Origin of the sequence: Acuticoccus kalidii (assembly GCF_021556395.1) — a bacterium.
Taxonomy (GTDB): Bacteria; Pseudomonadota; Alphaproteobacteria; order Rhizobiales; family Amorphaceae; genus Acuticoccus; species Acuticoccus kalidii.
Genome location: NZ_JAKGCS010000033.1, coordinates 319,063 through 374,661 on the forward strand (window position 1 = coordinate 319,063; position 55,599 = coordinate 374,661).

The window sequence follows — 55,599 nt, forward strand, 5'->3', positions numbered from 1 at the left end:
AAGATCATCCTCGACGGTGCGCGCCGGGTGTTCCGCGCGGCGGGCTTCGATGCCGCGAGCATGGACAAGATCGCCCAGGCGGCCGGCGTCTCGAAGGGGACGCTCTATGTCTATTTCCGCAACAAGGAAGAGCTGTTCCAGGCGCTCGTGATGCTCGACCGCGCCGAGGCCGCCGAGCAGGTCTTCAAGATCGAGGAAGACGACCGCGAGCCGGAGGAGGTGCTCCTTCAACTCGGCCGCCGTTTCGTCGGGCTGATGACGAAGCCGGACCATATCGCCCTCATCCGCATGGTGATGGGCGCGGCGGAGAAGGTGCCCGATGTCGGGCGGACCTTCTACGAGATGGGCCCGGCCTACGGGACGAAACGGCTCGCGGCCTATCTCACCACCCAGGTCGAGCGCGGCAAGCTGACGATTGAGGACGACGTGTCGCTCGCCGCCATCCATTTCCTCAATCTGTGCCAGGGCCATTGGGTGAAGGAGCTGCTCTTCATGCGGGCCGACCAGCCGAGCGAGGCGGAGATCACCAAAACCGTGGCGAGTGCGGTGCGCATCTTCATGGCCGCCTACCGGACGCGCCAGCCGGCCGAGCGGGCGGCCGCCGACTGAGCCGGGCCGCCCCGCCGGCGTTGTCAACAGGCCGGGCGCGCTTTACCCCTGGCGGGGGATCGCACCCACGCGTTCCCTTGTCCGGGACACTGCGATGCCGACTGCCCCTCTGACGCTGCCGCTCAATCCGCTCCTGATCGCGACGGAAGGGGCGCCGATCCCGGCCGCGGTCGCCTGGCTCGGGCGCTATGACGGGTCGGCGGGGCCGGCGATCAATCTTTCGCAGGCGGTGCCGGGCCGCGCGCCGGAGCCGGTGCTGCTCGACGCGATGGGGCGCGCCGCCGCCTCGCCCGAGGCGGCGCGTTACGGGCCGATCGTCGGCGATCCCGCACTCCGCAAAGCGCTCGCGGCGGACATCCGCGCCGCGTATGGCGGCGATGTCGATGACGGCGACGTCATGATCACCGCGGGGTGCAATCAGGCCTTCTTCGTCACCCTCCTGGCGCTCGCGGCAGCGGGCGACGAGATCATCCTGCCGGCCCCCTGGTATTTCAATTACAAGATGGATTGCGACATGCTCGGCATCCGGGCCGTGCCGCTGATGTGCCGGGCGGAGGATGGGTTCGTGCCCGACATCGCGACGGCGCGGCGGCTGATCACGGCGCGGACGCGGGCGATCGTGCTCATCACGCCGAACAATCCGACGGGCGCCGTCTACGACCCTGCGACGATCGCCGCCTTCGGCGCGCTGGCGCGGGAGGCGGGGGTGCGCCTCGTCCTCGACGAGACCTATCGCGACTTCCTGCCGGAAGGGCATGACGGGCCGCCGCACGCAGCCTTCGACGATGCCGATTGGCGGGGGCGGATCGTGCATCTCTACAGCTTCTCGAAATCCTGTGCCATTCCGGGGCATCGGACCGGGGCGATCGTGGCGGGGCCCGATTTCACCGCCGAAGCGGTGAAGGTGATGGACAGCCTCCAGATCTGCGCGCCGCGGGTGGCCCAGATCGCGCTCGCCGAGACGCTCGCCGCGTTATCGACCCCGCGCCGCGCGATGCGGGCGGATTTCAACCGCCGCGCCACGCTGTTCGCCGCCGAGATCGCCAAAAGTCCCGGATGGGAGATCGCCTCGATCGGCGCCTATTTCGCCTATGTCCGCCACCCCTTCGCGGCGAATGGGGCGGCGGTCGCCGAGACGCTCGCGAGCCGTCTCGGCCTCCTTTACCTGCCGGGCTCGTTCTTCGGCCCGGATCAGGACGATTATCTGCGGATCGCCTTCGCCAATGTCGACGAGGCCAGCCTGTCCTTCATCGCCGAACGTCTCAACGCGGTCGCCGCGATGCTGCCGGCGCGCTGACCGGATCAGGGTGAGGCCGGGCGGTTGAAACGGTTCAATCCGCCGCGACCAACGCCGTCATCCGCTCCAGATTGTCCATCGCCACGATCCCGTCTGCGATGGTGGGGGCGGGGCTCGGCTCACCGGACAGGCCGGCCACCACGTCGACCATCATCGCGTGATAGCCTTTGTGATCCTCGTTCACGGCGGCGGTGAAGTTGGGGCGCCAGGTCAGGCTGTCACGGGCATCCGAGAGGGTCGCGGCCGGATCGTCCGCCTTGAAGGGCGGGTCGCGGTGGTAGGTGACGCCGATGATATTGTCGATCTCGACGCGTCGATGGTCGCCCATCACGGTGACGAACTCCATCGGCGTGCCGCGCGATTGGACGGTGCCCATCACGATCGTTCCGATCGCACCATTGGCGCAGGCGATGTTGACATGGAGGAGGAGCTTGCCGGGGGTCGGCTCCGCCTTGCGCAGCCCCATCTCGACGATCGGCGCCCCGACGAGCCAGGGAACGAGGTCCATATAATGGACGCAGTGATGGAGGAAGAAGCCGGAATAATCGACCTCCTTCTCGAAGTAGGTGGGCGCCGTCATATACGTTCCGGTGATGCCGAGAACGTCGCCGAATTCGCCGCCGCGAATGATGTTGTGGGCGATCTTGTTGCCGGTCGAATAGCGCTTCATGAAGCCGACGAGGACCGGCTTCCCGACTGCCTTGGCGGCCGCCTCGATCTCGCGCGCGCCGGCGCTCGTCGCCGCCGGCGGCTTTTCCATGAACACCGGCAGGCCGCGCTTCAAGGCGGCGATGCTGGCCACCCGGTGGAGATCGGGCCCGACGGCCATGCCGATCGCATCGAGCCCCGCATGGGCGATCAGATCCTCGAACCGGGTGTGGACATGGTGGACGCCATATTGGGTGGCGACGGCGCTCGCCGCGTCGGCGTTCACATCGCAGATGGCTTCGAGGCGGACCCCGCAGCGGGTGATCTGCGGCAGAAGCATCTGGGTCGCGTGGCGGCCGCAGCCGATCCAGCCGATCTTGAGTGTCACTGGTTCACCTCCGCCATCGCGAGCGCGGAGCGGATGAGGCCGAGGCCCGCGCGCAGCTTCTCCGTCTCGTCCTCGTGCGGCGCGCGCCAATGGGCGATCGGCAGGCCGACGCGTTCATCCTCCCGGCGGAAGGGTTCGAGCGAGACGGGACCGCGATAGTCGATATCGGCGAGGGCGCGCATGATGACCGGCCAATCGAGATGGCCGGTGCCGGGAAAGCCGCGATGGTTCTCGTTCGCCTGGAAGTGGACGAGGCGGTCGCCGGCGGCGCGGATCGCGTCGGGGATCGAACGCTCTTCCATGTTCATGTGAAACGTGTCGAGGACGATGCCGAGCCCCTTGTCGCCCACCATGTCGACGACCTCGATCGCCTGACGGGTGGTCGACACGATGTCGGTCTCGAAGCGGTTGAGCGGCTCGAGCGCGAAGACGACGCCCGCCGCGCGCGCCTCGGGTGCGACGACGGCAAGGCCCTCGACGGTCCGCTCGGCACGCCTTTTTATTGTCGCCTCGTCATGGGCGACCGGAGCGCGCGCGGCGAAGACCAGCGGTTCGCCGAAGAGCGGACCGCCGACGATCTTGGCGCCGAGTTCGGTCGCGACGTCGATGGTGCGGCGCAAATAGTCGATCCCGCCCTGCCGCGCGGTGGCGTCCGCGCTGGCGATCGAACGGTGCATGTTGACGCGCGCCGCAAGCACGATCCCGAGATCGTTGTCGGCGAGCGCGGCGCGGGTCGCGGCGAGGTCGAGCCCGTCCTCCGGCTCCGGCACGAGAAGTTCGATGAAGTCGAAGCCGAGCGCGCGGATCTTCGGGAAGAGCGACAGGTGCTCCGGCCCGAAAGGCCGGACGAATTGCATCGAGATGATCCCGATCGGATTCTGCATTGAAAGGTGTCCTGAGAGCGTAGGGCTTGGGTCGAGAGGGATCGTCAGGTCGTGATGGTCGCGCGGAAGACGCGGCCGGCGTCGGCGATGGCCTCGCGGGCTTCGGGCAGAAGCTCGCTCATCTGCATGAAGCCGTGGACGACGCCCTCATAGGTGAGGACGGTGTCTGCGCGGCCGAGCCCGGCCAGGCGCTCGGCGAGGCGTTCGGTGTCGCTGCGCAAGGGGTCGATCCCGGCGGCATTGACGAGGAGGGGCGGAAGGGCGGCGAGCGCGGCATCGCTCGCCTCGAGGGGGCAGACCAGCGGGTTCGCCCGCGCGGCGAGAGGCACGTACCAGTCGAAAAAGCGCTGCATCTTGGCGCGCGTGAGGCCCGGCCCGTCGCGATAGGTGGTGTAGGAGGGCGAAGCGAAGTCCGCGCCATAGACGCCGTAGAAGAGAAGGCCCGTCGCCGGCATCGCGCGCGGCTTATTCAGCATCACCGCGAGGGCAAGGTTCGCCCCGGCGCTGTCGCCGGCGATGGCGAGCGCACGCCCCTCGTAGGCCGCCGCGAAGGCGTCCCAGCCGGCGACGCAGTCCTCGAGGCCGGCCGGGAAGGGCGCTTCGGGCGCGAGGCGGTAGTCGATCGAGACGACCGGCGCCGCGGCGGCGACCGCGAGGGCCCGCGTACAGCGCTCGTGCGTCTCCTTCGAGCAGAAGGCCCAGCCGCCACCGTGGATGTAGAGGATCGCGCCGCGTTCCTCGTCATTCGGCGGCGTGAACTCGGCCGCGTCGAGGCCCGCGAGCGCGAGGCGCCGCACCGAGGCCATGTCCGGCAGATTGCGGTTCCAGCGGACATTCGTGCGCGCGGCGAGCGCACGGCCTTCGGCGGACGGAAGGGTCGTCGGGTCGGGAAGGTCGCCGTCCTCCTCGGCGAGGCGGAGGAGGATCGCCATCATGGCGCTGGTCGGCTCGATCTCGCTCATGCGTCCGCTCCGGGTGCGGTGCCGCCGATGATCGACGGGCCGAAATCAACGATCGTGGCGATGTGGTGGGAGAGCGTCTTGCCGACGGCCTTGGCATCGCCCGCGACGATCGCATCGATGATCGCGACGTGCCGATCGGCCGTCTCGCGAAGGGCGCGATTGGGGGCGCTGTTCAGGATCTTGAAGCGGTGATTGTGAAGGAGGCAGCGGCTCAGGATCGGTTGAACCGCCGGAAGGTCGGCGGCGGCAAAGAGGATGAGGTGGAAGAGGCGGTCATGCGCCGACAGGGCGAACTCGTCGCCCGCATCGGCGGCTTTGCGCATCGCCTCGAGCTCCACCTGAAGCGCGGGGACGACGGCCTGCGGGTCGCGCGCCATCGTGCGCAGGACGCCGCGCGTCTCGATATCATGGCGGATATGGAGGAGTTCGCGCGCATCGTCGGCATTGCAGTCGGCGACCGCCGTGCCCCGGTGCGGGATGCGGTTCACGAGCCCTTCCTCCTGAAGCTGGAGAAGGGCCTCGCGCACCGTGCCTTGGCTACAGGCGAACCGGCTCGCGAGGTCGAGCTCGAGAACCACCTGCTTGGGCGAGAGCTCGCCCAGCATGATCTCCCGCTGGAGCGCGATATAGACGGCATGGCTCCGCCGCGATGCCGAACGGATGGCCCCGCCAATTGCGGGAGGAGCGGACTGAAAGCTTTCGATCGCCATAAGACTCGTATGAGTTATCGTTATCGATATTTTATACCATGCCCGCCGTTTGCCCGGAAGGCAAACGGCGTGCGGCGTGCGGGGCGGGTGTCATCCGTCACGCTCACGTTCGATGATGCGGGCGTGATGCGGGTCGATGGTGATCGCAATGGACTCGCCTTCGCTCCGCAATCGCTGCGCGCCCTGCTCGATGAGGAGGAGGGGGCCAAGCGAGGTCTCGACGCGATATTCACACTGCGCCCCGAGATAGGACGCCCTGCGGATGGTGCCGCCGATCGCCTCCCTGGCCGCATCCGTGATGCGCAGATGCTCCGGCCGCAGCATCACGTCGACCGTCATCCCGGCGGGAAGCTCGGTGCCGAGTGGGAGCCCGTCGAGGACGACGCGGCTCTGTCCGTCCGGGCCCGCGATGGTGGTCGCTTCGATGACGTTGGCATCGCCCATGAAGTCGGCGACGAAGGCGCTCGCCGGTTCGTTATAAAGGCTGCTCGGCGGGCCGGATTGCTCGATCCGCCCGGCCTTCATGATGATCACCCGGTCGGAGATCGCCATCGCCTCGGATTGGTCGTGCGTGACGTAGAGGACGGTGAGGCCGAGGCGCTGTTGGAGGTCCCGAATGTCCTCGCGGACCTGGCGGCGCAATTTGGCGTCGAGGTTCGAGAGCGGCTCGTCGAAGAGGAGGACGGCCGGTTCGAGGACCAGCGCGCGGGCGACGGCGACGCGCTGCTGCTGGCCACCCGAGATTTCGCTCGGCAGACGCTTTTCGTAGCCCGCGAGGCCGACGAGCTCGAGCTGGGCGCGGGCCCGCTCGTGCGCCTCCCTCTTGCCGGTGCGCTGGGCGATCAGCCCATAGGCGACATTGTCGACAACGTTCATGTGCGGAAACAGCGCGTAGGATTGGAAGACCATCGCGATATCGCGCTGGCTCGCCGACAGCGTGCTGACGTCCGCCCCGTCGAGGAGGATCCGCCCACGGGTCGGCATTTCAAGCCCCGCGACGAGGCGCAGGGTCGTGGTCTTTCCGCAGCCCGACGGGCCGAGAAGGCTGACGAGCTCGTGCCGCTCCAGCGCGAAAGAAATCCCTTTGACGGCCTCGTAGGAGCCGAAGGACTTCCCGACGCTGTCGAAGACGAGGGCGGGGTCGCTCACTGTGTCTCTCCCGTCGACTTGGTGTTGACGCGGCGAAACTCGGTCCGCGTCAGGATGAGCTGAAGAAGCGCCACGATGACGATCAGGAGAACGATGAGGACGACGCTATAGGCGATGGCCCGGCCGTAATTCGTGTTCTCGACGAGGCCGATGATATAGGTCGTCGCCCAATCGTATCGCGGCGAAACGAGGAAGATGACCTGGCTCAGCGTCGTGACCGAGGAGACGAAGGCGTAGATCACCGCCGTCGCCACCGCGGGCTTCATGAGGGGGTAGAGGACGCGCCGCAATGTCATGCCGGGTCGCGCGCCGAGGGTGGTCGAGGCTTCGTCGAGACTCGGATCGATCTGCGAGAATTGCGCGAGCCCCACACGCACGCCGATCGGCATGTTGCGCGAGATGAAGGCGACGATGAGGATCACCGCGGTCCCGGTGATTTCGATCGGCGGTGCGTTGAAAGAAAGCACATAGGCAAGGCCGATCACGGTGCCGGGCATCGCAAAGCTCATCATCGCGGCGAACTCGAAGACGCCGCGCCCGACGAAGCGCCGCCGCGCGATGAGGTAGGCGGTGAGGAGCCCGAGCGCGGCCGTCAGCGGGGCGGCGACGGCGGCGATCCACATCGTCGTGAAGAAGAAATTCCACGCGCCGCCCGACCAGACGAGGCCATGCGGGCCGGAGATCACGTCGAACGCGTCGAGATAGTGCGTCAGCGTGAAGGAATAGTCGCGGCCCCAGATCTGCGCGAAGCTGCCGGCGATCACCGTGCCGTAGACGGTGACGATGAGGACGCCCCAGATCAACGTCACCCCGCCGACGAGAAGCTTCAGCGAGGGCGCGAGTTCGCCGAACTTGCCGCCGTCCCCCTTGCCGGTGACGGTCACGAAGGATGCACCGCGCAGCCAGACCGTCTGCAACAGGAAGACGGTGAGCGAGATCGCGAGGAGGATGAGGCCGAGCCCCGCCGCCTCGCCGAGATCGGCCTGCGCGCCGACGATCTTGAAATAGATGCCCGAGGCGAGGACGCGGAAGCCGCCGCCGAGGATCAGCGGATTGCCGAGATCGGCGAGGCTTTCGATGAAGCAGAGCAGGAAGGCGTTCGCGAGACCCGGACGGATGAGCGGCAGCGTCACGGTGCGGAAGGTGTACCAGCGGCCTGCGCGAAGCGTCTGCGCGGCCTCCTCCACCGAGGGGCTGACGGAGACGAGGGTCGCGTGGATCACCATGAAGGCGAGGGGGGTGAGACCGAGCGTCTGCGCGAGCCAGACCCCCTGCGGGCCGTAGATCCAGCGTGAGGGGCGGATGTCGAAGACATCGTACATGAAGAGCGTCACCGATCCAGACCGGCCGAACAGCAGGATCAGTGCGAGGCCGACGACGAAGGGCGGCGTCACGAGCGGCAAGAGCGTCACGAGGCGGAGCGGCCCGCGCATCGGCGCGTTGGTGCGCACGATGAAGAGCGACGCGCCGAGCCCGAGAAGCGTCGCCGATAGGCCGACGGCCGTGCCGAGCCCGACCGAATTCCAGACCATGCCGCAGCGTCCGCCATCGACGAGGCAGGTCAGCCCCCAGATCTCGCGGCCGCCGAGCCGGCCCGCGAGCCCGGCGAGGACGCTGCCGGTCTCATCGGGCCGCGACACGGCTTCGAGGATTTGGGCGAGGGGAAAGAGGACGAAAAGGGCGAGGATCGCGCAGACGAGAACGAGGAGATGGGCGCCGAACCGGTCGCCATCCATCATCCCGGCACGGGCGAGCGCCGTCGCCCCGAGACCGAGGAGGGCGACGACGGTGAGGCCCGCTCCCCAACCGACCGCCGGTTGGTTCGATAACGTGAGGGCAAGGGCGGGGTCGTAAGGTGTCCCTTGAAGGCCGCTCGACACGAGGATCCAGACCGCGCCGGCAAATGAAGCGAGCGCGGCAAGGCGTTGCGCCGCCCGGCCGCCGCCGCCACCGCCAACACCGATCCCCGCGAGAGCGAGAAGGACGGCGTAGACCGGCAGGACGGCGACCGATCCACCGAGCGCGAGGAGGAGGCCGCTCGACGCCGCGTTCGCGGGCGCCACGGCATACCAGGGCAGGACGCTCGCCGCCGCTGCGACGACGAGCCAGAACACGAACGGCCTCATGAGACGGGGATCAGTTCAACGGTCAGCGCTGCGAGGCGATCTCGTTATCCCACCGTTTCAGGAGATGGGAGCGCGTCTCGGCCGAGCCGTATTTGGCGAAGTCATAGTCGATGAGCTTCGTCTCATCGAGCTTCGGCGCTTCCGGCGCGGGCTCGACATTCTTGTTCGCCTGGATCTGATAGGCGCCGGCGTCGAGGGCGAGGCCCTGCGCCTCGGCCGTCAGCGCCCAATCGTAAAATGTCTTGGCGACGTCCGGGTTCGGGCCATCTTTGATGAGGCTCATCGAGCCGATTTCGTAGCCCGTCCCGTCCGACGGTGCGACCGCCTTCACCGGGAACCCGGCCGCCGCCTGTTGGATGACATCGTGGAGGAAGGCGATGCCGATCCCGGTCTCGCCGAGGGCGGCGGCGCGGATCCCGGCGGTGCCGGACTGGGTGTACTCGCTGATATTGCCGTCGATCCGCTTCAGATAGTCGAACGCCTCGTCCTCGCCATAGAGCTGCACGAGCGTCGCGAGCGCGGTGTAGGCGGTGCCGGACGTGTTCGGATTGGCGACCTGGATCTCGCCTTCATAGTCCGCCTTCTCGAGGTCGGACCAGGCGAGCGGCGGGTCGAGGCCTTCGCGCTCGAAGAATTCGGTGTTGTAGCCCCAGCCGAGGACGCCGGAATAGATGCCGATGGTCTTGTAGCCGGTGGTCTCGCCCTGCTCGACGGCCCAGTCCCGCAGCTCGGAGACGTTGGGGGACTTGTACTCCTGCGTCAGCCCGTCGCTCGCGGCCTGGATGTGCGCGTCGCCCGAGCCGCCCCACCAGACATCGGCCTGGGGATTGGCCGATTCGGCACGGATCTGGGCGAGGGCCGCCCCGGTGTCCTTACGCTGCATGGCGACGCGAATGCCGGTCTCCTTCGTGAAGGCGGCGGCGGTCGCCTCGCACCAGGACTGCTGGACGCTGCAATACATCACAAGGTTCTGCGCGGATGCTGCGCCGCTCGTGAGGGCGATGGCGCTGACCGCCGTCGCGAAGATGAGGTGTTTGGTGCCGATCATGCGGGCCTCCCGTGTTCTCGTTTCTCTTGTCGCGGCGGCTTGTGTCCGCCTGCGAATTATCATTATCGTTATCGAGATTGACGGGGACTGCAACCCCCCAGAACGAAGAGAACGCAATGAGTGTGATTGAACGGGTCGAGGTCACGGGCTTCGAGTATGTCGTGGATGACCTCTCGGTCGACGAGGGCGGCTTCAATATCGTCTGCGCGCCCGGCAAGAGCCACCGGATGGTCCGCCACGCCATCACGATCCGCGACAGCGACGGCGTCGAGGGGGCCTATGTGACCGGGTGGGGCGGGACGCCGGCGGCGATCTCGCAGGTTCTCCAACTCGCCCCGCAGCTCATCGGCCGTGATCCGCTGCACCGCGAAGCGATCTATGCCCATTTCCGCTACGGCCTCCGCCAGACCGACATGATGGGGATCGGCCTTCTCGACATTCCGCTCTGGGATCTCGCCGGCAAGCGCTTCGGCGCGTCGATCGCGACGCTCCTCGGAGGGCACAAGGATCGCGTGCCGGCCTATGCGAGCACCATCCATGGCGACCGCAACGGCCGCCTCTCATCGCCCGAAGCCTATGTCGCGTTCGCGGAGGAGTGTCGCGCGCTCGGCTATACCGCCTTCAAGGTTCACGGCTTCAGCGAGGGCGATCCGAACGAGGAGAGCGAGACGGTGCGCCTCCTCGGGCGCCGATTTGGCGGCGAGATGAAGCTGATGCTCGACCCGTCCTGCGATCTACGCACCTTCTCCGACGCGCTGCAGGTCGGACGGGCGTGCGACGAGGCGAATTTCATGTGGATCGAAGACCCTTACCGGGACAATGGCGTCTCGATGCACGGCGCGAAGCGGCTGAAATCCTTCATCAAGACGCCGCTCCTGATGACCGAGCATGTGCGCGGGCTGGAGCAGAAGGCCGATTTCATCGTCTCCGGCGCGACGGACTATGTGCGGGCTGATCCGGAATTCGATCTCGGTATCACCGGCACGATGCGCATTGCTCACCTTGCCGAATCCTTCGGGCTCGATTGCGAGTTGCACTCTTGCGGCCCCGCCCAGCGCCATTGCATGGCCGCGATCCGCAACACCAACTTTTACGAATCGACCCTCGTCGGCCCCGGCATGAAGAACGCGCTGCCGCCGATCTACACCTGTGGCTATTCCGACGATCTCGACGCGATCGGCGCCGACGGAACCTTCCCCGTTCCCGCGGGCCCCGGTCTCGGCGTCACGTATGACTGGGACCGCATCAACGGGAACACGGTGAGCCAGCACGTCTTCACGGGGGACTGACTGCGGATATTTCGCAACACTGCGCAACGATTGGCGCAAATATGTGAAAAGATAAGGCCCGACATATGGCATTTTATTAGGCAGAATGCTGTATTCCGGGCATCGGATGGGTCGGAAGAGGGCACTTCCTCGTTCGACCTCCGAAGCAGCGATGCGAGAGGAGAGCCGCGAGCGGCCACGCCCCACTGTGCGGGGTGACAGGCCCGTAGCCTCTCCGGACGTCGAAAGATCGGCGATCCGGGAACAGCGGCGATTTTTCCGATCGATGAGGCCGGTTCGCCCCGCGCCGTGCCTTCAGGCGGCCTCGAGCGCATAATAGCCGCGCCGCCGCTTCTTCCGGGCGAGTTCGCTGAGCGCGTCGAGCGCCTTGCCGGCGGTCGGATAAAGGTCGCTGCGCAAGCGGCCGGAGCGGCCGATGCGGCCCCATTCGCGCACCAGAACCCATTCGCCGAACAGCGTCTTCTGGATCGAGAGTGAGTAGAAGCGGCGGCGATTCTCGATCGGATCGATGCAGCGCAGATGCAAATCCGTGGGGAAGAGATCGAGCTGTTGCATCGCGAGTTCCTTACGGCACGCGGCCGCCGGGCGACCGGGCAGGCACGTTAGTGCGTTCGAGCCCGAAGGTTGAGACGGCCGGCCGAGTCCTCCACCGCTAATGGCCTCGAGTGAGGGCGTCAGGGTTGATTCGCGGGGGCGGGGCCGAAGGCGCAGCGCTCCGGCTTGATGTCGATCAGCGGCGTTCCGTCGAGACAGTCGAGCCCGCGCACGATCAGCCGATTGCCGCGAACGGCGACGAGCGGCACGACGAGCGTGCCAATCGGATTGGGCCGCACCGGCGAGCGCAGGGCGAAGGTGCCGCGGCGCTCACCATGATGGCGTGGCACCTGGGCAACGAGATCGCGCCGCGCCTCGTGAAGCCAGTAAAGCACCTCGATGCGCGGGGCGTTCTCGATCCCTTCGAGCGCCGCCGCCCAGGGCTCGAACACCTCGATCTCGCATTCCGGCCCGTCGGCGCGCCCTTGCCGCGGACATTCGCTGCGGTCCGTGTAGGGCGTGTGGATCCGGCCGATAAAATAGACGCCGGCGTCCGTCGCGGCGGGAAGGGCGACCGCGCGTTCGCCGTCGCGGATCGTGGGGTCCGTCTCGGGTCGGTTCATGGGCACTCCTTACGCGCGAAGGGCGGGCCGAATGCCAGCCTCGACGATCCTTCCGACAAGCCGCGCCGGTCGAAAGGCGGCCGATAGCGGCGCTCGATCGGCGAGGCGTCGAGCGCCGCCCTTGATATAGGCTTGTCATTCTGGCCGGATTAGCTGCACCCGCCGTGAATCGGCATGACGAATGTCATGGCCGGTTTCGCGACCGGGCTCGGACTATGAAGGTGGACTATGGCGAACGGACATGCCGGCGATGCGACGATGGAGGCTTTGATGGAGCCCGTCGGCGCGATCATGGAGCGCCGCTTCGCGCGCCTTCCGGAGGCGATCTCCTGCGCCGACGCCGTCGCGAGCCTCGCCGGCCAGGCGGAGGCGGCGACGATCTATCAGGCGGCCGTGATCGGCGAGGGGGGCGGATTTCTCGGCTTCGTCTCGCTGCGCGACTGCCTCGCGGCGCCGGGAGAGACGCCGCTCGCCCGGATCATGACGCGGCCGTCCGCGCACCTGCGCGAGACGATGGAGGCCGAAGTCGCCGCCCACCGCCTTCTCCATGACGGGGCCGAGGCCTGGCCGGTGGTGGCGCAGGACGGGACGATCGAGGGGATCGTCACCGCCGAGCGGGCGCGGGCCTATCTCCTCGCCAATTTCGAGGAGGACGCGGACCGCTTCGTCGGCATCGTCGGAACCGTGAAGGACGACTATCTCGACCACACGGTCTGGTCCGATTTCCGCCGCCGAATCCCCTGGGTGCTCGGCCTCGCGGTCGCCGGGCTCGCGGCTGGCTATGTCGTCCACATCTATGAGGACGCCCTCAGCGCGCTCGTCATCCTCGCGCTTTATATGCCGATGGTCGCCGATACCGGCGGCAATGTCGGCACCCAGTCGGCGAGCCTGATCACCCGCGCGATGTCCGTCGGGGATGTGTCGGTGCGGGACGCGGGGCGCGTCCTGTGGCGCGAGGCGCGTGTCTCGCTCCTGATGGCGGCCTCGCTTTTCACCTTCGCGTTCTTGAAGGTCTACCTCATATCGAACGCGGCCGACGTGCCGGGCGGCCTCTCGATCGAGATGATCGGCGCAGCGATCGGCCTCGCGCTCGCAATGCAGGTGATTTCGGCGACCCTCATCGGCGCGCTGCTGCCGCTCGGAGCCGTCGCGGCCCGGCAGGATCCGGCGGTCATCTCCGGCCCGGCGCTCACCACGATCGTCGATCTGTCGGGGCTGATCCTCTATTTCTCGATCACCACTTGGCTCCTCGGCCTCACGGGCGCGGTTTGAGCACAACCATGAAGGCCATGATGTCGCTCCACGTGTTGTCGCGCCACGTTAAGCGCTATCCTCATCGACCGGCCGCGACGAACCGGGCCGGGAACGCTGTTCGCTTCGGCCAGGGCCATCGGAGCGAGCAGGATTCGCGCCCAAGAAGAGAAGCGAGCACGCATTTGTCCGCGCACGGGGGTCCACTCCAGCGGGTCGTGCTCAAAATGAGCCGAAGCTTATGAACCGGTCCACCGAGCCGCTGATTCCTCCCTTGTTCGCCGGGCGATTGCTCGTCGCGACGGTCGTCATCGTCGGGATCTATTTCCTGCACGGCTTTCTGGTGCCGGTCCTCGCCGCGCTCGTGATCGGGTTCGCGAGCTGGCCGCTCTACGTCAGACTCTGCGACCGGATGGGCGGCAACACGATCCTCACCGCCTCGATCGCCATCCTTCTCCTCCTCGTCTTCCTGATCGTCCCGATCACGATCGCAACGCTCTATGCGATCGGCGAGGTCGGCATCTGGTTCCACTGGATCGTTCAGCTCAACCGGACCGGGGCCGAGCCGCCCGACTGGATCGCCAACGTGCCGGCCATGGGCGAATGGCTCCAGCAGCAATGGGCGCTCTATCTCGGCCGCCCCGGCGGCATCAGCGAACTCGTCCAGGTGCTGAGCGGCGAGAATGTGCGAACGATCTATCAGGCGGTGATCACGGTCGGTTATCGCGTGTTCGACGGTGCGCTGACGCTGATTTTCATGCTGATCGTTCTCTTCTTCGTGTTTCGCCAGGGCGAGATGCTCGTCGAGCAGTTGGACCGGATCGGCGCCAAGATCCTGCCCTTACGGTGGGAGCGGTTGTCGCGCATCGTGCCGCTCGCCGTGCGTTCGGCGGTTCTCGGGATGACGCTGATCGCGATCGGGGAGGGCATCGTTCTCGGCGTGGCCTACTGGCTCGCCGGCGCGCCGTCGCCCGCGACGCTCGGCGTTCTCACCGCGATCATGGCGCTGGTGCCGGGTGGCGCGCCGCTGTCGATGACGTTGGTCTCGATCTATGTCGCGACGAGCGGATCCCCCTTCGCCGGCATCGCGCTGTTTTCCTGGGGCACGCTCGAATTGTTCATCGTCGACAAGACGATCCGGCCGAAGCTCGTCGGCGGGCCGATCAGCTTGCCGTTCCTGCCGACCTTCTTCGGCCTGATCGGCGGGGTGAAGACGATGGGCTTTCTCGGCCTCTTCGTCGGTCCGGTGTTGATGGCGATCCTCGTCGCGCTTTGGCGTGACTGGGTGGAAGACGCCAAGGACGAGCCGGCGCAGCCGCTTCAGGCGACCGACGAGCGGGAGAAGGTCGCCTGATCCTCACTCCATCGCGAGGATCATGTTGCGCACGACGGGATAGACCTCGAACTCCCAGCGCCGGCCGCTGAACACGCCATAATGCCCGGCATTGGCCTGGAGATGGTGGCGTTTCAGATGCGGGCGGAGGGAATTGCAGAGGTCATGCGCCGCGGCAGTCTGGCCGAGGGCGCAGATATCGTCGCGGCCGCCCTCGACAGTGAGGAGGGCGGTCTTGCGGATGGCGCCCGGATCAACGACTTCGCCGCGATAGGTGAAGGTGCCCTGCGCGAGTTCGGCGTTCTGGAAGATCCGGTCGATCGTCTCGAGATAGAACTCGGCCGTGAGGTCGAGAACGGCGAAATACTCGTCGTAAAATTCGGTAATCCGCCGCGCTTTGGCGAACTCGCCGTGGAGCAGGTGGTTGAACAGCTTCTTATGCTGGTCGACGTGGCGGTTCATGTTCATCGACATGAAGGCGTAGAGCTGCACGAAGCCCGGATAGACGCGCCGTCCGGCGCCGCGATAGCGCATCGGGACGGTGGTGATGAGGTTCTCCTCGAACCAGTCGAGGCCGTGATCGTTGGCGAGGTCGTTCACCTCGGTCGGGCTCTCGCGGGTGTCGATCGGGCCGGCCATCAGCGTCATGGTGCGCGGCGTCGCCGGATTGTCCGCCGCCGACATCACCGCGACGGCGATCAGCGCCTGGACGCAGGGCTGGCACACCGCGAGAATGTTCCCGCCGGGCCCGATCGTCTCCATGAAGCGGATCATGTATTCGATATGATCCTCGACGCCGAAGCTTCCGGCGGAGAGCGGCACGTCCCGGGCGTTCTTCCAGTCTGTGACGTAGACGTCGTGGTCGCGCAGCAGCACCTCGACCGTGTGGCGAAGGAGCGTCGCGAAGTGACCCGACAGCGGTGCCACCACGAGGATCGGCGGCTGCGGCGTGTCGATATCCTTGGCGAAATGGAGAAGATTGCCGAACGGCAGATCGAGGGCGACCTCCTCACGAACGGCCACCTCGCGATGGCCGACCGGCACGCTGCGGATCCCGAAGGCGGGCCGCTTGTGGGTCAGGCGAAAGCGGGCGATCATCTCCATCGTCGCATCGAAGGCATGCGGCGTGAGCGGCATCAGTTGCGGCGGAGCGAACGCGTCGAGCCGTGTGTAGCGCGCGAAAAGGCGCATCGGCGCGAGCAGGTCGTCCTGCATCTGATACATCTGATAGAGCATACTCAGTCCCATCGAGCCCATTTAACGCAGCCAAAAAATGCTAGTGCATCCCTTGCTGCGGTGCGACAAAATTCTCGGACACGCCAAACGATGATGAGAGTGGGGCCGGCATGGCACGAGCGACACTGACGATATCCTCGAAGAATTATTCCTCCTGGTCGCTGCGGGGGTGGCTGTTGTGCAAAATGGCCGGGCTCGACTTCGAGGAGCAGCCGGTCGCGACGGACGATCCCGAGGTCCGGCAGGAGCTGTTGCTCCTTTCGCCGTCGGTGCGCGTCCCGCGTCTCAGCCATGACGGCGTCGAGGTTTGGGACACGCTCGCGATCGCGGAATATCTCAACGAAGTGGCGCCCAAAGCGGGGCTCTTCCCGAAGGACCGCGCCGCGCGGGCGCATTGCCGCGCGGTTTCCGGCGAGATGCACTCCGGTTTCTATAATCTGCGCTCGGCCTTGCCGATGAACATCAAGGCCCAGCACGAGCGGTTCAAGATCTTCTCGGGCGCTCGGCCCGATGTGCAGCGCATCAAGGATATCTGGACCGACTGTCTCGCGACGTATGGCGGTCCGTTCCTGTTCGGCGAGCCGACGGTCGCCGATGCGATGTATGCGCCGGTCTGTACGCGTTTCCGAACCTACGCGGTGGAGCTTGAGCCGCCCTTGCAAGCCTATTGCGAGACGATCTTCGCCTGGGAGCCGATGGTGGCGTGGGCGGAGGGGGCGCAGGCCGAACCCGACGAGATGATCGAGCTCGAAGTCGAGTTCTGACCGGCTTCGACCGGGCGGAAAGATGCCCGCATTTCGATCGGCGCGGCGGCGTGTGCCGGTCATGCTCTCAGCCTAAGCGTGTATTCACTCGGTCGCGCGGCGTATCGGGGGCGGCCGCTGCCGTCTCCGCCGTGCTTTAGGGTGGTGGCCCGCACATCACCGCAGATGTTCCTTTGCCTTCTTCGTCATCATTGAAGTTCTAATATTTGTCCGTGACACCTTTCTGGGCACTGCCTAAGCTAAGGCCACGCGCGAAGGGCGTCGTCTACATTTCGTCCGTCGCGCTGATCGTTTTTTGAACAGAAGGGGTCTGTGATGATCTCCTACAAGTGCGTCAGACCCATCCTGGCGGCTGCACTCCTCACCAGCGGGCTCGCGAGCACCGGCGCCGTGGCGCAGGAGCAGAGCGTTCTTCGCGTCGTGCCCTATGCGGATCTGCGCAATCTCGATCCCGTGTGGACGACTGCGATCATCACGCGGCACCACGCCTACATGATCTACGACACGCTGTTCGGCCTCAACGAGCAGCTCGAGCCGCAGCCCCAGATGGTCGCGGACTACGAGGTCAGCGAAGACGGGCTCACCTACACGTTCAATCTGCGTGAAGGGCTCACCTTCCATGACGGCGCCCCGGTGACGACGGCGGACGTCATCGCGTCCATCAAACGCTGGGAAGCGCGTGACAATGCCGGCGGCGCGCTCGCCGAAGTCACCGAATCGCTGACGGCGGTGGACGACGACACGTTCGAGCTGACGCTCAACACCCCCTATGGTCTCGTTCTGGAGAGCTTTTCGGCGCTGACCGGCCCGTTCATCATGCCGGAATCGGTCGCGTCGACCGACCCGTTCGAGCAGGTGCAAAGCCATATCGGCTCCGGCCCCTTCGTGTTCAACGAAGAGGAGTGGGTGCCCGGCAACAAGGTCGTCTACGACAAGTTCGAGGACTATGTGCCCCGCGAAGAGGCCCCGAGCGGCGCGGCCGGCGGCAAGATCGCCAAGGTCGACCGCGTCGAGTGGCTCTATCTCCCCGATCCCGGCACCGCGATGTCGGCCCTCCTCAACAACGAGGTGGACTATTGGGAGGCCCCGCCGGTCGATCTCGTTCCGGTCATGGAAGCCGATCCCAACGTCTCGGTCGACGTGCAGGATCCGTTCGGCCTCATCGTTCTCCTGCGGCCGAACCACCTTTATCCGCCCTTCGACAAGAAGGAAGTGCGGCAGGCGCTCGCCTACATGGTCGACCAGTCCGAGTACATGACCGCGATGGTCGGCGACCCGAAATATTGGCAGACCTGCCCCTCCGTGATGATGTGCGGGACACCCACCGAGACGAGCGCGGGCGGGGCCGAGCGCATGGTCACCAGCGACATGGCGAAGGCCCAGGAGCTGATCGACCAGGCCTATGACGGTGAGACGGTGGTCGTCATGCACCCGACCGACCACCCGTCGGGCCCGGCGGCGCTGATCACGGCCGCGAAGCTTCGTGAACTCGGCGTCAAAGTGGAGCTGCAGGCGATGGACTGGGCGACGCTCACCTCGCGGCGCGCCTCGAAGAACCCGCCGAATGAGGGCGGCTGGTCGATTTTCCACACCCGGACGGGCCTCGGCGCGGCGTCCCCCATCGAGCACTCCGGCGTCGCCGCCGGCGAAACCGCATGGTTCGGCTGGCCCGAGAACGAGAAGATCGAAGAGCTGCGCATCGCATGGGGCCGCGAGGCCGATGCGGAAAAGCGCAAGGCGATCATGGACGAGCTGTCGGCCGAGATCATGGACTACGGCTCGTTCGTCATGCTCGGCCAATACCAGATGCCGTCGGCGTGGCGCGCCAATGTCTCGGGTGTCGTGAAGGGCCCGATCCTCGGCTTCTGGAACATCGAGAAGCAGTAAGCGGGCGGCGGCGCCTCGCGCGCCGCGCCACACGTTCGGGCCGGCGCGCACGTCGTCAGGCCCTCATGGGCGGCCCCTTGGGCCGCCCGCATCTCCGTTGAGAGTATATTGATGCTTGCCTATGCCGTGCGGCGCCTGATCGCGACGATACCCGTTCTCTTCATCGTCGCGGTGCTGATCTTCATGCTCCTGCATCTCGGGCCGAACGACCCGGCGGCGGTGATCGCCGGCGACTTCGCCCAGCCTGAACACATCGAGCGCATCCGCCAGCAGCTCGGGCTCGATCAACCCCTTTATGCTCAGTTCTTCGATTGGATCTGGCGGGTTCTCCAGGGCGATCTCGGGGCGTCGATCTACAATCAACAGCCGGTGCTCAACCTCGTCCTCCAGCGGGCCGAGCCGACCATCGCGCTGACCCTCTCCACCATCAGTTTCGCCGTCATCGTCGGCATTCCGATGGGCGTGCTCGCGGCCTGGAAGGCCGGCAGCATCGTCGACCGTGTCGTGATGGTGCTGGCGGTGACGGGCTTTTCCCTTCCGGTCTTCGTGCTCGGTTATATCCTCGTCTACGTCTTCGCGCTGAACCTCCAGCTCCTGCCGGTGCAGGGCTATGTCAGCTACAAAGACGGGCTCGTGCCCTTCTTCCGCAGCCTCGTCCTGCCGACTTTGTCGCTCGGCATGATCTATGTCGCGCTGATCGCCCGGATGACGCGGGCGAGCGTGATCGAGGTGCTCAACCAGGATTATATCCGCACCGCGCGGGCCAAGGGCCTGTCGACCCCGCCGATCCTGTTGATCCATGCGCTCAAGAACGCCGCGATCCCGATCGTCACCACGATCGGTCTCGGCATCGCGCTGCTGATCTCAGGCGTCGTGGTGACGGAAACGGTGTTCGCGATCCCCGGCGTCGGCCGGCTGACCGTCGATGCGATCGTGCGCAAGGACTATCCCGTGATCCAGGGCGTCCTCCTGATCTTCACCGTGGTCTACGTCCTCCTCAACCTGCTCGTCGATCTCAGCTATTCGCTGTTCGACCCGCGCATTCGCTACCAGGGCTGAGGCGAAGAGCATGGCAATTTCAACCGTTTCGACGACCCGCACCCCGAGCCGCTTCCGCCTTCTTCTCGGCGAAGGGGGCACCTTCACCCGGCGCAATCCGACCCTTGTCGCCGGCGGCGTGATCATCTCCTTCCTGGCGCTCCTCGCCATCTTCGCGCCGCTCGTCACGCGGTACGACCCGATCGCGCTCGACGTCGTCAACCGCCTCAAGGCACCGTCCTCCGAGCATCTCTTCGGAACCGACATGATGGGGCGCGATCTCTTCTCGCGCGTCATCTACGGCAGCCGCGTCTCACTCATGGTGGGGCTCTCGGTGGCCGCGATCGCGACGGCGATCGGCCTCGTGATCGGCCTCGCGGCGGGCCTCGTCCGCTGGGTCGACGTCGTGGTGATGCGGGTGATGGACGGGTTGATGGCGATCCCGTCGGTGCTCCTCGCGATCGCCTTCATGGCGCTCGCCGGTTCGTCGATCCGCAACATCATCATCGCGATCACCATTCCGGAGATCCCGCGCGTCGCCCGCCTGGTGCGCGGCATCGTGATGAGCGTACGCGAGCAGCCTTTCGTCGAAGCCGCGATCGCGGCAGGGACGAAGGACATTCCGCTTCTGCGCCGTCACATCCTGCCGAGCACCATCAACCCGCTCATCGTCCAGGCGACCTATATCTCCGCCTCGGCGATCATCTCCGAGGCCTACCTGTCCTTCCTGGGGGCGGGGACGCCGCCGGAGATTCCGAGCTGGGGGAATATCGTCGCCGAAGGGCGGGCGCTCTTCACGATCGCGCCGGGCGCCGTGCTCTTCCCGAGCATCTTTCTGGCGCTCACCGTCCTCGCGGTGAACATGCTGGGCGATGGTCTGCGTGACCGGCTCGACCCGCAAATGCAGCGGAGCCTGCGCTAAAGACGGTGGCGCGGGACAGCGCCATCGCCCGCTGACGGGCGCATGACATGACGACGCCCCGCGATGCGGGGCGTTGATCGACAGAAAAAGGCCGGGTCAGACCCGGCCTTTTTCGTGTCAGTCGTTGAGGTGGCAGGCGGCGTAGTGGCCGGGCTTCACCTCGCGATAGGCCGGCGCCTCGCTGCGGCAACGGTCGAAGGCGAGGGGGCAGCGGGTGTTGAAGCGGCAACCCTTGGGCGGGTTCAACGGGCTCGGCACGTCGCCGCCGATGATCGTCCGGTCGCGCGTCACCTCGGGATCGGGGATCGGCACGGCGTTGAGAAGGGCGCGCGTGTAAGGGTGGAGCGGATCCTCGAAGAGGGCGCGCTTTTCCGCAAGCTCCACGATCTGCCCGAGATACATCACCGCGATGCGGTGGCTGATGTGCTCCACCACAGCGAGATCGTGAGCGATGAAGAGATAGGCGATCCCCCGCTCGCGCTGCAGCTCGGTGAGGAGGTTGATCACCTGCGCTTGCACCGAAACGTCGAGCGCAGACACCGCCTCGTCGCACACGATGACCGAAGGCTCCAACGCGAGCGCCTTCGCGATCACGAGGCGCTGGCGCTGCCCGCCGGAGAATTCGTGCGGATAGTGGTCCATCTGCTCGGGACGCAGGCCGACCCGCTCGAAGAGGCTCGCAATGTGCGCCCGGTCCGCCGGCTGGCCGAAATTGACGAGCGGCTCGGCGACGATCTCGCCCGCGCGCATCCGCTGATTGAGCGAGGAGTAGGGATCCTGGAAGATCGCCTGGAGGTCCTGCCGGTGCGGCCGCATCGCGCCGCGATCGAGATGGGTGATGTCGTCGTCGCCGAGGCGGATCGTGCCGCTGGTCGGCTCCACGAGGCGCAGAATGCAGCGCCCGACGGTCGACTTCCCGCAGCCCGATTCGCCGACGAGGCCGAGCGTTTCGCCGGCCCCGAGATCGAAGCTCACCCCGTCGACGGCATGAACGCGGGCGACCTCGCGGTTCAGGATGCCGCGGTGGATCGGGTAGTGCTTGGTGAGATTGTCGACGACGAGGGGGCGCGCCGCATCGGTCGCCGCCGGGCGGTCGAGCGTTGCGGCCTCAGACATTGGCCGTCTCCGGCATGGCGTTTTCCATCAGTCGGTGCGCCTCGAAGCAGGCGGTAAGGCGGCCGGGGGCCTTTTCCATGAGCGGTGGGCTCTCCTCGTGGCACTTTGCGACGGCGTAGGAGCAGCGCGGCGCAAACCGGCAACCGGGCGGCACGTTGCGCAGCGAGGGCACGAAGCCCGGCAGCTCGGTGAGGTTGCCACGCGCCTCGCGTGCGGCGGCGCCGGGCTCGGGAAGGCGCGGGATCGAGGCGAGGAGCCCCTTGGTGTAGGGATGGAGCGGGTTGCGGAACACCTCCCGCACCGTCCCGCGCTCCATCACCTTGCCGGCGTACATGACGACGATCCGGTCGCACGTCTCGGCGACGACGCCGAGATCGTGGGTGATCATCAGCACCGCCATGCCGATCTTCTCGCGAAGCTCGCGGATCAGCTCCAGGATCTGCGCCTGGATCGTGACGTCGAGCGCGGTCGTCGCCTCATCGGCGATCAGAAGCTGCGGATTGCACGAGAGCGCCATCGCGATCATCACGCGCTGCCGCATCCCGCCCGACAGCTCGAACGGATATTGGTTGATGCGCCGTTCCGGCTCGGGAATGTGGACGAAGCGCAGCATGTCGAGCGCGCGCTTGCGGGCGGCCGCCTTGTCGAGACCCTGGTGGACGCGGATCGTCTCGGTCATCTGATAGCCGATCTTGAGCACCGGATTGAGGCTCGTCATCGGTTCCTGGAAGATCATCGAGGCGACGTTGCCGCGGATATCGCGCATCTTGCGTTCCGAGGCGGCAGTGATCTCCGTATCGACGAGGTGGATCGACCCTTCGACGATCCGCCCGGTCCGCTTGGCGAGAAGGCGCATGATGGACAGAGCGGTGACGCTCTTGCCGCTGCCGCTCTCGCCGACGACGCCGACCGTCTCACCGCGCTTCACGTCGAAGCTGACGCCGTCGACGGCGCGGACGATCCCGTCGCGGGTGAAGAATTGCGTTTTGAGCCCCTCGACGGCCAGCACGGTCTCGTCGGGGGCGGCGCGCTCTGGCGCGGTGGGGTTCGCCAAAAGGGAGCCTCTCTCGTGTCGTTCCGTCCGGGATGGCCGGGGCGGGCGGTGGCTTCGACCGCCCCGGAATGCGATCAGTAACCGATTGCGCAGCCGTCTTTGCGCGGCTCGGAGCCGGCGATGAGGGTGCCGCGTTCATGGTCGATATAGATCGCCTGACCGCCGCCGACCGGCTCTTGCCGGACCACTTTGTGCCCGCGATCTTGCAGGTCCTGTGCCACGGCATCGCTGAAGGTCGCCTCGAGGCGCAGCTCGCCATCATAGGCAAAGGAACGGGGCGCGGCGAGGGCGTCCTGCGGGTCGAGACCGAGATCGAGCATCCCGGTGACGACGTTGGTGTGCCCGACGGGCTGGAAGTGGCCGCCCATCACGCCGAACGGCATCATCATCGTGTCGCCCTTGCCGAGCATGGCGGGGATGATGGTGTGCATCGGCCGCTTGCGGGGCGCGATCGCGTTCGGATGCCCTTCTTTGATGCGGAAGGAGGTGCCGCGATTTTGCAGCATGACGCCGCTCTTCGGACCCATGATGCCGGAGCCGAAACCGGAAAAGAGCGAGTTGATGAAGGAGATCGCATTCCGGTCCTTGTCGACGACGGTGAGATAGGTCGTGTCGGAATGGACGAACGGATCGACGGGCGCGGGCGTGCCGGCCCGGTCGAGGCTGATCGAGGCGCGGATACGGTCCGCCTCCTCGGCCGAGAGGAGCCGCTCGACCGGAACGTCCACCATCGTCGGATCGCCGATCAGCGCGTCGCGGCGCAGATAGGCGGCCTTCGAGGCTTCCGCGAGGAGGTGGACCCGGTCGGCAAGGGAAAGGGACGGGTCCGTCAGGTCGAAGCCGGAGAGGACATTGAGGATGATGAGGGCGGTGATGCCCTGACCGTTCGGCGGGATCTCGTAGACCTGATGGCCGCGATAGGTGGTGGAGATCGGCTCCACATAAGTCGGCTCGCTGGCGTCGAAATCGTCCATCGTGTGGAGGCCGCCGAGCTCGCGCAGGCGGTTCACGATGTCTTCGGCGACGGGGCCGCGATAGAACCCGTTGCGCCCGTCCTTCGCGACGCATTTGAGCGTCCAGGCGAGCTCGGGCTGGACGTGCCGTTCGCCGACCTTCGGCGCGCGGCCGCCGGGCAGGAATCGGGCGCTGGTGTTGGGATCGAGCGCCAGCTTGGAGGTGAGCTTGTCCCAGTCATAGGCGACGCGCGGGGCGACGATGAAGCCGTCTTCGGCCGCCCTGATCGCCGGCTGGAGAAGTTCGCCGATCGACTTCGTGCCATGGTCCTCGATGAGGCGGCACCAGCCGTCGACGGCGCCGGGGATCGTGACGGCATGGGGCGTCTCGACCTGGATCTCGTCGATGCCGTGCTCGCGATACCAGTCGACGGTGGCCGCGGCGGGTGCGCGGCCCGACGCGTTGAGCCCGATCGGCTTGCCGGACGACCCCTTGGAGTAGATCGCGAAGCAATCGCCGCCGAGCCCGGTCGCCTGCGGTTCGATCACGCACAGAAGCGCCATGGCCGCGACGGCTGCGTCGACGGCGTTGCCGCCGCTGCGCAAGACGTCGACGGCTGCGAGTGTCGCCATCGGATGGGCGGTGGCCGCAGCGCCGTTCTCGGCATAGATCGCCGAACGGCCCACGTTGAAATCGCGTCGCATCATAGAATTCGTCCTTCGGGTCGGCATCGCCGGGATGCCGGGTCGTTGATCGGTCCGGACACGCCCGGTCGAGCCGAGCGTACGCATCCGTGCCGATTTTTGGGCAAGGCGCACATCGTCGGCGCACCACGCCGGAAAGGGCGAAACGCGCCGTTGCTTCCGCGGCGAAGACCGCCGGGAAGATGTCTCATGCTGCCGTATGCAAGAAACGGGCGCAATTGAATAAGAGCGGAAAGGGCGCCGCACGAGTGGATCGATGGCCCGCCAAGTTCGCCGGGCATCGGCGCGGCGCCGCCACGAGCGCCCAGAATTTGCGCACCGCGCGGCCTTCCTCTCGATGCCCGAGCGTCGATCAGGAGGGCGTCCCCGTGCCGCCTTGATCGACCGGCGGGGCGGGGGTGGGCGCCGGTTCGACGAAGACGCCTTCGTTGTAGATGATCAATTTGCGCAGCGCGGCGGCGACCTGGTCGCGCTCGCGCTTGGTAAGCGGGGCGAGGATGTCGTGCTCGGCGTTTGCCTGGAAGGCCATGGTCGGCTCCGTCAGCGCATGGCCCGCCTCGGTGAGCGCGACGATGACGCTGCGACGATCCTCCTCGGCGGTGCGGCGCACGATGAGCCCCTGCGCCTCCAGGCGGCCGAGCACCTTCGAGAGGCCGCCGGAGCTCAGCGCCATCATGTTGTGGAGCGCCGAGGGGGTCATCTCGTAGGGGGCGCCGCTCGCCCTCAGCGTCGCGATCACCGCGTAGTCGGCATATTTCAGCCCGTGGCTTGCGAGCACGCGATTGAACGCGCGCAAGATGATGTCGTGAAGTCGCAGAATGCGCCCGGTCACGGCCTTGGCGGACGGATCGAGATCGGGTCGCTCGCGGTGCCATTGGGCAAGACCCACGTCCATCACGTCGCGACCGCCTCCGCCATTGTCGGCGCCCGATTTGTTAGCATCCTGCCTAGCATTTTCCCTGCGAGTTGCCCGCGCCATCCTTGCTCCCGCTGTGTTGGCGGCCGTGCTCAATTGTCTTCTAAATATCTTTCTTGACAGATAAATGGAAGCATATTTAGCTAACCTCACCGTGAGCGGCCGTCTCGTATCCGGCACGGTTTTGCTCGCGCAAAAGCCAACGATGCACGCTGCGACGAGGGAGGCCGGGATGTCGAAGACCAAGGCGGAAATCAAGGCGGAGGTCTGCGCCGCCATCGACCGACGCGCCGACGAGATCATCGATATCAGCAAGCGGATCCTCGCTCACCCCGAGCTCGGTTTCAGCGAGTTCGACACGGCCCGCCTCGTGGCCGACGCCTTTTCGGAGATGGGGCTTCAGTCGCGCACCGGGCTTGCCCGAACCGGCGTCAAGACGCGCCTCAATGGTCGCAAGTCGGGGCCGACCGTCGGCATTCTGGGCGAACTCGATGCGATCATCACGCGCGACAGCCCGGTCGTCGATCCGGCGACGGGGGCCGCCCATGGGTGCGGGCACAACGCGCAGATCGCGTCGATGATCGGGGCCGGCATGGGCCTTCAGGCGGTGATGCAATATCTCGACGGCGACGTCGTGTTGTTCGCGGTGCCCGCCGAGGAATGCATCCAGATCGAAGAGCGCCTCGCCTTGAAGGATGAAGGCGAGATCGAATTCCTCGTTGGCAAACCCGAGCTGATCCGGCTCGGCGAGTTCGACGATATCGACATGATCACCATCACCCACACACCGCACGGCATGGACGACAGCCATGCGAGCGTCGGCGACACGCACAACGGCTCCCTGATCAAGCGGATCAAGTTCACCGGCATCACCGCGCACGCCGGCTCGTTTCCGAGCAAGGGAATCAACGCGCTGAAGGCGGCGATGCTGGGGATCGCGGCGATCGACGCGCAGCGGGAGAAATTCCGCGAGGAAGATACCGTGCGGGTGAGCCCGATCATCACCAAAGGCGGCGACGGCACGAGCTCGGTCCCGGCCGACGTGCGCATCGAGACGATGATCCGCGCCCGTACGGTGGAAGCGATGCAGCAGGCGAGCGAGATCGTCGACCGCTCGATGCGCGCCGGCGCGCTCGCGATCGGGGCGACGGTCGAGATCGAGACCGTCGGCGGCTATCTGCCGAACAATCCCGACAAGAACCTCATTAAGCTTCAATACGACAATTGCGCCGCCGTCGTCGGCGAGGCGCACATGGGGCCGGCGCGGCAGCAGACCGGGTCGACCGATGTCGGTGATGTCGGCTTCATGATGCCGGTCGTCCATCCGCGCAGCGGCGGCACCGAAGGCTCGCCCCACTCACGGGACTATTATGTGCGCGACCATGTGCTCGCCGCGGTCAATCCGGCGAAATCGATGGCGATGCTCGCGGTCGATCTCCTGTTCGACGATGCGGCCGAGGCAAAGCGCGTCATCGCGGAGGCCGGGCCGAAGCTCGACCGCGAAGGCTACTTGGCGCTGCGCCGCTCGTTCGACCGGAAGGAAACCTTCCCCGAGCCGGCATAGGGCTCGCATCGGGGCGCCCCGCGCGGGTGGGGCGCCGTCAAGAGGTTTCGTTGCGCCAGCCGAGCCGTCGCCGCGTGAACAGCGCGGCGGTGAGGGCCGCGTTGGCGAGAAGTTGCGCCCCGAAAATCGCGAATGGCCATTGGTAGTCACCGAACGATGAGACGAGGAGCGAAAAGGTCACCGGACCGATCAGGTAGCCGAGAAAGGCGACGAGGGCCCCGCCCGACGTCGCCTCGGCAATGCGATCGGGCGGCGTCATGCGGGCGATCTCGGCCATGAAGATGCCGTTCCAGCTCGCCGCGCTGAAGCCCAGAAAGAACGTCACCGCGCCGACGAGAGCGAGCGGCGTTCCGACCGGGAGGAGGCCGTACCCGGCGACGAGGACGGCGGCGATCACCGCCTGGATCACGAGGTTGGCTGACGGGGTTCCGGTCCGGTCGGCGAGCCATCCGAGAAGGATCCGCGCGCTCGCCCCCGCGACGAGAAGGATTGCGTGAGCCATGCCCGCCTCCGCCAGCGCCAACCCCCGTGCGGTCGACAGATACGTCACCGAGAACGAGAAGAGGCAGCTCTGGACGAGGGCGAGCGAGAAGGCGAGACGCGCGATCGCGAAGACGCGGGGATCGGCGGCGAGCGTCGTGAAGGGCGCGGCGAGATTGCGCGTCGCGAAGAGGGGCAGCGCGGCCCCGCCGTGCGCCGGCGGATCGAGCCGCATCCTGAGCGGCTGGATCGAGAGGGCGGCGACGACAGAGACGGCGATCGCCGTCATCAGCGCCACGCGCCAACCATATGCGGCCGCGATCGGGGCGAGGAGCATCGCGGCGATGGCGCCGCCGAGTGGCGCGCCCGATTGCTTGATCGAAAAGACCAGCGTGCGATGCCGCGGCGGCGCCGTGGCGGCGAGGATTCGGCTGCCGGCCGGCGGCGTCGGGCCATACCCGACGCCGATCAGGAACGCGGCGAGAAGGAGGGCGGGCCAGAACGCCGAGGTCGCGAGCGCGGCTCCCCCCGCCGCGAGCAGCGCCCCGAATTGGAGCATCCGCACCGCGCCGAAGCGGGCGATGAACGGCGCGCCGAAGACCAGAAACAACACCACCCCGGCAGCGCTCGCCGTCGACAACATGCCGACCCGCTCGGGCGCGATGCCGAGTTCGGCCGTGATGAGCGGCGCGATGATCGCGAGCCCCTGGTCGAGCATCGAAGCATTGATCTGCAGCGCTGATGTCGTGGCGAGGGCCACGGCCCATAGCGGTGGTCGCATGAAGGCGTATCCGTCCGGTTCATAGCGTTCGATCATATATGCGAATGCTATTTCTATATGTGAATGATTTGTTGACACCCGAGTAAATAGGCCTGAATGTCGAGGCATTCGTCGCGAGGCGGCCTCTGCGTTGGAAGCGAAAGGCAGGCGTGTGATTGCGAGCGGTACAGACGGGAAAAAGGTCGAACGATCCGTCGCGGTCGTGACCGGGTCTGCAAGAGGCATAGGTCGTGCCAGCGCATGTGCGCTCGCCCGCCGCGGCTTCGATCTCGCGCTCGCCGACAGGCTGGAGGCCGAACTCGCCGAGACCGAACGGCTCGTTCGCGATATCGGCGCCGATGTGATGATCCTGACCGGAGACGTGTCGGATCATGCCGACGTCCAGGAGAAGGGGCGGGCGGTGATCGAGCGGTTCGGCCGCGTCGACGTTCTCGTCAACAATGCGGGCGTGTCACAGCCGAAATCGCTGATCGAGATCAGCGAGGAGGAGTATGACCGCACGATCGCGATCAACCTCAAGAGCTGCTTTTCCTGGTGCAAGGCCGTCGCGCCGACCATGCTGGAGCAGAAGGCGGGTCGGATCGTCAACATCTCCTCGGTGAGCGCCCATATGGGCGCGAACGCCAATGCGGTGTCGAAATTCGCCTATGTGACGGCGAAGGCCGGCATGCTCGGCATGACGCGGGCGCTGTGCAAGGAACTCGCCCCGTACATCACCGTCAACGCGATCTGTCCCGGCGCAGTGCGCACGGACCTGACGAGCGCGCTGTTCGACAAGCGCGCCGAAAAGCTCGTGGAGACGATCCCTCTCGGCCGCATCGGCACGCCGGAGGATATCGCCGAAGTGGTCGCCTTCCTCGCGACCGTCTCACCCAATTTCATCACCGGCGAGGTCATCGACGTCGACGGTGGTCAGTACGTGAACTGACGTCGCGTCCGCGTCTCTCGAAGAGGAGCTCCGTTTGACGCCTGATCCGGATACGCCCGGCATGACCGCTGCTCCCCGCCGCGAACGACGCGACTGGACGCAAGTGCTGTTGGTGCTGCCGAACACGGTTTGGCTGCTCCTCTTCATGGTGGGCGCGCTCTTCTTCTTGTTCCTCATGAGCTTGCGCGGCTACGAGCCGGGCGGGCGCGGCATGCTCGATACGTGGGAGCTGTCGAATTATTGGGCCTTCATCAGCGACCCGTTCTATCTGAAGATCCTCGGCCGCTCGCTCCTGATGGCGCTCTGGGTCACGATCGGCTGTCTGATCCTCGGCTTTCCGCTCGCCTATGCCCTGTCGCGCCTGCGCGGCATGAAGCGGGCGCTCCTCTATTTCGCGGTCCTCGTGCCGCTGTTGACGAGTGCGGTGATCCGAACCTTCGGCTGGATGATCCTTTTGTCGAACAAAGGGTTCGTGAACCAGACGTTGATGTCGATCGGGCTGATCGATAGCCCGATCCCGATGATGTACCGGATGACCGGCATCATCATCGCGCTGATCCAGGTGCTCTTGCCCTTCATGGTGCTCGCGCTCGACGCTGCGCTCCTCAATATCGACCGCCAGATCTACGACGCGGCGCGCAATCTCGGCGCGGGGCGGGTGCGCATCTTCTTCCGCGTGACCTTGCCGCTCGCGCTGCCCGGCATCGTGTCCGGCTCGATTCTCGTCTTCACGCTGGCGATCTCGGCCTTCGTCACGCCGGCCCTCGTCGGGGGGCCGCGCATTCCGGTGATGGCGACGCTCATTTACCAGCAGGGCATCGCGCTCCTGAACTGGCCGCTCGGCGCCGCGATCTCCCTCGTCATGCTGGTTGTCCTGGTGGTGATCTTGAGCGCTCTCATGTCGATCGCCTCGCGCGCGATGCGGAGGGCGTCATGATCCTCTTCCTCGTCAACGCGATCATCGTCCTCTTCCTCGCCGCCCCGATCCTCGTCGTGATGGCGACGGCGTTCACGACGACGGGTTATCCGGTCTTCCCGCCGGAGGGCTTCACGCTGAAATGGTTCGCCCGCGTCTTCGAGACGGGGGAGTTCACGGACGCCGCCCAGCTCTCGGCGCTGCTCGCGATCTGCGCCACGGCGATCGCCTGCACGCTCGGAACGCTGACCGCACTCGGCCTCTCCCGCTGGAAGGGGCGCGGCCAGTCGGCGCTGTCGGCCTTCGTGCTCTCGCCGATCCTGTTTCCGACGATCGTCCTCGGCCTCGCGCTCCTCGTCTTTTATAGCCGCATCGGGCTTCAAGGCTCGTTCCTCGGGCTCGTGATCGGTCACTCGATCATCACGACGCCGTTCGTCGTGCGCCTCGTGATGGCGAGCCTTTCGGAGTTCGACCCGGCGGTCGAGGAGGCCGCGCGCAATCTCGGTGCGGGCTGGTGGCGCACATTCTTCCAGGTGACGCTGCCCCTCATCCGCCCGGGCGTCCTCGCCGGCGGCGTCTTCGCCTTCATCCTCTCCTTCGACGAGCTGGTCGTGACGCTGTTCCTCGCCGCGCCCGGCATGTCGACGCTACCGATGCGGATTTTCACCTTCGTTCAGTATTCGAGCGAGCCGACGATCTCGGCGATCGCGACGATGCTGATCGTCGTCTGGGCGCTGATCGGCGTCCCGCTTTACGCCCGTTTCCTGTCCATCCGGCACAAGTAGGTCCATGAGCACACTCAAGCTCCAGTCCCTCGGCAAGGTCTTCGGCAACACCGCCGCGGTGGAGAAGATCGATCTTGAGGTGGGCGAGGGCGAGATGGTCGCCTTTCTCGGCCCCTCCGGCTGCGGCAAGACAACGACGCTGCGCATGGTCGCCGGCTTCGTCGAGCCGTCCTCCGGTTCGATCCTCGTCGGCGGGAAGGACATCACCCGCCTGCCGCCGAACCGGCGCAATATGGGCATGGTCTTCCAGTCCTACGCGCTGTTTCCGCACATGAATGTCAGCGAGAATGTCGCCTTCGGGCTGAAGGCGCGGCACGTTCCGAAGGGGGAGATCGCGGGGCGCATCACCGCCGCGCTCGAGCTCGTCGGCCTGTCGGGCTACGAAGCGCGCTATCCGAAGGAGCTGTCGGGCGGCCAGCAGCAGCGCGTGGCGCTCGCCCGCGTGCTCGCATTGCGCCCGCAGCTTCTCCTCTTCGACGAGCCGCTGTCCAATCTCGACGCCAAATTGCGCGTTCAGATGCGCCACGAGATCCGAACCTTGCAACAAGAGGTCGGCATCACGTCGCTGTTCGTCACCCACGATCAGGAAGAGGCGATGACCATCGCCGACCGCATCGTCGTCATGAACAAGGGGCGGATCGAGCAGGTCGGTCCGCCGGCCGAGATCTACGACAATCCCCGCACCCGCTTCGTCGCCGACTTCATCGGCGCGGCCAATCTCGTCGAGGGGCGGCTCGAAGGGGATGTCTTCCAGTCGGCGCGCGGAGCAAGGCTCGATTGCGCCCCGCCCGATTTCGCGCCGACCGGCGCCCCAGTCGTCCTGTCGATCCGTCCGGAGAAGATCGAAATCCTTCCCGGCGCCGGGGAGGGCGGAACCCCCGGAACGGTGATGCGCGCCACCAAGCTCGGCGGTCTCATCGAATATGTCGTCGAGCTCGCCTCCGGCGACACGATCCTCGTCCAGAAGCAGGACCGCTCACCGGCAGATCATCTGCGCGTGGGCGAACCCGTTCGGGTGTCCTGGAACACGAACGACGCAAGGCTCCTGCCTTGACCGGCTCAACTCGACCAGAAAGGGGACTGATATGCGGACAGTGAAACTGCGGGCTGCGGCACTTGCCGCCTCCGCCGCCGTTCTGATGGCGGCCGGAGCCGCCCACGCTCAAGAAGAGCTCACCGTGATCGTCTATGGTGGGTCCTTCGAAGAAGGCTGGCGCAAGAGCGTCATCGAGCCCTTCGAGGCCGCCAATCCGGACATCAAGGTCCGTATCGCGACCGGCCTCACCATGCAGACCGTCGCGATGATGCGCGCCCAGAAGGATGACGTGAACATCGACGTCATCATGATGGACGAGATCGGCGCGGCGCAGGCGAACGCCGAAGGCCTCTACGAGCCGCTCTCGGTCGAAGCGGTGCCGAATCTGGAGAAGCTCTATCCCCAGTTCCGCGTCGAGGGCGATCCCTACACCAAGTTCATGTATGTGAGCCAAGCGCTCGTCTACGACACTGATATCGTGACCGAGGAGCCGACCTCCTGGAAGGCGATGTGGGATGAGGACTATGTCGGCCGCATCGCGGTGCCGGACATCACCACCTCGCACGGCGCCTTCTTCCTGCTGACCGCGGCCGACATGAACGGCGGCAGCGTCGAGAATATCGATCCCGGTTTCGCGCTGATCAGCGAGTTGAAGCCGAGCATCCTCACCTTCTGGACCCAGCACGCCCAACTCGCCCAGCTCTTCAGCCAGGGTGAAGTGGTGATGTCCTCCTGGACGACCGACCGCGCCCAGGCGCAGATCGATGCCGGCGCGCCGCTCGCTTGGACGATCCCGGAAGAGAGCGCCTACATCATCGATTCCACGATTGGCATCGCCAAGGGGACGAAGCACCTCGAAGCCGCGCAGAAATATATCAACTTCGTCCTCGGCGAAGAGGCGCAGGCGAAGAACGCGGAGTTCACCTATCTCGCGCCGGTCAACAAGGACGTCGTGCTCGAGGAGGACGTCGCCGCCAAGCTTCCGGTGGGCGAGGGTGTGCTCGACAGCCTGAAGCAGGCCGATTGGGACTACGTGACGACGGTTCGCCCCGAGTGGACGCACCGCTGGACGCGTGAGATCACCTCACCCTGATCGGTCCGGCACGATGTCCACGCCCTCTCTGACACCCGACCCGTCGTCGGTCGATCGTCCGGTCGCCATCGTCACCGGTGCCGGCCAGAGCCTCGGCAAGGCGATCGCGGAACGGCTCCATGGCGACGGGTTCTCCGTCGCCGTGACCGACCGCGAGGCCGACCTTGCCGCAACGGTCGCGAACGGTCTCGATGCGGACGGCCGCACGGCGCGGTCCTACCATCTCGACGTGTCGTCGGCCGAGGCGATCGTCGCGGTCTTCGCCAAGGTGGCGGCGGAGATGGGCGTGCCTGCCGCGCTGGTCAACAACGCGGGCATCTACCCGAACCATGCCCTCATCGACATGCCGGTCGAGGCTTGGGACGGGGTGATGACCGTCAACCTGCGCGGCACCTTCCTGTGCACCCAGGCGTTCGCCCGGGCGCGCGCGGCCATCGGCGGCGGCGGTGCAATCGTTAATCTCGCCTCGGCCGCTGCCTTCTCCGCACGGGTCGGCGTGGCCCATTATAGCGCCTCGAAGGCGGGCATCGTGATGTTCACGAAGTCCGCGGCGCAGGAGTTCGGACCGCTCGGCATCCGGGTCAACGCGATCGCGCCCGGCCTGATCGAGGTGCGGGACGATCAAGTCACCCCGGAATACCGGGACAATTATCTGTCGATGATCCCCCGCGGACGTACCGGCGTCGCCGCCGATATCGCGTCCGCCGCCGCCTATCTGGTCTCGCCCGAGGCCGACTTCGTCAACGGCCATTGTCTCGTGGTCGATGGCGGCTTTCTGACCGGACGCACGCTCGTGCGGTCCGGGGACGATGGTTGACGAGGCGTCCCGCCCGTGGGGCTGATGGGGCTCATAGTCGTGATGCGAAGAGGACTGGAATGCGCACGATCGATTTGCTGAAGTCCGAGATCAGCTCGGCCAACTTGTTCTCTCATCTCGAAGAGTTCGCCCGGCGCGTGAAGCTGTCTGGCACGCCTGAGGAACTCGAAAGCTTCCACTATCTGGAGGCGCAACTCGCGGCGATGGGCTATCGCACCGAGCTTTTGCTGCACGATGCCTTCATCAGTCTGCCGGGCGACGCCAAGTTGACGGTGAACGGGGAGGCGATCGACTGCATCACGCACTCCTTCTCGTGCGCCAACGCCGACGGCCTCACCGCGCCCGTCGTCTATGTGGGCCGCGGAACGGAGGCCGATTTCGCGGCGGTCGACGTGACCGGCAAGATCGCCCTGATCGACGGGCTCGCCTCGCCGCCGGTCAGCCGGCGGGCGAGCGAAGCCGGCGCGTCCGGCCAGATCCACGTCTCCGTTCACGAGCACAAGCACGAGATGTGCATTTCGCCCGTATGGGGAAGCCCGACCGACGAGACTGCCGGAAAGCTCCCGCGGACCGTCGTCCTCACGGTGACGAAGGCCGACGGCGACGCCCTCAAGGCGCGGGTCGCGGCGGGGCCGGTCGAGGCCACCTTGCAGGCCGAAGTCGACACCGGATGGCGCAAGATCCCGCTTTTGGTCGGCGATATGGCGGGGCCGAAGGGCGATGCGGACGAGCCGTTCGTCATGCTCTCCGGCCACCACGACACCTGGTATTATGGCGTGATGGACAATGGCGCGGCGAACGCCACGATGTTGGAGATCGCGCGCATTCTCGCCGCCCATCGCGATGACTGGCGTCGCGGGTTTCGCGTGTGCTTCTGGTCGGGCCATTCGCACGGGCGCTATGCCGGCTCGTCCTGGTACGCCGAGCATTATTGGCGCGAGCTCGAAAGGCGCTGCGCCGTCCACGTCAACGTCGATTCCACCGGCGGGACGGGCAATGTCATTCTCAGCGACATGCCGGTCTCCGCCGAGCTTCGCAGCTTCGCCCGCGACGTGGTGTCCGAGACGGGCAAGCAGGAGATCAGCGGTCTTCGGATGAGCCGGGCCGGCGATCAGTCCTTCTGGGGGATCGGCGTTCCCTCGCTCTTCAACACCGCGGGCGAGCAATCGCCGGAGGGCGGCGAGAATGTCGCCGCGTCGATCTTCAGCGGTGGCGGGCGCAAGGGGGCGGGCTTCGGCTGGTGGTGGCACACCCCCGGCGACACGATCGACAAGATCGACGCCGAGATCCTCGACCGCGACACCGCGATCTATCTCCACGCCACCTGGCGCCTCGTCGCGGATCCGGTCCTTCCGTTCGACTATGCCGCCTTGGCCGCCGATCTCGCCGCCGAGCTCGACGCGCTCGCGGCGGTGTCAGCCCATGGTGTCGACCTCGAACCCGCCCGGACGCGTCTTGCGGACCTCGCCGGCCGGATCGAGGCCTTCAACGCGGCCATCGCCGGTGCCGATGGGGCGGCAGCGGAGTCGGCGAGCCATACGCTTCAGCGTCTGTCGCGCCATCTCGTTCCGATCGACTATACGAGCGGCGACCGGTTCACCCAGGATCCGGCGGTCGGTCAGTCGCCGTTCCCCGTCCTCGACCCGCTCCGCGCTCTCGCAAAGGCCGAGATCGGCTCGGACGCGGCGAAATTCTGTACCGTCTCGGCCGTGCGGGCGTTGAACCGCGTCGTTCATGCCCTCGACGGCGCGTGCACGGAGATCGACGCTCATCGCGCGGCCACGAAGAGCGCGGCGGTTTAGATGCTCGACCGGGTCTTGATCTGGGGCGCGGGGGCGATCGGCGGAACGGTCGGCGCCGTGCTCGCGCGCAAGGGCGTCGACGTCACCTTCGTCGATGTCGTGCCGGAGCATGTCGCGGCGATCGACGCGTCGGGATTAACCGTCGTCGGTCCCGTGGAGGCCTTCACCGTCGCGGCGCCCGCCGTCCGTCCCGAGGCGCTCACGGGGACGTGGCGTCACGTCTTTCTGTGCGTGAAGGCCCAGCATACCGCCGACGCGGCCGAACGGCTGAAGCCCTTCCTGGCGCCGGACGCCTATGTCGTCTCGCTCCAGAACGGGCTTTGCGAGATGGAGCTCGAGGCCCGGCTCGGGCGTCAGCGGGTGATCGGCGCTTTCGTCAATTTCGGCGCGGATTATTTGGAGCCCGGCAAGGTGATCTTCTCCGGTCGCGGCGCCTTCGTTCTCGGCGAGCTCGATGGGGCGATGACGCCGCGCCTCGCCGCGCTGCTCGAGACCATCCAGCTCTTCGAGCCGGGAGCGATCGCGACCGATCGCATCTTCGCCTATCTCTGGGGCAAGCTCGGCTATGCCTCGCTCCTCTTCGCCCAGGCGCTCGGCGATCTCGGCATCGCCGACTGTCTCGCCCGCGAGGAGCTGTTGCCGCTCTTCCGCCGGCTCGCCGGGGAGACGATGCGCGTTGCGCGGGCCGAAGGGGTCGCCCCGCTCGGCTTCAACGGCTTCGATCCGGCCGCCTTCATGCCGGAGGCGAGCGAGGCCGATGCGCGGCGCTGCGTCGCCGATATGGTCGCGTTCAACCGGCCGAGCGCCAAGACCCATTCCGGCATCTGGCGCGACCTTGCGATCCGCAAGCGGCGCACCGAAGTCGACCAGCTCGTCGCCCCGATCGTCACGATCGGCGCGCGGCACGGGATCGACTGTCCGACACTCGCCCGTCTCGTCGAGATGATCCACGAGGTGGAGGAGGGCGACCGCCTGATGAGCGACGATAATCTTCTCGTCCTCGCCGACGAAACGGCCGGCTGATCGCCGACCACGCCGGACGGGACTCCTTGGGCGCCGATCTCAGTCGCGCGCGGCGGTCGTCGGTCCTTTGGCGCGGGACCGGGTCGCGCGTTTCGGGCGCGGCGCATCGGTCTCTTCAAGCTGGCCGAGCTTGGTCGCGAGCTCGGCGTTGAAACGGTCCGTGGTCCGCACGAGGCTTTCGATGATGTGCTCGCGGTTGGCGAGGAAATTGGCGGTGACGCAGCCGATATTGAGCGTTCCGAGAATGGCGCCCGCCGTATCCTTTAACGGCGCGGCGACGGAGGAAGCACCATCGACATGCTCCTCGATATTGACCGCATAGCCCTGGCACCTGACGCGCGACAGGATCCCGCGCAATCCGTCGGCATCGATCACCGTCTTCGGCGTGCATTTCGTGCGCGGGACGGTGGCGAGATAGTGGTCGACGGTCTCCTGAGGGAGGAAGGCGAGGATCGAGCGACCCATCGACGTGCAATAAGCGGGATAGATTGCGCCGAGCTCGATCTCGTAACGCACCTCACGCGGGCTGCGCGCCTTCTCGACGACCTCGATCTCATAGTCCGAGGTGAGGACCCCGAGCACGACGGTCTCCTGCACCTCGTTGGCGAGCGCTTTGGCGATCGGCCGCGCGAGCTTGCGCAGCACCGCGAGGCGGCCACCCACCCACTCGTTGCCGTTGACGCGGAAGATCGGGTCCAGCCGATATTGGCCGGCGCCGTCCCGCTCGAGATATTGCTTGGCGACGAGCGTGCGCAGAAGCATCAACGCACTGCTCTTCGGGATCGAAAGTCCGGCGGCCACATCGGCAAGGCTCACCGGATGATCCTGATTGGCGATGTGCTCCATCACGTCCAAGATCCGTGCGCCCGATTTGACCGAGCCCGGCCCGTCCTCAGCCATTCGTGCTGCTCCTCACATGCCTTGCGCGCGGCGCACGGTCGCCGGCGAGAGCGTCGCCGCGCCATGTCCATCCGACGCTGCCGATGACCGCAGAGATAAGTCCCGCATCGCGGCCGTCGACACTCGCACGCATCCTTGATGGCGGCCACTATTATGAATGGGATTCAGATATGTAAACTGTAGCATATCGGCAAGATGATGGCGTCTTGGCTCTTCGGGGTCGTCGTCGCAGCGCCAGCGGCTGATGGCGCGATAGTGATCGGCGAAGGCGCAAACTGAAGCCCCGCCGATTGTACATATCTTAGGATCAACTCAAAAGATTTCCCAACCATGAGAAACAACTTCAACGGAAAAGTGGCGCTCGTGACGGGCGGTGCACAGGGGATCGGCCAAGCGATAGGCGAAGCCTTTGTGAAGGGCGGCGCCCGTGTCCATCTCGCCGATATCGCGGCCGGGGTCGCGGACGGCGGCGCCGCGATCGGGTGCCCCACCCACATCGCCGATCTGTCGAGGCCGGACGAGGCCGCCTCGATGGTCGAGGGGGTGATCGCGGCGGAGGGGCGGATCGATATCCTGGCGCTCGCCGCGGGCGGGGTTTGCGGCCAGGAAAGCGGCATCGGCATCGAAGAGACGACGATCGAGGGCTGGCACGCCCTGTTCGCTGCGAATGTCGACGCGGCCTTCAATGTCGTGAAGGCGGCCGCGCCGCATCTGCGCGCCAACGGGTGGGGGCGGATCGTGACGATCTCGTCGAGCGCGGGCATCCGGCCGAGCCTCACGGGTCTGCCCGGCTATACCGCAGCCAAGCACGCTCTCGTCGGCCTGACGCGGCAGATGTCGGCCGAACTCGGACCGCATGGGGTGACGGCCAACTCGGTCGCGCCGGGTCTCATTTTGTCCAATCCGAGCACGATCAAACAGTGGGAGAATTACGGCCCCGACCGGCAAAATGCGATCCTCGCCTCCCTCCACACCCGCCGTCTCGGCAAAGCGAGCGACATTGCCGCCGCCGTGGCGTTTCTCGCGAGCGAAGACGCCGGCTGGATCACGGGCCAGATCCTTCCGGTCGACGGTGGCCGGCTGTAACGCAACGCGTCAGGGCCTCATATTGGAACGGTGCGTCCTGAAATGATGCGAGAGCCCCGTGATTTCTGAAAGGATGTGACCGAGGCAGCAAATATATTTTCGCATTCCCTATCGCTCTCACCTATGCGCAGCCCATATAGTTCCAATTGCGGACAATTTCGTCCGCGGGCGTTCGATCGCGGCTGCGCAGAGTGCCGGCACGTTTTTGCAAGCAGACGAGATTTGATCGAACCAATTTCTGGGGCTCGACCGCCTTGCCTGATGTGGATTTCCTCGTCGCTGGAGGCGAACGCTCGCGCATATCGCAAGGCGAAAATCTGCGCGAGCAGGTCTATCGGATCCTGAAATTCGACATCATGGTCGGGCGGTTTCGCCCTGGCGAGCACATCACGTTGCGTCAGATCACGCGCCGCCTCGGGGTGAGCACGATGCCGGCGCGGGAGGCGATCCGCCAGTTGATCAGCGAGCGGGCCCTCACCACCCAAAGCCAGCGCGCCGTCATGGTGCCGCTGATGCGCCGGACAGAGTTCGAGGAGATCACGGCGCTGCGCCTCCACCTCGAGGGCTGGGCGACGGAGACGGCCGCCCCGCACATCACCGCCGCCGACCTCGACCTCCTTCGCACGCTGTCGCAGAATATGGACCATGCGTTCAAGCGCAACGATCTCGACGCCTATCTCGGCGACAATTTCCGCTTCCATTTTCTCATTTATGAGCGGTCCGATCTCGACGTGCACCGCTTCCTGATCGAACTGCTGTGGATGCGGAGCGGGCCGTTGCTGCGCTATTGTCTGAGCAGCGAGGGGGCCCGCTTCACCGAGGGCACGCACGAGGCGATCATCGCGAGCCTCGAAGCGGGCGAGGCAGCGTCCGCGGCCGATCAGCTGCGCGGCGACATTTCGGAGGCGGCGAAGCGCATCAGCGCCTCCCGCTGGCGGCAGGACGGCGAACCGGCGACCTCGTGACGCCCCGCCTCCGGGGCGTCCGGGCTCGGGCGCGATTTCGGCCGGACTCAGGCCCCGAACAGCGCTTCCGTCAGCACCAGGACGACCGGCAGAGTGACGAGCGCGAGGACGGTCTGAAAGGCGACGATCCCGGCCATCAGCGGCGCGTCGCCGCCGAGCTGGCGGGCCATCACATAAGACGATGACGCCGTCGGCAGCGACTGGAACATCACCGCGACGACCGCCGCCCGCCCGTCGAGCCCGAACAGGAGGCAGGCGAGAATGGTGACGCTCGGCATCACCGCGAACTTCACGACGGAGGCGGCGAGCGTCGGCCGCAGCGCCCGCCCGATCACCGACCATTCGAGCGCCGCGCCGACGCACAAAAGCCCGATCGGCAGCGCCGCCTGGCCGAGCGCGCGCACGCTCGCCGCGATCGCGTCCGGCAGGTCGACGCCGAGAAGGCGCACCATGATCCCCGCCGCACAGCCGAGGATCAAAGGGTTGGTGACGATGCCGCGCGCGACGCCGCGCACCGTCGGCCGCGCCGCGCCATAGCGGGCGAAGACGAGCACCACGAGAATGTTCACCGTCGGCACGATCGCCGCATTCGCAACCGCCGCGATCCCGATCGCCGGTGCGCCGAACAATGCGAGCGCCGCCGTGATGCCGACATAGTTGTTGAAGCGCACGCCGCCTTGAAAGACCGAGGTGAAGGCGGCCCCGTCGATCCGCACATAGCGCTCCGCGACGACGAGCATCAGCGAGACGGTGACGAGCGAGAGGACGAGCGTTCCGGCGAGCTGCGGCACCGGCACCGCGCCGAGATCGGCCGTCGCGAGCCCGTGGAAGAAGAGGCAGGGCAGGAGCACGAAATAAGACAGCCGCTCCGCCGCCGGCCAGAAGCCGTCCGCCACGAAGCCGCGCCGGCGAAGGAGATAGCCGAGCCCGATCAGGAGGGCGATCGGCACAAGCGCGAGAAGGGCGGCGTGGATCATGTCCGCCGTCCTCCGCCCGTCCGCGAATGCGCATGTTCGCGCGCTCGCGCCGCTGCAATCGTCCGTTCCATCGTTGGCGTGGCCTCGGCCTACGGCGCGAGACACCGCGCCCTCATCGGTCCGCGTCGTCGGACCTTCCACGCAAAATCTAGCGCCGTTCGCCGTGAAGGGAAAACGCGTAATCCTCGACCGAATGACGAGGAAAACTTTATGCTTCGTCCGCCTTCATCGCCTCGAAAAGCGGAGTGATGCCGCCGCTCCGGCTCTGCCCCTCGCGGATCAGGAGGCCGACGCGGCGGGTGAGCTGCGGTGAGCCGAAGGGCAGGCGCATCAGTGGCGGCAACCGCTCCATGCCGCGCGGCGACAGAGGGAGGATCGCGACGCCGAGCCCGTTCGCGGCCATGCGCGCCAGCGCCTCGCGGCTGTCGAGTTCCATTTCCTCGCCGATCCTGTGGCCCTGGCGGCGCAATTCGTCCTCGATGAGCCGGCCCGCCCACGCCCGCTTGTCGAAGCGGAGGAAGGGAAGGCGCGCGAGAAGGTCCGACAGGCTCGCCCCCTCATGCTCCGGCGCGGCGACCGCCCAGAAATGATCGGTATAGACCGGCATGAAGGCAAGGCCCGACGGGTAGGGCTTCACCGGCTCCGTCGTCACCGCGACGTCGAGGGTGCCGGCCTCGACCTCGAGCGCCAGCTCGGCCGACATTCCGGAGCGCACGCGCACGCGAAGGCGCGGATGGGCGCGCTGGAGGCGGGCGAGGCTTTCCGGCAGGCTCTCGGCGAGCGCGGTCTGGATCGCCCCGACCCGCAAGCGCCCCGCGACGCCCGGCCCGCGGCTGATCTCGTCGCCGATCGAATCGTAAAGGTCCACGACCTCGCGCGCCCGATTGACGGCGATCTCCCCCGCTTCGGTGAGCACCGGCCGCCGGCGCGAGCGGTCGAAGAGGCGGGCGCGAAACTCCTCCTCCAACGCCTTGACGTGGAGGCCGACGGCAGACGGCGTCAGCCCCAACGCATGAGCCGCGCGCGCAAAACTGCCGTGCTGGACGATGGCGAGAAGGCTGCGAAGCGCGCGGATCGACATGACGGTCCCGTTGGCGAAGACGAGGCAGGACGGTGCCGCGCCCGTGCCGGTTGGGCAAGTCGCGCGCGGGCGAGGCGGCGTCGGATGCCTTTCGGCGAGGCGGGCGTGGATTGTGCGGATGGCCGGGTTGGAGCGCCGGGGAGGGGACGCCATGATGGCCGTCCACGGCCTCCTCGCGGGGGCCATTGCTGCGCGGGAGGGAACGATGTCCGTCACGATCTACGGCATCAAGAATTGCGACACGATGAAGAAGGCCTTCGCCTGGCTCGACAGCCACGGCGTCGCCTACACCTTCCACGATTACAAGAAAGCGGGCGTCGCCGAGGCGGATCTCGTCCGCTGGTGCGAGGCGGCGGGCTGGGAGACGGTCCTCAACCGCGCCGGCACGACCTTCCGCAAGCTCCCCGACGCGGCGAAGGCCGACCTCACGCGCGACAAGGCCGTGGCGCTGATGATGGAGAATCCGTCGATGATCAAGCGGCCGGTGTTGGAGACGGGCGCGACGGTGGAGGTGGGGTTTAAGCCGGAGCGGTATGGGGCGCTGTTTTAGGGGTATCCGAGGTTAGGCTGGTGGACGTGTTCTATATTTTTCGTTCGTCGGATTGCTAAAAATTACGATTATCGTCGTATCCTCTCTAGGATATCTGGGGAATTCGAAGAAAATAGTTGGGATAGTATCCGAGATTCTATGTCCAATTCGAAATGTTGTGTGATTATTGCCTTCCCAATATGTGGATTTATAAAAATACTCCGGATTCTCGGAGCCATCCTTCGATTGAATCAAACCTTAAAGCGTAAGCGAGTTCTCGCGGTGGATAATTGGCGTTTTCTATGGTTCTTTCTCCTAGGTATAAGCCCGAAACTTCCCAATTTTCGCCCAACTGCGTAATTATTGGCGCTCCCGAGCATCCTGTTCCGGCAACTTCGCTGAGTTCGAAAAAGGCTGAGCCTACCAAGCCGGGAATGGTAAAATTTGTCCTGCGGCGTATATATCCTGAATTATAAACAAGATCGGGGTATTGCTGCCTTCGCCCGAACTGATCGTTGTGTTCGCGATCGAAAAGAATGTCTTCAGGGTATCCGAAGAGGTGATACTTCCCGCCTGAGTTATGGTGTTTAATCGATGCTTGTAAAAAAGGATGGTCAGTTACTGTTGGCCTTGCATCGATGACGGATATGTCTTCGTTCGGATGATGTTTTATAATTTCAAATTTTACAGGCGCCCACCTATCGTATTGAATTTGTAGGGCCATTTGTTTGGTGTTCGTATTTAGTACATGCTTGGCCGTGATGAGTTTATAACTCGGCTTCAGCAAGAATCCTGTACCAGAAAGCTTGATGAATTTAATCTCAGAAGGACTCTCATATTCAAATTCAATGATCGGAAGTATATGGTTGAGGATGGCTATATCAGTCATGGTGTGCCATGAGGTGCTGTCTTACAAATGGTCAGTAGCAGAGGGTGTCAACGAAATAAGTGAAAATTCTCATGCCTGGCGTGGATATGATCCTGGTTCGGTGTTCAGGTAATTATTGAGGAAATGCACTCGCTGTAAACTGTTTCGACGACCATCAAGCCGTTCGCAGATTCCGTAGCCCCCTTGCACCCATCCCTTCAGTCCAATACCTCCACCTCCCGCCCCACCCGGACCCCCAAAATGATTCTCGACTTCCTCCTCAAAAGCGTCGTCATCGGCACCGGCGCGACGCTTCTGTTCGACATCTGGGGCAGGCTCCTCAACCTCCTCTTCGGCATTCCCCTCGCCAATTGGGGCCTCGTCGGGCGCTGGTTCGCGCGGCTGCCGAAAGGGGAGTTCGTGCATGACAGCATCGCCGCGGCGCCGGCCGTGCCGGCGGAGCGGGCGATCGGGTGGATCGCGCATTATGCGATCGGCATCCTCTATGCCGGGGTCGTCATCGCCATCTGGGGGCTCGACTGGACGCGGGCGCCGACGCTGTGGCCGGCGCTCATTGTCGGCCTCGTCACGGTTGGCGCCGGGTGGTTCATCCTGAGCCCCGGCATGGGCAACGGCATCGCCGCCAGCAAGGCGCCGAACCCCACCAAGGCGCGCTGTCTGAACCTTGCCGCGCACACCGTCTTCGGGCTCGGCCTCTGGCTCACCGCCCTCGCGATCGCGCCGTCCGCCTGACACCGTCACGGCCGCCGCCACCGCGCCCGCAGAACGCGCGCCTCACAGCATCCCAGGCCGGAAGAGCGACTTCCGGCTGATCGTCTTGCCCGCCACCATGAAGACGCCGCCGCCGGTATAATGCAGCGTCTGCGGATGGGCGGGCACCGGCGCGACATGCGCGGCGACGATCTCGAAAATGAAGAAGTCGTAGCCCTCGACGAGCGCGTCCTCGTGGAGCCGGCACTCGAACGAGGCGTGGCACTCCCCGATCATCGGCGCGTCCACCGCGTCCGCCTCGATGGCGGTGAGGCCGAAGGCGTCGAACTTGTCGATCTCGGCGCCGCTGGTGTTGCCGATCTTCACCGTCTCGTCGGTGAGCGCCGTCGTCGGCAGATTGATGACGCAGACGCGGCTCTCCTGGATCAGCCTGTGACTGTGATTGCCCCGCGAAATCATGCATCCGACGAGGGAAGGGCTGAACTCCAGGATCGTGTGCCAGCCGAGCGTCATGATATTGCGCGCCCCCGCATGGGCGCTCGAGACGAGAACGATCGGGCCCGGCTCCAGATAGCGCCGTGCGTCGTGGACGGGGTAGGGCTCGCGTCGGGGAAGCTTTGCCATGGGGCGCCTCGTGAAGGAGCGATTGAGATTTCGTCACTCGTCTGCCATGGCGAGGACGCTTATGTCTTGGTGTCGATGCGACCGCCTTGGTAACGATGCGCCCGGCGCTTCGCTTGATGGAGAGTGCGAATGAAGGCCTATCGTTTCCTGACCGGACCCGATGATGCGAGCTTCTGCCACCGCGTCACCGCCGCGCTCAGCGCCGGTTGGGAGCTCCACGGCGCGCCGAGCCTCACCTTCGACGCGGTGAACGGCCGGGTGGTCTGCGGCCAGGCCGTCGTGAAGGACGTGCCGGATCGCGATTATGATCCGGCGATGAAGCTCGGCGAGCTCTGATCCGGCAAGGGCGTATCATCGGCGAAGCATTATGGCGGGGGGCGGCGGGATGAGCGAGACACCGATCATCACCGTGCCGGGTATTACCGGCTCCGGGCCGGACCATTGGCAGAGCCTCTGGGAGGCGCGCGATCCGCGCCTGTCCCGCTTCCGTCCCGCCGATTGGGACACGCCCGATCTCGGCGACTGGTGCGCCGCGCTCGGCCGTGCGGTGGACGCGGCGCCGTCGCCGCCGGTGCTCCTCGCGCACAGTCTCGGCTGTCTCCTGATCCTCCATGCGGCGGCGCGGCTCGGGCCGGTGGCGGGTGCCGTCCTCGTCGCGATGCCCGACCCGGACGGGCCGGCTTTTCCGGCCGAGGCGGCGGGCTTTCGCGATCCGCCCGCGGCGCGACTGCCGTTCCCCGCGCTCCTCGTCGCGAGCCCCGATGATCCCTATGGGCCGATCGCCTATCCGCGGGCGCAGGCCCCACGGATCGGCGCCCGTCTCGTCGAGGTCGGCCCGTCGGGCCACATCAACGCGGCGAGCGGGCTCGGCGACTGGCCGGAGGGGGGCCGCCTGCTGACGGCCTTCCTCGCCGGTCTCGGCCGGTAGCCGCCCAGGCGCATCCGCGCCGGACCGTACGGTTTCGCCCTCGCGATCCCAGCATATCTGCCTCCCATCCCGAGCAATGGTGATGTCCTCAACGTGTCGGCACGATGGTGCTTGCGGTGATCTCGGACGACGTTCAGCATTCGTCGCGTCCGGGGCTGACGACATCGGGGACGACACCTCGAGAGACCGCCGGGGAGGACGATGACGACCAACGGCATGAAGATGATGCGCCTGCCGGTTCCCCTCAACGCCTTGCGCGCGTTCGAGGTGGCGGCGCGGCATTTGTCGATCAAGGACGCCGCCCAGGAGTTGAGCGTCACCCCCTCCGCCGTCAGCCACCAGCTTCGGATCCTCGAGGCGAGTCTCGGCTTCGACCTGATGCGGCGGACCGGGGCCGGGCTCGAGCTGACCGAAGCCGGCCGCGCGCTCGCGCCGGAGCTGACGGAGGGATTCTCGCGCATCGCGCAGGCCGTCGGCACGTTGCGCCGGGAACGGGCGGAGGGTCCGCTGCGCGTTTCGATGCTGCCGACCTTCGCGAACCACTGGCTCTCGCCGCGCCTTGCGAATTATCCGTTCGAGCGGACGGGGTGCGAACTCGTCCTGTCGACGAGCCAGTTCGCGGTCGATCTCGCCGCCGGCGCGGCCGATGCCGCGATCCGGCATGGCAAGGGACACTGGGCCGATCTTCATGCCGACCTCCTCTTTGCCGAGACGGTCGGCCTTCTCGGCCATCCCGCACGCTTCGCCGAGGGAGAGGCGCTCCGCGCCCGCCTCGCCCGGACGAACCTTTTCCTTTCGCAGCACCGCCGGCGCAACTTCGCGGCGTGGAACGAGACGCTGCCGGGCGGTCCGATCGAGGTCGCCGGGACGACGATCGTCGACAGCGCCGGCCTCGCTTTGCGCGCGGCGATCGACGGCGCGGGGGTGACGCTCGCGGGGATCGAGATCGCCGAGGCGGATATCGCGGCCGGCCGCCTCGCGCTCCTCATGCCGCACCGCGTCACCTGCGGCGGCTACTATCTCGTCTATGCCGACGGGATGAAGCGGGACCGGCGTCTGCGGTCGCTGCGCGAATGGCTGCTTGCCGAGCGCGCCGCGCCTCAGTCGGTCGCCTCGCCCTCCCAATAGTCGACCGCATCGGCGGCCCGCACCGTGAGGGCGAGACGCCGGGCCGCCTTGTCGCCCCCCGGCGCGGCGCCCGCGAAGACGGTGACCTTGCCGGAGTCGGGATACTCCATGGCGTCCGGCTCGTTCATCGTGCTGATCGCGAGATAGCGCATCGGCCCGTCCGCCGAGGCGGTGAGCTGATGGGCGGTCTCCGCCCCACCCGCCGGACAGACGACGACCTCCCCGGCGGCGACGGGATGGGTCTGATCGCCGAAGCGCAACGTGCCGGCGCCGTCGAGGATCACGAAAAGTTCGTCATTGGCGTGGTGGCAGTGGAAGGGAAAGGCGCTCTTTCCCGCCGGCAGAACGCAGAGCCGCGCGCCGAGCCGCTCGGCGCCGAGCGGGGCGGCGATCGGGGCGAGCTCCACCGCATAGCGGCTCCCGCGGTTCTGCATCGACAGCGCGAGCTCGGACAGTTTGACGACGGGCGAAACGCTCATGATGGGTCTCCAATCTCGGCGATGCGCCATTTTACGCGCGGGCGCCGCGCGCCAAGCGAGAAACGCGCTTCGGCGCGATTGCGCCAGTGAGGAAATCTCAGCCGCGGCGGAGGCATGTTCAATCGACAATCGGACGCCGATGGGCGGCAATCGCGGGCAGGAAGGAGACCCCCAATGCCGACAGTCATCGCCGAGCGCGACGGACCGATCATGCACCTCACGCTGAACCGGCCGGAGACGCTCAACGCCCTCGATTTCGAGATGATCGACACGCTGACCGCCCACCTCTTGGAGGCCGAAGGCGATCGGGCTTTGCGGGCGATCATCCTCACCGGGGCGGGCGAGCGGGCCTTCAGCGCGGGCGCCGACATCGCCGATCTCGCGGCGAGCATCGCGAAGGGGACGGAGGCGGCGATGGTCGAGATCGTCGCGCGCGGGCAGGGGCTCACGCGCACGATCGAGACCCTCACCAAGCCGGTGATCGTCGCCGTGAACGGCATCGCCTATGGCGGCGGATGCGAGGTGACGGAGGCGGCTCCGCTCGCGATCGCGAGCGACAGGGCGCTGTTCGCCAAGCCCGAGATCCGCCTCGGCTTCCCGCCGCCTTTCGGCGGCTCGCAGCGTCTGCCGCGCCATGTGGGGCGCAAGCGTGGGCTCGAAATGATCCTCACCGGCGCGCCGATCGACGCCGAGCGCGCGGCGGCGATCGGGCTCGTCAACCGCGTCGTGCCGCACGGGCGGCTGATCGAGGAAGCGCGGCGGCTCGCCGACGCGATCATCGTCCACACGCCGGCCGCCGTCACGGCCTGCCTCGCCGCGGTCACGCGCGGGATCGAGGTGCCGATCGAGGAGGGGCTTGCAATGGAGGCGTCGTGGTTCGCGGGGCTTGCCGAAAGCGACGGCGTGCGCGATGGGCTTCATCGCTTCCTCGCCGCCCACCCGGATCGGCGGATCGAGGGGCGGCCACGCGCTCCGGCGGACCTCGCCCCGCGCGGCCGCACGGACGCATGATGTGAGAGGAACGATGGTCGAAATTCGCAAGGCCGGTCCCGCCGACCGCGCCGGCTGGGAAGCGCTGTTCCTGCCGCACTGCCGCCGGTTCGGTGCACCGCATATGGACGAGCCGACGCTCGACGGCCTCTGGCACCGCATCCACGATCCGGCGCATCCGATGTCGGCCTACCTTGCGACGATGGAAAACGCGCCGTCCCGCCCCGTCGGCCTCGCGCACACGATCCTTCACCCGCACACCTTCTCGCTGCGGATGGTCTGTTATCTCGAAGACCTTTGGGTCGACGAAGCGGCGCGCGGCCATGGGATCGGCAGCGCGCTGATCGACCATCTTGTCGCCCTCGGCCGGGCCGAGGACTGGGAGCGGGTCTATTGGATCACCACGGGCGACAATGAAGGCTCGCAGCGCCTTTATGACCGGATCGCGATGCGGACCGACTATATCCTCTATCAGCGCGACATCCCGGAGCGCGCCGACTGACGCCAACAAGAAGAAGGACGAGGCGATGACCGTGACGGGGGAGGGGGACACGATCGAGGCCGTGCGCCGGCGCGTGCACGACAGCTTCGCGCGGCAGGGGCTGATGGCCCATCTCGGCGCGCACATCGTCGACGTCGCGCCGGGTCTGGTCACGATCCGGATGCCGTTTCGCGAGGAGCTGACCCAGCAGCACGGCTATTTCCACGCCGGCGGCACCAGCGCCATCGCCGATTCGGCCGGCGGCTATGCGGGGCTGACGATGTTTCCGGCCGACAGCTCCGTCCTCACGGTGGAGTTCAAGATCAACCTCATCGCGCCAGCTGAAGGCGACGCGCTCGAGGCCGTCGGCCGTGTGATCAAATCCGGGCGAACGCTGACGATCTGTCAGCTCGACGTCTATGGCATCAAGGGCGAGACGCGCACCCATGTCGCCGTCGGCCAGCAGACGCTCATCTGCCTCGCGGGCCGGCCCGATCGCCCGGCGGCGGCGGCGTCCTAGTCGGTCAGGCCGCCTCGGTCGCCCGCGCCCGTGCCGCGTCGACCCGGTGCTGGTTCGCGACCGCCCAGTCCCCGAGCGCATCGAGCGGGACGAGGAGATCCTTGCCGAGATCGGTGAGACAATAATCGACCCGGGGCGGGATCGTCGGCGTGACGGTGCGGGTGACGAAGCCGTCGCGTTCGAGATCGCGCAATGTGGAGGTCAGCATCTTCTGACTGATATCCTGGATCGCCCGCTTCAGCTCGGAAAAGCGCATCGGCCGGTCGCGCAAGGCGCGGACGACGATGACGGTCCATTTGCTGCCGATCTTGGCGAGGAGATCGCCCACGCGGCCACAGGCGGCTGTTGAATGATGAGGATCTGGTTTCATCGAGGTGCCTATGGTGAGACGAAGGTGCCGTCTTGCGGGAAACGGCTGGAATCCCGACACCCTATAGCTAACGCAGTCTCCATCGGATACCAGGGTTTCCAATGAAAACCATCGCCGTCCTCGTCGGCAGCCTTCGCAAAGGGTCGATCAACCTCCGCTTCGCCCAGGCGCTCGAAAAGCTCGCCGGCGACCGCTTCCGCTTCGTCTATCCCGATCTCGGCGCGATCCCGCATTATAATGAGGATCTGTGGGCCGACCTTCCCGAATCGGTCTCGACGCTGAAGCGCCAGATCGAAGAGAGCGACGCCGTCCTCTTCGTCACCCCCGAATATAATCGGACTTTCGCGCCGATCCTCGCGAACACCATCGCATGGGCCTCGCGCCCCTATGGCAAATCGAGCTTTCTCGGCAAACCGGGTGCGGTGATCGGCACCTCGCCGGGGCCGATCGGCTCGGCGGCGGGGCAGATGCACCTTCGCGCGCTCCTTCCCGTCGTCGGCATCGTCCAACTCGGCCAGCCGGAGGTATACCTCCAATGGAAGCCGGACATCGTGAACGAGGATCTCGCGTTCACGGACGAAGGGACACGCGATTTCCTTCTCCGTTGGATCAACGCCTTCGACCGATTCGTCGGCCAGACCGCGATCGCCGCTTAGGCATGTCGGAGGGGCGGCGGTCGGCGCCGCCTCTATTTCCGCCTCGACCGCTGGCGCGCTCAGGCCGACACCCTTAACAATGGACCGAGAAACGACCCACGACGGAGCGTCGTGCACGCCGCTTCGATCAGAAGGTAAGAAGGATCGTCCATTGAATACGTATGATTTTTCCGGCCGCGTCGCGGTGGTGACCGGCGGAGCGCAAGGGATCGGCGGCGCGGTCGCGTCGGTGCTCGCGGCGAACGGGGCGAAGGTCGCCGTGTGGGATCTCGACCGATCGCTCGCCGAGACGTTCGCCGCCTCGATCGGCAGTGCCGCCGCGTTCGAGGTGGACGTTGCGAACTGGGCGTCCGTCGAGGCCGCTTATAACGCCACGATCCGCGCCTTCGACAAGGTGGACATTCTCGTCAACTCGGCCGGTATCGCCGGGATGAACGCCACCGTCGCCGACTATCCGGTCGACGAGTTCGCCAAGATCTGCGCGATCAATCTCAACGGCACCTTCCACGTGAACAAGGTCGTCGTCGCGGGGATGCGGGCGCAGAATTATGGCCGCATCGTCAACGTCGCCTCCGTCGCGGGCAAGGAAGGCAACCCCAACGCCTCGGCCTATTCGGCCTCCAAAGCGGGGGTGATCGGCCTCACGAAGTCGCTCGGCAAAGAGCTCGCGGACGTCAATGTGGCGGTGAACTGCATCACGCCGGCCGCCGCCCGCACGCGAATTTTCGATCAGATGAGTGAGGAGCATATCGGCTATATGCTCGCGAAGATCCCGCGCGGCCGCTTCCTGGAGGTCGACGAGGTGGCGAACATGGTCGCCTGGCTGGTGAGCGAGGAAAATTCCTTCACGACCGGCGCCGTGTTCGACCTTTCGGGCGGCCGGGCGACTTACTGATTCGCCGGCGCCCGCGCCTCAGTTGCGCACGATGATCCGTGTGTTCTCCGCTCCGACGGTGACCACGAGATCGAAGAATTTCTCTGCATCCGCCGGGTGAAGGCGGATGCAGCCGTGCGAGGCGGGGCGGCCGAGGCTGCCCGTGTCGTAGCTGCCGTGAATCGCGTAGCCGCGGTCGTAGAAGACCGAGTTGGGCATCGGCGAATCGTCATATTGTTTGGAATAATATTCCCGGTACATCCGCATCGGTCGGAACGAGCCGGTCGGCGTGCGGTAACCGGCGCGCCCGGTCGACACCTGCCAGGTGGCGATCGCCTTACCCTTGTAGACGATGGTCAACACCTGCTGCGACAGACTGACCTCGGCGACGAGGGGTTTGGCGAGCGTGGGCGCGATGCTGAGAAGAAAAACCGAAACGATCGCGGCGAGACGGAACATGTTTTCATCCGGCGGACATTGGAACGATTCTCGATAAAGCTTTACAGATAGAGCGTTCAAAAAATCCTACTGAGGCCTGCGATTCTGGGGCCGATCACGGAGATTTGGAATGCTCTTGATGGTTCTCGGCCTCGTCCTGTTTCTCGGGGTGCATTCGTTGCAGATCGCGTGGCCGCTCCGCGCGCGGCTTCTCGCCCGATTCGGGGCCGGCCCTTACCGGGCGCTCTATTCGCTGGTCGCCGTGATCGGCCTCGTTCTGACGGCGGTCGGCTATGCCGTGTGGCGATTCGAAGGGGCGCCGCTGATCTACCGCCCGCCGATCTGGGGCCAGCATCTCGCGCTCCTTCTGATGTGGTTCGCGTTCGTGGCGCTCGCTGCGGCGTATGCGCCCGGTCACATCCGCAAGCGGTTGAAACATCCCATGCTGGTGGCGGTGAAGATCTGGGCCGTTGCCCACCTCCTCGCCAATGGCGATGCCGCGACCGTCACGCTCTGCCTGGCGTTTCTCGCTTGGGCCGTGGTCGACCGAATCGCCGTCAAACGGCGCGAACGGGCCGGGCGGGCGAGCGTCGCGACCTTCAAGCCACGCTGGCGCGCCGACGCGATCGCTGTGTCTATCGGCACAATTGTTTACGTCCTGTTTGTTTGGAAGCTGCATCTGTGGCTAATAGGGGTTTCGCCGATTGCCATGGGTACGGCGATGTGAGTTCAGCCCGACCGGAAATGTGATGTCCGATATCTTTCAGGAAGTCGAAGAGGATCTGCGGCGCGAGCGCTTCAAGCGAGCGTGGGACCGCTATGGCATTTACCTCCTCGTCATCGCGGTCCTGATCGTGGTGGTCACCGCCGGCTGGCGCGGGTACGAGTATTGGCGCATGACCCAGGAGCGGGCGGCGGGCGAAGCCTTCGTCTCCGTCCTCGACGCGGTCCAGGAGACGGGCACCGTCACCTCGGCCGAGGCGCTGGTCGAATATGCCGACAGCGCGCCCGGCGGTTACGCGATGCTCGCGAAGTTCCGCGCCGCGACCGCCTATGCCGATCTCGAAGACCCCGATCGGGCGGTCACGCTCCTCGAGGAGATCGTGTCCGATCGCGACGTTCCGGCGCTCTATCGCGATCTCGCCCGGATCCGCGTCGCCCAGATCCATCTCGATCAGAACGACCCGGACGCGGCGAAGGCCGCGATCGGTCCGATCGCCCAAGACACCGGCAACGCCTATTCGCGCACTGCACAGGAGCTCATGGGGCTCGCCGCCTACATGCAGGACGATGTCGGCGAAGCGCGCCGGTGGTTTTCAGGTCTGCGTGATGGAGCCGGCACGCCGCAAGCGCTGCAACAGCGTGCGCGTCTGATGCTGGCTTTGATCACCCAGACGGCCCCCGAAGAGCAGTCCTCCACTGAGAGTGCGGCTCAGGAGACCAACTGATGCGTGTGTTGTTCCCGATCCTCCTTGCGGCCGCGGTCGGCGGTTGCGGTTCGATCTCAAGCCTCAACCCTTTCGGTTCCAAGGACGAACATCTCGTCGGCGATCGCGAATCGGTCTTTTCGACGAACAGCCCGATGATCGACCCGTCGGAGGCGCGCGCCGCCTCGATCGGTCCGGTCCGCAACAATCCCGATTGGCCGCAGCCGGGCGGGAACGCGTCCAACGATCCCGGTCATCTCGCTTATAATGGCGGAGGCTCCCGCGCCTGGCGGGCGAGCGTCGGCTCGTCGAGCAGCTTCGGCATGTCCGCTTTGCGTGGCACGCCGCGCATCTCGGCCCGGCCCGTCGTCGCCGGCGACCGGGTCTATGTCTATGCCCCGAACGGCACCGTCACGGCCTTCTCCGCCTCGAATGGCGGGCGCGCCTGGCAGGTCTCGCTGCGCCCCGACGGGGAGCGCGACGCGGGTGCGGGCGGCGGCGTGACGGTCGAGAATGGCCGCGTCTTCGCCGCCACCGGCTATGGCCAGGTTGTCGCGCTCAACGCCTCCAATGGCGACGTGATCTGGACGCGCGACCTCGACGCCCCGGCCCGTGGCGCGCCGACGGCGGGCGCCGGCAAGGTCTTCGTCGTCTCCCAGAAGAACAAAGTCTACGCGATCAACCAGGAGGACGGGACCGAGGCCTTCACCTATGCCGGCATCCCCGAGCAGGCGGGCCTTCTCGCGGTCTCTTCTCCGGCGGTGTCGGGCGATACGGTCGTCATCCCGTACACCTCGGGCGAGGTGATGGCGTTCTCCGTCTCGAGCGGCGAGCCGACCTGGCAGAGCTTCGTGACGCGCTCGATGCGCACGCTCGCCGTCTCCGGCCTCACCGACATCTCGGGCAGCCCCGTGATCGACGGTGGCACGGTCTATGCGACCGGGGTCTCCGGGCGGACGATCGCCGTCGGGCTCGGCAACGGCAACATGCAGTGGGAGCGCGATATCGGCTCGGCCCATACGCCGATCGTCTCCGGCACCACACTTTTCCTGATCGATCTCGCCGACCGCATGGTCGCGCTCAACAAGTCGACCGGCGAGACGCTGTGGATGACCGAGCTGCCGAAGCCCCAAAAGAAGAAGGACCACGCCTATGCGGGTCCGGTCCTCGCCGGCGGCTCGCTCTACGCCATTTCGAATGACGGCCGCCTTGCGCAGCTCGACCCGCAATCGGGTAAGCTGATGGGCGATCGCAATATTGGTTCACCAGCCTATACCGCACCGATCGTCGCCTCCGGGCAGATGATCATCGTGTCGGACGCGGGCGAGATCACGGCACTTCGATAACACCATGAAAGTCGCCATCGCGGGGCGCGCGAACGTCGGAAAATCGACGCTGTTCAACCGTCTCGTCGGCAAGCGGCTCGCCATCGTCAACGACACGCCGGGCGTCACGCGCGACCGGCGTGAGGCCGATGCGCGGTTGCAGGACCTTGCCTTCACCCTCATCGACACCGCCGGCTTCGAAGGCGCGGACGAGACGACGCTCGAAGGGCGCATGTGGCGTCAGATGACGCGCGCGCTCGACGATGCCGACATCTACCTCTTCGTCGTCGACGTGCGCGCCGGCGTCACCCCGCTCGACGAGATGCTCGCCGCCGACGTGCGCCGCCGCGGCAAACCCGTCGTCCTCATCGCCAACAAGGCCGAGGGGCGGACCGGCGATCTTGCCAGTCTCGAGGCCTATAGTCTCGGGCTCGGCGACCCGATCGCCTTCTCCGCCGAGCATGGCGAGGGGCTGTCGGACCTGCGTGACGCGCTCGCCGATGCGATGGAGGCCGTCGAGGCGGATCAGGCCCTCGCGAGCGTCCACGAGCCCGTGCTCGACACCGAGATCGACGAGGAGACCGACGGCGAGATCGACACCGCCGCGGTCGATCCCGCCCGGCCGATCCACGTCGCGATCGTCGGCCGGCCGAATGTCGGCAAGTCAACCCTCCTCAACACGGTGATCGGCGAGGAGCGGATGCTGACGGGCCCGGAGGCGGGTCTCACGCGTGATGCGATCTCGGTGGAGTTCACCTCCGGCGATCAACGCTTCAAGCTCGTCGACACGGCGGGCCTGCGCCGCCGCGCCAAGGTGGTCGCGCCGCTCGAGCGCCTGTCGACCGCCGACACCATCCGCGCGCTGAAATATGCCGAAGCGGTGATCGTCGTCCTCGACGCGACCCAGCCTTTCGAAAGACAGGATCTGTCGATCCTCGACCTCGTCGCGCGCGAGGGGCGGGCGATCGTCATCGCGCTCAACAAATGGGATCTCGTTCGGGCGCCGGACGAGACGATCCGCGCCGCGCGCGAGGCGGCCTCGCGGCTCGTCCCGCAAGCGGCGGGCGTGCGTGTCGTGCCGGTGTCGGCGCTGTCCGGGCGCGGCGTGCCGAAGCTGATGGATACGGTGCGCGAGGCGGTCACCCGCTGGTCGGCGCGTATCTCGACCGGGCGCCTCAACCGTTGGCTCGAAATGGCGACCCAGCGCCATCCGCCCCCGGCGGTCGGCGGTCGGCGCATCCGCATCCGGTATATGACACAGGCGAAGACCCGTCCCCCGACCTTCATCGCCTTCTGTTCGCGGCCCGAAGTCCTGCCCGCCTCCTATCAGCGCTATCTGATGAACGGCATTCGCGAGACGTTCGATTTGCCCGGCGTGCCGATCCGTTTGACCTTGCGCAAGCAGGACAACCCCTACGCGGATTAAGGTCCGTCCTCAGCGGCCCGCGCCCCCCGGCGCATAAATCCGGCCGCTTTACCCCGCACGGGATCGAGGACGACCATGAAGGACGCTGCGCGCCCGACCTTCACCGAGCTTTTCACGCCGAAGCTCGT

58 protein-coding genes (2 of these 58 cut by a window edge) are annotated in these 55,599 nt (G+C 66.3%); 35 read left to right on the plus strand and 23 right to left on the minus strand.

Annotation, left to right across the window (positions count from 1 at the left end; all coding sequences use genetic code 11):
* Positions 1-609 carry the 3' portion of a TetR/AcrR family transcriptional regulator gene (locus L1787_RS19970; protein ID WP_235710867.1) on the plus strand. 51 nt of this gene lie to the left of the window's left edge, so only the last 609 of its 660 coding nucleotides appear in the window; its start codon lies beyond the left edge, outside the window; it ends in the stop codon at positions 607-609.
* A 94-nt stretch (positions 610-703) separates the two neighbouring features.
* Positions 704-1,906, plus strand: coding sequence for an aminotransferase (locus tag L1787_RS19975; RefSeq protein ID WP_235710868.1), 1,203 nt, complete (start codon positions 704-706; stop codon positions 1,904-1,906).
* Between the two features lie 34 nt (positions 1,907-1,940).
* Here the strand turns inward: L1787_RS19975 and L1787_RS19980 are convergent, their stop codons facing one another.
* From L1787_RS19980 to L1787_RS20010, 7 genes are all read right to left on the minus strand, one after another.
* Positions 1,941-2,942 (minus strand): Gfo/Idh/MocA family protein, encoded by a 1,002-nt coding sequence (locus L1787_RS19980; protein ID WP_235710869.1) that lies wholly within the window; start codon positions 2,940-2,942, stop codon positions 1,941-1,943.
* Positions 2,939-3,826 carry a sugar phosphate isomerase/epimerase family protein gene (locus L1787_RS19985; RefSeq protein WP_235710870.1) on the minus strand — a complete coding sequence of 296 codons (888 nt, stop codon included), beginning with the start codon at positions 3,824-3,826 and terminating at the stop codon, positions 2,939-2,941. The genes L1787_RS19980 and L1787_RS19985 overlap by 4 nt, the downstream gene beginning before the upstream one ends.
* 44 nt (positions 3,827-3,870) lie before the next feature.
* Positions 3,871-4,788, minus strand: a complete 918-nt coding sequence (locus L1787_RS19990) for an alpha/beta hydrolase (RefSeq protein WP_235710871.1) — start codon at positions 4,786-4,788, stop codon at positions 3,871-3,873.
* Entirely contained in the window at positions 4,785-5,498 is a 714-nt protein-coding gene (locus L1787_RS19995; protein ID WP_235710872.1) for a GntR family transcriptional regulator, read from the minus strand. Before L1787_RS19995 ends, L1787_RS19990 begins: the two co-directional genes overlap by 4 nt.
* A 90-nt stretch (positions 5,499-5,588) precedes the next feature.
* Positions 5,589-6,647 carry an ABC transporter ATP-binding protein gene (locus L1787_RS26155; protein WP_235710873.1) on the minus strand — a complete coding sequence of 353 codons (1,059 nt, stop codon included), beginning with the start codon at positions 6,645-6,647 and terminating at the stop codon, positions 5,589-5,591.
* Entirely contained in the window at positions 6,644-8,773 is a 2,130-nt protein-coding gene (locus L1787_RS20005) for an ABC transporter permease (RefSeq protein ID WP_235710874.1), read from the minus strand. Before L1787_RS20005 ends, L1787_RS26155 begins: the two co-directional genes overlap by 4 nt.
* A 22-nt stretch (positions 8,774-8,795) precedes the next feature.
* Positions 8,796-9,821 carry an ABC transporter substrate-binding protein gene (locus L1787_RS20010; protein WP_235710875.1) on the minus strand — a complete coding sequence of 342 codons (1,026 nt, stop codon included), beginning with the start codon at positions 9,819-9,821 and terminating at the stop codon, positions 8,796-8,798.
* A gap of 116 nt (positions 9,822-9,937) precedes the next feature.
* Between L1787_RS20010 and L1787_RS20015 the strand changes: the two genes are divergently transcribed.
* Positions 9,938-11,110, plus strand: coding sequence for an enolase C-terminal domain-like protein (locus tag L1787_RS20015; RefSeq protein ID WP_235710876.1), 1,173 nt, complete (start codon positions 9,938-9,940; stop codon positions 11,108-11,110).
* Between the two features lie 294 nt (positions 11,111-11,404).
* On the opposite strand, the gene L1787_RS20020 is transcribed toward L1787_RS20015, so the two are convergent.
* Both L1787_RS20020 and tsaA read right to left on the minus strand, forming a co-directional pair.
* On the minus strand, positions 11,405-11,665 hold the full coding sequence (locus L1787_RS20020) for a WGR domain-containing protein (RefSeq protein WP_235710877.1): 261 nt from the start codon (positions 11,663-11,665) through the stop codon (positions 11,405-11,407).
* Positions 11,666-11,784: 119 nt separating this feature from the next.
* A complete protein-coding gene (tsaA, locus tag L1787_RS20025; RefSeq protein ID WP_235710878.1) occupies positions 11,785-12,267 on the minus strand; it encodes a tRNA (N6-threonylcarbamoyladenosine(37)-N6)-methyltransferase TrmO in 483 nt (160 codons plus the stop codon).
* Positions 12,268-12,495: 228 nt separating this feature from the next.
* On the opposite strand from tsaA, the gene L1787_RS20030 reads away from it, so the two are divergent.
* Complete coding sequence (locus L1787_RS20030) at positions 12,496-13,539, plus strand: magnesium transporter (protein WP_235710879.1); 1,044 nt, start codon at positions 12,496-12,498, stop codon at positions 13,537-13,539.
* 220 nt (positions 13,540-13,759) lie between these two features.
* Positions 13,760-14,872: an AI-2E family transporter gene (locus L1787_RS20035; RefSeq protein WP_235710880.1), complete on the plus strand. Its 1,113-nt coding sequence runs from the start codon at positions 13,760-13,762 to the stop codon at positions 14,870-14,872.
* A 3-nt stretch (positions 14,873-14,875) separates the two neighbouring features.
* Here the strand turns inward: L1787_RS20035 and L1787_RS20040 are convergent, their stop codons facing one another.
* Complete coding sequence (locus L1787_RS20040; protein ID WP_235711029.1) at positions 14,876-16,087, minus strand: polyhydroxyalkanoate depolymerase; 1,212 nt, start codon at positions 16,085-16,087, stop codon at positions 14,876-14,878.
* 110 nt (positions 16,088-16,197) lie between these two features.
* Here L1787_RS20040 and L1787_RS20045 point away from each other — a divergent pair, with 110 nt between their 5' ends.
* From L1787_RS20045 to L1787_RS20060, 4 genes are all read left to right on the plus strand, one after another.
* On the plus strand, positions 16,198-16,851 hold the full coding sequence (locus L1787_RS20045) for a glutathione S-transferase family protein (protein WP_235710881.1): 654 nt from the start codon (positions 16,198-16,200) through the stop codon (positions 16,849-16,851).
* A 315-nt stretch (positions 16,852-17,166) separates the two neighbouring features.
* Entirely contained in the window at positions 17,167-18,738 is a 1,572-nt protein-coding gene (locus L1787_RS20050; protein ID WP_235710882.1) for an ABC transporter substrate-binding protein, read from the plus strand.
* Between the two features lie 111 nt (positions 18,739-18,849).
* The gene (locus tag L1787_RS20055) at positions 18,850-19,797 is read left to right on the plus strand and encodes an ABC transporter permease (RefSeq protein ID WP_235710883.1); all 948 of its coding nucleotides are present in this window, start codon (positions 18,850-18,852) and stop codon (positions 19,795-19,797) included.
* A 10-nt stretch (positions 19,798-19,807) separates the two neighbouring features.
* Positions 19,808-20,698 carry an ABC transporter permease gene (locus L1787_RS20060; protein WP_235710884.1) on the plus strand — a complete coding sequence of 297 codons (891 nt, stop codon included), beginning with the start codon at positions 19,808-19,810 and terminating at the stop codon, positions 20,696-20,698.
* Positions 20,699-20,815: 117 nt separating this feature from the next.
* On the opposite strand, the gene L1787_RS20065 is transcribed toward L1787_RS20060, so the two are convergent.
* From L1787_RS20065 to L1787_RS20080, 4 genes are all read right to left on the minus strand, one after another.
* Positions 20,816-21,814 carry an ABC transporter ATP-binding protein gene (locus L1787_RS20065; RefSeq protein ID WP_235710885.1) on the minus strand — a complete coding sequence of 333 codons (999 nt, stop codon included), beginning with the start codon at positions 21,812-21,814 and terminating at the stop codon, positions 20,816-20,818.
* The gene (locus tag L1787_RS20070; protein ID WP_235710886.1) at positions 21,807-22,868 is read right to left on the minus strand and encodes an ABC transporter ATP-binding protein; all 1,062 of its coding nucleotides are present in this window, start codon (positions 22,866-22,868) and stop codon (positions 21,807-21,809) included. The genes L1787_RS20065 and L1787_RS20070 overlap by 8 nt, the downstream gene beginning before the upstream one ends.
* A gap of 74 nt (positions 22,869-22,942) precedes the next feature.
* On the minus strand, positions 22,943-24,526 hold the full coding sequence (gene ggt, locus L1787_RS20075) for a gamma-glutamyltransferase (RefSeq protein WP_235711030.1): 1,584 nt from the start codon (positions 24,524-24,526) through the stop codon (positions 22,943-22,945).
* 352 nt (positions 24,527-24,878) lie between these two features.
* Positions 24,879-25,421, minus strand: a complete 543-nt coding sequence (locus L1787_RS20080) for a MarR family winged helix-turn-helix transcriptional regulator (RefSeq protein WP_235710887.1) — start codon at positions 25,419-25,421, stop codon at positions 24,879-24,881.
* 253 nt (positions 25,422-25,674) lie between these two features.
* On the opposite strand from L1787_RS20080, the gene L1787_RS20085 reads away from it, so the two are divergent.
* Positions 25,675-27,006, plus strand: coding sequence for an amidohydrolase (locus L1787_RS20085; RefSeq protein WP_235710888.1), 1,332 nt, complete (start codon positions 25,675-25,677; stop codon positions 27,004-27,006).
* 37 nt (positions 27,007-27,043) lie between these two features.
* Here L1787_RS20085 and L1787_RS20090 read toward each other — a convergent pair whose 3' ends face one another.
* The gene (locus L1787_RS20090; protein WP_235710889.1) at positions 27,044-28,267 is read right to left on the minus strand and encodes an MFS transporter; all 1,224 of its coding nucleotides are present in this window, start codon (positions 28,265-28,267) and stop codon (positions 27,044-27,046) included.
* A gap of 151 nt (positions 28,268-28,418) precedes the next feature.
* Here L1787_RS20090 and L1787_RS20095 point away from each other — a divergent pair, with 151 nt between their 5' ends.
* The 8 genes from L1787_RS20095 to L1787_RS20130 are packed head-to-tail and all read left to right on the plus strand — an operon-like array spanning position 28,419 to position 36,667.
* Entirely contained in the window at positions 28,419-29,195 is a 777-nt protein-coding gene (locus tag L1787_RS20095; RefSeq protein WP_369415118.1) for an SDR family NAD(P)-dependent oxidoreductase, read from the plus strand.
* A 34-nt stretch (positions 29,196-29,229) separates the two neighbouring features.
* Positions 29,230-30,132: an ABC transporter permease gene (locus L1787_RS20100; protein ID WP_235710891.1), complete on the plus strand. Its 903-nt coding sequence runs from the start codon at positions 29,230-29,232 to the stop codon at positions 30,130-30,132.
* Positions 30,129-30,896: an ABC transporter permease gene (locus L1787_RS20105; RefSeq protein WP_235710892.1), complete on the plus strand. Its 768-nt coding sequence runs from the start codon at positions 30,129-30,131 to the stop codon at positions 30,894-30,896. The genes L1787_RS20100 and L1787_RS20105 overlap by 4 nt, the downstream gene beginning before the upstream one ends.
* A 4-nt stretch (positions 30,897-30,900) precedes the next feature.
* Positions 30,901-31,950, plus strand: a complete 1,050-nt coding sequence (locus L1787_RS20110) for an ABC transporter ATP-binding protein (protein ID WP_235710893.1) — start codon at positions 30,901-30,903, stop codon at positions 31,948-31,950.
* Positions 31,951-31,981: 31 nt separating this feature from the next.
* Positions 31,982-33,025 carry an ABC transporter substrate-binding protein gene (locus L1787_RS20115; RefSeq protein WP_235710894.1) on the plus strand — a complete coding sequence of 348 codons (1,044 nt, stop codon included), beginning with the start codon at positions 31,982-31,984 and terminating at the stop codon, positions 33,023-33,025.
* Between the two features lie 13 nt (positions 33,026-33,038).
* Positions 33,039-33,842 carry an SDR family NAD(P)-dependent oxidoreductase gene (locus L1787_RS20120; protein ID WP_235710895.1) on the plus strand — a complete coding sequence of 268 codons (804 nt, stop codon included), beginning with the start codon at positions 33,039-33,041 and terminating at the stop codon, positions 33,840-33,842.
* Positions 33,843-33,901: 59 nt separating this feature from the next.
* Positions 33,902-35,644, plus strand: coding sequence for a M28 family peptidase (locus tag L1787_RS20125; RefSeq protein WP_235710896.1), 1,743 nt, complete (start codon positions 33,902-33,904; stop codon positions 35,642-35,644).
* Positions 35,645-36,667, plus strand: a complete 1,023-nt coding sequence (locus L1787_RS20130; protein WP_235710897.1) for a ketopantoate reductase family protein — start codon at positions 35,645-35,647, stop codon at positions 36,665-36,667.
* 39 nt (positions 36,668-36,706) lie between these two features.
* Here L1787_RS20130 and L1787_RS20135 read toward each other — a convergent pair whose 3' ends face one another.
* A complete protein-coding gene (locus L1787_RS20135) occupies positions 36,707-37,567 on the minus strand; it encodes an IclR family transcriptional regulator (RefSeq protein ID WP_235710898.1) in 861 nt (286 codons plus the stop codon).
* 330 nt (positions 37,568-37,897) lie between these two features.
* Here L1787_RS20135 and L1787_RS20140 point away from each other — a divergent pair, with 330 nt between their 5' ends.
* Positions 37,898-38,653 carry an SDR family NAD(P)-dependent oxidoreductase gene (locus L1787_RS20140; protein ID WP_235710899.1) on the plus strand — a complete coding sequence of 252 codons (756 nt, stop codon included), beginning with the start codon at positions 37,898-37,900 and terminating at the stop codon, positions 38,651-38,653.
* Between the two features lie 263 nt (positions 38,654-38,916).
* Entirely contained in the window at positions 38,917-39,618 is a 702-nt protein-coding gene (locus tag L1787_RS20145; RefSeq protein ID WP_235711031.1) for a GntR family transcriptional regulator, read from the plus strand.
* Positions 39,619-39,665: 47 nt separating this feature from the next.
* Here L1787_RS20145 and L1787_RS20150 read toward each other — a convergent pair whose 3' ends face one another.
* Both L1787_RS20150 and L1787_RS20155 read right to left on the minus strand, forming a co-directional pair.
* Positions 39,666-40,595 (minus strand): AEC family transporter, encoded by a 930-nt coding sequence (locus L1787_RS20150; RefSeq protein WP_235710900.1) that lies wholly within the window; start codon positions 40,593-40,595, stop codon positions 39,666-39,668.
* 208 nt (positions 40,596-40,803) lie between these two features.
* Entirely contained in the window at positions 40,804-41,829 is a 1,026-nt protein-coding gene (locus L1787_RS20155; RefSeq protein ID WP_235710901.1) for a LysR family transcriptional regulator, read from the minus strand.
* 52 nt (positions 41,830-41,881) lie between these two features.
* Here L1787_RS20155 and L1787_RS20160 point away from each other — a divergent pair, with 52 nt between their 5' ends.
* A complete protein-coding gene (locus L1787_RS20160; protein ID WP_235711032.1) occupies positions 41,882-42,226 on the plus strand; it encodes an arsenate reductase in 345 nt (114 codons plus the stop codon).
* Between the two features lie 187 nt (positions 42,227-42,413).
* Here L1787_RS20160 and L1787_RS20165 read toward each other — a convergent pair whose 3' ends face one another.
* Positions 42,414-43,094, minus strand: coding sequence for a S1 family serine peptidase (locus L1787_RS20165; protein ID WP_235710902.1), 681 nt, complete (start codon positions 43,092-43,094; stop codon positions 42,414-42,416).
* A gap of 240 nt (positions 43,095-43,334) precedes the next feature.
* On the opposite strand from L1787_RS20165, the gene L1787_RS20170 reads away from it, so the two are divergent.
* Entirely contained in the window at positions 43,335-43,826 is a 492-nt protein-coding gene (locus tag L1787_RS20170) for a DUF2938 domain-containing protein (RefSeq protein ID WP_255720662.1), read from the plus strand.
* Between the two features lie 42 nt (positions 43,827-43,868).
* Here the strand turns inward: L1787_RS20170 and L1787_RS20175 are convergent, their stop codons facing one another.
* Positions 43,869-44,429: a flavin reductase family protein gene (locus L1787_RS20175; protein ID WP_235710903.1), complete on the minus strand. Its 561-nt coding sequence runs from the start codon at positions 44,427-44,429 to the stop codon at positions 43,869-43,871.
* 129 nt (positions 44,430-44,558) lie between these two features.
* On the opposite strand from L1787_RS20175, the gene L1787_RS20180 reads away from it, so the two are divergent.
* The 3 genes from L1787_RS20180 to L1787_RS20190 all read left to right on the plus strand — a co-directional run bounded on the left by L1787_RS20180 (position 44,559) and on the right by L1787_RS20190 (position 46,485).
* Positions 44,559-44,765 carry a DUF1737 domain-containing protein gene (locus L1787_RS20180; protein ID WP_235710904.1) on the plus strand — a complete coding sequence of 69 codons (207 nt, stop codon included), beginning with the start codon at positions 44,559-44,561 and terminating at the stop codon, positions 44,763-44,765.
* 49 nt (positions 44,766-44,814) lie between these two features.
* Entirely contained in the window at positions 44,815-45,357 is a 543-nt protein-coding gene (locus tag L1787_RS20185) for an RBBP9/YdeN family alpha/beta hydrolase (protein ID WP_235710905.1), read from the plus strand.
* Between the two features lie 201 nt (positions 45,358-45,558).
* A complete protein-coding gene (locus L1787_RS20190) occupies positions 45,559-46,485 on the plus strand; it encodes a LysR substrate-binding domain-containing protein (RefSeq protein WP_235710906.1) in 927 nt (308 codons plus the stop codon).
* Here L1787_RS20190 and L1787_RS20195 read toward each other — a convergent pair.
* On the minus strand, positions 46,458-46,964 hold the full coding sequence (locus L1787_RS20195; protein ID WP_235710907.1) for a cupin domain-containing protein: 507 nt from the start codon (positions 46,962-46,964) through the stop codon (positions 46,458-46,460). The two genes, L1787_RS20190 and L1787_RS20195, sit on opposite strands and share 28 nt — an antisense overlap.
* A 174-nt stretch (positions 46,965-47,138) precedes the next feature.
* Between L1787_RS20195 and L1787_RS20200 the strand changes: the two genes are divergently transcribed.
* Genes L1787_RS20200 through L1787_RS20210 form a run of 3 tightly spaced genes read left to right on the plus strand, consistent with a single transcriptional unit; the run spans position 47,139 to position 48,955 of the window.
* Positions 47,139-47,975 (plus strand): enoyl-CoA hydratase-related protein, encoded by an 837-nt coding sequence (locus tag L1787_RS20200; RefSeq protein ID WP_235710908.1) that lies wholly within the window; start codon positions 47,139-47,141, stop codon positions 47,973-47,975.
* Between the two features lie 13 nt (positions 47,976-47,988).
* Positions 47,989-48,456 (plus strand): GNAT family N-acetyltransferase, encoded by a 468-nt coding sequence (locus tag L1787_RS20205; RefSeq protein ID WP_235710909.1) that lies wholly within the window; start codon positions 47,989-47,991, stop codon positions 48,454-48,456.
* 25 nt (positions 48,457-48,481) lie between these two features.
* Complete coding sequence (locus L1787_RS20210; protein ID WP_235710910.1) at positions 48,482-48,955, plus strand: PaaI family thioesterase; 474 nt, start codon at positions 48,482-48,484, stop codon at positions 48,953-48,955.
* A gap of 4 nt (positions 48,956-48,959) precedes the next feature.
* Here L1787_RS20210 and L1787_RS20215 read toward each other — a convergent pair whose 3' ends face one another.
* Positions 48,960-49,325 carry a winged helix-turn-helix transcriptional regulator gene (locus L1787_RS20215; RefSeq protein ID WP_235710911.1) on the minus strand — a complete coding sequence of 122 codons (366 nt, stop codon included), beginning with the start codon at positions 49,323-49,325 and terminating at the stop codon, positions 48,960-48,962.
* Positions 49,326-49,426: 101 nt separating this feature from the next.
* On the opposite strand from L1787_RS20215, the gene L1787_RS20220 reads away from it, so the two are divergent.
* Entirely contained in the window at positions 49,427-49,981 is a 555-nt protein-coding gene (locus L1787_RS20220; RefSeq protein WP_235710912.1) for an NADPH-dependent FMN reductase, read from the plus strand.
* A gap of 151 nt (positions 49,982-50,132) precedes the next feature.
* On the plus strand, positions 50,133-50,876 hold the full coding sequence (locus tag L1787_RS20225) for an SDR family NAD(P)-dependent oxidoreductase (RefSeq protein ID WP_235710913.1): 744 nt from the start codon (positions 50,133-50,135) through the stop codon (positions 50,874-50,876).
* Positions 50,877-50,894: 18 nt separating this feature from the next.
* Here the strand turns inward: L1787_RS20225 and L1787_RS20230 are convergent, their stop codons facing one another.
* Complete coding sequence (locus L1787_RS20230) at positions 50,895-51,314, minus strand: L,D-transpeptidase (RefSeq protein WP_235710914.1); 420 nt, start codon at positions 51,312-51,314, stop codon at positions 50,895-50,897.
* Positions 51,315-51,423: 109 nt separating this feature from the next.
* On the opposite strand from L1787_RS20230, the gene L1787_RS20235 reads away from it, so the two are divergent.
* The 5 genes from L1787_RS20235 to L1787_RS20255 form a co-directional block, all read left to right on the plus strand.
* Positions 51,424-52,020: an NnrU family protein gene (locus L1787_RS20235; RefSeq protein WP_235710915.1), complete on the plus strand. Its 597-nt coding sequence runs from the start codon at positions 51,424-51,426 to the stop codon at positions 52,018-52,020.
* A gap of 22 nt (positions 52,021-52,042) precedes the next feature.
* A complete protein-coding gene (locus L1787_RS20240; RefSeq protein ID WP_235710916.1) occupies positions 52,043-52,741 on the plus strand; it encodes a tetratricopeptide repeat protein in 699 nt (232 codons plus the stop codon).
* On the plus strand, positions 52,741-54,066 hold the full coding sequence (locus L1787_RS20245; protein ID WP_235710917.1) for an outer membrane protein assembly factor BamB family protein: 1,326 nt from the start codon (positions 52,741-52,743) through the stop codon (positions 54,064-54,066). Before L1787_RS20240 ends, L1787_RS20245 begins: the two co-directional genes overlap by 1 nt.
* Before the next feature lie 4 nt (positions 54,067-54,070).
* Positions 54,071-55,471, plus strand: a complete 1,401-nt coding sequence (gene der, locus L1787_RS20250; protein WP_235710918.1) for a ribosome biogenesis GTPase Der — start codon at positions 54,071-54,073, stop codon at positions 55,469-55,471.
* Between the two features lie 75 nt (positions 55,472-55,546).
* On the plus strand, positions 55,547-55,599 hold the start of the coding sequence (locus L1787_RS20255) for a SulP family inorganic anion transporter (protein WP_235710919.1). The gene runs 1,642 nt beyond the window's last position; the window shows 53 of its 1,695 coding nt (coding positions 1-53); it begins with the start codon at positions 55,547-55,549; its stop codon lies off the right edge, out of view.

Coding starts and splice junctions, on each gene's coding strand:
- L1787_RS20240 (WP_235710916.1), top strand. CDS start 52,043: ATGTCCGATATCTTTCAGGAAGTCGAAGAGGATCTGCGGCGCGAGCGC.
- L1787_RS20220 (WP_235710912.1), top strand. CDS start 49,427: ATGAAAACCATCGCCGTCCTCGTCGGCAGCCTTCGCAAAGGGTCGATC.
- L1787_RS20090 (WP_235710889.1), bottom strand. CDS start 28,267: ATGCGACCACCGCTATGGGCCGTGGCCCTCGCCACGACATCAGCGCTG.
- L1787_RS20050 (WP_235710882.1), top strand. CDS start 17,167: ATGATCTCCTACAAGTGCGTCAGACCCATCCTGGCGGCTGCACTCCTC.
- L1787_RS20245 (WP_235710917.1), top strand. CDS start 52,741: ATGCGTGTGTTGTTCCCGATCCTCCTTGCGGCCGCGGTCGGCGGTTGC.
- L1787_RS20055 (WP_235710883.1), top strand. CDS start 18,850: ATGCTTGCCTATGCCGTGCGGCGCCTGATCGCGACGATACCCGTTCTC.
- L1787_RS20010 (WP_235710875.1), bottom strand. CDS start 9,821: ATGATCGGCACCAAACACCTCATCTTCGCGACGGCGGTCAGCGCCATC.
- L1787_RS20115 (WP_235710894.1), top strand. CDS start 31,982: ATGCGGACAGTGAAACTGCGGGCTGCGGCACTTGCCGCCTCCGCCGCC.
- L1787_RS20030 (WP_235710879.1), top strand. CDS start 12,496: ATGGCGAACGGACATGCCGGCGATGCGACGATGGAGGCTTTGATGGAG.
- L1787_RS20190 (WP_235710906.1), top strand. CDS start 45,559: ATGACGACCAACGGCATGAAGATGATGCGCCTGCCGGTTCCCCTCAAC.
- L1787_RS20205 (WP_235710909.1), top strand. CDS start 47,989: ATGGTCGAAATTCGCAAGGCCGGTCCCGCCGACCGCGCCGGCTGGGAA.
- L1787_RS20015 (WP_235710876.1), top strand. CDS start 9,938: ATGAGTGTGATTGAACGGGTCGAGGTCACGGGCTTCGAGTATGTCGTG.
- tsaA (WP_235710878.1), bottom strand. CDS start 12,267: ATGAACCGACCCGAGACGGACCCCACGATCCGCGACGGCGAACGCGCG.
- L1787_RS20185 (WP_235710905.1), top strand. CDS start 44,815: ATGAGCGAGACACCGATCATCACCGTGCCGGGTATTACCGGCTCCGGG.
- L1787_RS19975 (WP_235710868.1), top strand. CDS start 704: ATGCCGACTGCCCCTCTGACGCTGCCGCTCAATCCGCTCCTGATCGCG.
- L1787_RS20045 (WP_235710881.1), top strand. CDS start 16,198: ATGGCACGAGCGACACTGACGATATCCTCGAAGAATTATTCCTCCTGG.
- L1787_RS20135 (WP_235710898.1), bottom strand. CDS start 37,567: ATGGCTGAGGACGGGCCGGGCTCGGTCAAATCGGGCGCACGGATCTTG.
- L1787_RS20105 (WP_235710892.1), top strand. CDS start 30,129: ATGATCCTCTTCCTCGTCAACGCGATCATCGTCCTCTTCCTCGCCGCC.
- L1787_RS20085 (WP_235710888.1), top strand. CDS start 25,675: ATGTCGAAGACCAAGGCGGAAATCAAGGCGGAGGTCTGCGCCGCCATC.
- L1787_RS20235 (WP_235710915.1), top strand. CDS start 51,424: ATGCTCTTGATGGTTCTCGGCCTCGTCCTGTTTCTCGGGGTGCATTCG.
- L1787_RS20060 (WP_235710884.1), top strand. CDS start 19,808: ATGGCAATTTCAACCGTTTCGACGACCCGCACCCCGAGCCGCTTCCGC.
- L1787_RS20125 (WP_235710896.1), top strand. CDS start 33,902: ATGCGCACGATCGATTTGCTGAAGTCCGAGATCAGCTCGGCCAACTTG.
- L1787_RS20020 (WP_235710877.1), bottom strand. CDS start 11,665: ATGCAACAGCTCGATCTCTTCCCCACGGATTTGCATCTGCGCTGCATC.
- L1787_RS20080 (WP_235710887.1), bottom strand. CDS start 25,421: ATGGACGTGGGTCTTGCCCAATGGCACCGCGAGCGACCCGATCTCGAT.
- L1787_RS20215 (WP_235710911.1), bottom strand. CDS start 49,325: ATGAAACCAGATCCTCATCATTCAACAGCCGCCTGTGGCCGCGTGGGC.
- L1787_RS20110 (WP_235710893.1), top strand. CDS start 30,901: ATGAGCACACTCAAGCTCCAGTCCCTCGGCAAGGTCTTCGGCAACACC.
- L1787_RS20155 (WP_235710901.1), bottom strand. CDS start 41,829: ATGGCGTCCCCTCCCCGGCGCTCCAACCCGGCCATCCGCACAATCCAC.
- L1787_RS20230 (WP_235710914.1), bottom strand. CDS start 51,314: ATGTTCCGTCTCGCCGCGATCGTTTCGGTTTTTCTTCTCAGCATCGCG.
- L1787_RS20120 (WP_235710895.1), top strand. CDS start 33,039: ATGTCCACGCCCTCTCTGACACCCGACCCGTCGTCGGTCGATCGTCCG.
- L1787_RS20005 (WP_235710874.1), bottom strand. CDS start 8,773: ATGAGGCCGTTCGTGTTCTGGCTCGTCGTCGCAGCGGCGGCGAGCGTC.
- L1787_RS20175 (WP_235710903.1), bottom strand. CDS start 44,429: ATGGCAAAGCTTCCCCGACGCGAGCCCTACCCCGTCCACGACGCACGG.
- L1787_RS20195 (WP_235710907.1), bottom strand. CDS start 46,964: ATGAGCGTTTCGCCCGTCGTCAAACTGTCCGAGCTCGCGCTGTCGATG.
- L1787_RS20210 (WP_235710910.1), top strand. CDS start 48,482: ATGACCGTGACGGGGGAGGGGGACACGATCGAGGCCGTGCGCCGGCGC.
- L1787_RS20160 (WP_235711032.1), top strand. CDS start 41,882: ATGTCCGTCACGATCTACGGCATCAAGAATTGCGACACGATGAAGAAG.
- L1787_RS19990 (WP_235710871.1), bottom strand. CDS start 4,788: ATGAGCGAGATCGAGCCGACCAGCGCCATGATGGCGATCCTCCTCCGC.
- L1787_RS20180 (WP_235710904.1), top strand. CDS start 44,559: ATGAAGGCCTATCGTTTCCTGACCGGACCCGATGATGCGAGCTTCTGC.
- L1787_RS20165 (WP_235710902.1), bottom strand. CDS start 43,094: ATGACTGATATAGCCATCCTCAACCATATACTTCCGATCATTGAATTT.
- L1787_RS19985 (WP_235710870.1), bottom strand. CDS start 3,826: ATGCAGAATCCGATCGGGATCATCTCGATGCAATTCGTCCGGCCTTTC.
- L1787_RS20140 (WP_235710899.1), top strand. CDS start 37,898: ATGAGAAACAACTTCAACGGAAAAGTGGCGCTCGTGACGGGCGGTGCA.
- L1787_RS20065 (WP_235710885.1), bottom strand. CDS start 21,814: ATGTCTGAGGCCGCAACGCTCGACCGCCCGGCGGCGACCGATGCGGCG.
- L1787_RS20130 (WP_235710897.1), top strand. CDS start 35,645: ATGCTCGACCGGGTCTTGATCTGGGGCGCGGGGGCGATCGGCGGAACG.
- L1787_RS20150 (WP_235710900.1), bottom strand. CDS start 40,595: ATGATCCACGCCGCCCTTCTCGCGCTTGTGCCGATCGCCCTCCTGATC.
- L1787_RS20035 (WP_235710880.1), top strand. CDS start 13,760: ATGAACCGGTCCACCGAGCCGCTGATTCCTCCCTTGTTCGCCGGGCGA.
- ggt (WP_235711030.1), bottom strand. CDS start 24,526: ATGCGACGCGATTTCAACGTGGGCCGTTCGGCGATCTATGCCGAGAAC.
- L1787_RS20170 (WP_255720662.1), top strand. CDS start 43,335: ATGATTCTCGACTTCCTCCTCAAAAGCGTCGTCATCGGCACCGGCGCG.
- L1787_RS20200 (WP_235710908.1), top strand. CDS start 47,139: ATGCCGACAGTCATCGCCGAGCGCGACGGACCGATCATGCACCTCACG.
- L1787_RS19995 (WP_235710872.1), bottom strand. CDS start 5,498: ATGGCGATCGAAAGCTTTCAGTCCGCTCCTCCCGCAATTGGCGGGGCC.
- der (WP_235710918.1), top strand. CDS start 54,071: ATGAAAGTCGCCATCGCGGGGCGCGCGAACGTCGGAAAATCGACGCTG.
- L1787_RS20040 (WP_235711029.1), bottom strand. CDS start 16,087: ATGCTCTATCAGATGTATCAGATGCAGGACGACCTGCTCGCGCCGATG.